This is a genomic window from Bacillus cereus group sp. MYBKT14-1, from assembly GCF_051915185.1.
Lineage (GTDB): Bacteria > Bacillota > Bacilli > Bacillales > Bacillaceae_G > Bacillus_A > Bacillus_A cereus.
This window is the reverse complement of record NZ_JBQAEF010000001.1, coordinates 1,148,075-1,205,745: the sequence shown is the minus strand read 5'-3', so window position 1 is coordinate 1,205,745 and position 57,671 is coordinate 1,148,075. Positions and strand designations below refer to the sequence as shown.

Below are 57,671 nucleotides of genomic sequence, written 5' to 3'. Positions count from 1 at the left end.
TTGTCCCAGCAGCAATAAACACAGATTTCCCTGCTAAATTTGCTAATTGCATTCCTCTTCTTGGTACCATTGGGTGATGAAGCACAGCACCTTTCAATGCATTTTCGTAATGGAATAATAAGCTTGCTGCGATATTTGCCCCATTCGAATAACCGATAGCTACAATGTTATTTCTATCGAATTTATATTCTTTAGCCGCTTCATCTAAAAATTCATTTAATTCCTTCGTACGGAAAATTAAATCCTCTTCATCAAAAATGCCCTCTGCTAATCGGCGGAAAAAACGCGGCATCCCATTCTCTAACACATTTCCCCTAACGCTTAATACCGACGCTTCCGGATCAACTATTTCTGCAAGTGGTAGTAAATCTAATTCATTACCACCTGTGCCATGAAGTAATAACAGCACTGGTTTTGACGTATCTTTTCCTTTTTGAAAAACATGTTTCATCATAATCCTTTTCCCCCTTCAATCACTTTAATCTAAATTTCTCACTTCAAATGGTAAAAGCGTTTGTTCAATCTGTTTTCTATGTTGTTCATATTGTTCCGGTAACTTTAATTCCTCCCCCATCGTCTCTAACGATTCATCATGAGCGAAACCAGGAGGATCTGTTGCAATTTCAAATAAGATTTCACCATGTTCTCTAAAATAAATCGCGTTAAAATAATTTCGATCTTGTACAGGAGTTACGTGATATCCAAAACGCGACACATACTCTTTCCAGTCTAGCTGATCAGCATCATCACTCGCTCTCCAGGCTATATGATGAACTGTACCAACGCCCATTTGGCCACGACCGATTGTTGATAATTTCAAATCAATAATATTTCCAATGTCAGCAGAAGAACGGAATCGAACAAATTCGCCCTCTTCTCCAATTTTTTCAAGACCCATAATATGTTCTAACAATTCAGCTGTTTTTTGAGGCTGTGCAGATAAAAGAACAGCACCTCCAAACCCTTTAATTGCTACTTCTGGTGTAACTTCTCCAAAACTCCAATTGTTTAATTCGCCTGCTTCTCTTTCAACTAATTCTATATGCAAACCATGCGGATCATCAAATTCTAAATACTGCTCTCCAAAACGAGTCATTTTTGTATACGAAACATCGAATTTTTCTAATCTATTTTCCCAAAACTCCATTGTACCTTTTGGTACAACGTAAGACGTAATTCCTACTTGACCGTCCCCAATAATACCTTGACGAGCACCTGCCCATGGGAAAAACGTAATAATTGTTCCAGGCTTTCCTCCTTCATTTCCAAAATAAAGATGGTACGTACCTGGATCATCAAAATTCACTGTTTGTTTCACTAAACGTAACCCTAATACACCAGCATAAAAGTCTACATTTTCTTGTGGATGCCCTACAATCGCTGTAATGTGATGGATTCCCATTGTTTTCTTTTCCATTTCTTCCACTCCTTTTTTATTTCATTATAAAAATTCTTTTACATTTAAATTCATTATTCATTTTGTCCATGCTGCAAAGTAAAATCCGTTATAATAATTTTATCTCGAATTCGAGATATTAATTACAAAAATACCTATTGGTGTCTAACCTATCAAATTATCTTGAACTCAAGATAATTTACAAAAAATATTCGTTCGATTTATAACCATAATATTTCTTCATTATGCATGTTATTTATCTCGAACTCGAGATTTATTATAAGTTACTTATTTTTTATTGTCAATAAGTCCTTACTTTCATTTTACATGTAAAAAGAGTAAACGCTATTCATCGTTTACTCTTTTTGCAAATCATTTCTTTTCTTCTTCCAGTACTGCTTCCATCTCATTAAATTCACGATGAACTGCCTTAACGGGTTCTTTCGTTAATAAACTTACAACGATAACAGTTAATAAACTACAGAAGAATCCAGGTACCATTTCATACATAGTCGCTTTTAAACTTGGAATTTGTACCCAAGTGATAACAACTAATGCACCGACAATCATCCCAGCAAGAACGCCCCATTTGTTCGTTCTCTTCCAATATAAACTTAATAAAATTGCTGGTCCAAATGCTGATCCAAATCCTGCCCAAGCATATCCAACAAGCGTTAAAATTGTATCACTCGGATGATACGCTAAAACAACTGCAATCATCGCTACAACTAATACTGACAGCCTACCGATAAATACAAGTTCTTTATCACTTGCATTACGACGGAAAAATGTTTTATAGAAATCTTCCGTTACTGCACTTGAAATAACAAGTAATTGTGAGGAAATACTACTCATAATCGAAGCCAAAATAGCTGATAATAAAAATCCTGTAATATACGGATGGAATAAAATATTTGAGAATGTTACAAAGACCATTTCTGGGTCTTGTAATGTCGCATTATTTTTAGCATAATAGGCGATACCAATTAGACCAGTAAGCATTGCACCTATAATTGAAATCGTCATCCAACCGATACCGATTCTACGAGAAGTTTTTAAATCTTTAATAGAGGTAATTGCCATAAAGCGGACAATAATATGTGGTTGACCAAAATATCCAAGGCCCCATGCTAAAAATGAAATAATACCAAGTATTGTGGTCCCTTTAAACATATCTAAATGCGATGCATCGACTTGCTTAATCGTATTAAATGTTTCTGTTACACCACCGACATCCGTAAAAGCAACAATTGGCACTAGTACAAGCGCAATAAACATAATACAACCTTGCACAAAGTCCGTCCAACTTACGGCTAGAAAGCCACCAAATAGTGTATACGCAACAACGACACCTACTGTTACAAATAAACCAATTTTATAATCAAGGTTAAAAGAATTTTCAAACAAACGTCCACCTGAAACTAAACCAGCCGACGCATAAAATGTGAAAAATACTAAAATGACGATAGCGGAGACAAAACGAAGTATTTTCGTACGATCTTTAAACCGATTCTCTAAAAAGTCTGGAATCGTAATTGAATCATTTGCTACTTCTGTATACGTTCGTAAACGCGGGGCAATGATTAAATAGTTTGCATACGCACCTATTAATAAACCTATCGCAATCCATACACTTGATAATCCTGTTGCATACATCGCACCAGGTAATCCCATTAGCATCCAGCCACTCATGTCAGAAGCACCAGCTGATAAAGCTGTAACTGCTGGACCAAGTCCCCTCCCGCCTAACATATAATCTGATAAATCGGATGTCTTCTTATAAGACCAATATCCGATATACAACATACCTGCCATATAAATAGCAAGCGAAACCATAATTTCAATCTTCACCAAATCTCTCCCTTAGTCCATAAGCCATTCAAAATTTCGAAAAATGACTTTTTCTATTTTCTTGTTTTCGCTTATGGTTCCCTACCTTAACAAACATTTTTTGTTCTTTCAAGTGAACGAGCACTTTTCATTACATGTGAAAACCTTTATAAACGCCTTTATCCCAGTGGATTACCCTGTTTTCAAAAGAAATCGAAGTAAAAATATTCTGATAATTAAACACCTTATTTTTTAATAAAAATAAGCCATACAAATGTATGACTTTTAATCTATTAAACATAGCTTACTATTTACTAGTAGGAAACAATTCTGAGAGAGGAACTACCCGCCCCATCTCGTCTTTAAATACAATATGATCTCTCTTTAAATGGCGCGGGCTCTTCACTCCCGCCGCTGCCGCTAATGAAAATAAACTATATCTCATACTAATAATATAATTCATGACTCGCCACTTCTTCTCATACGGATCTAACGCTTTTTGATAATGCGGATTCGTCGTGGCTACACCAGATGGACATTGACCAGAATTACATTGAAGGGCCATAATACAGCCACTTGCCATCATAAACCCACGGGCTGAACTTACAGCATCCGCCCCAATCGCTAAAGCAATCGCCACTTTATCTGGTGTGATTAATTTACCCGATGCAAATACTTTAAACTTATTACGGACACCATAATGGTTTGCTGTATCAATAAATGTAAGTAATGCTGGAATAAGCGGCAGTCCCATATAATCTGCCATCGATTTATACGTTGCCCCTGACCCGCCTTCTGAACCGTCGATTGTAATAAAATCTGGGTAAATGTTTAGTTCTTTCATTGTTTTTATTAAATCTTCCAAAGGCTCCTGCTGACCAATTACAATTTTCATTCCAACTGGTTTACCGCTGTTTTCTTGCAACTGTTGAATAAAACAAAGTGTATCCGCTGCATTCTTTAAAAATGAAAATCGATTCGGTGAATTAATCGTCTCTCCCTTTCGGACGTTGCGAACAGAAGCAATTTTCTCATTTACTTTTTGCCCCTCTAAATGACCACCACGTATTTTAGCACCTTGCCCAAATTTCAATTCGAATGCTCTAATATTACTTTCTTTCGCTTTCTCCATGAATTTTCCCATTGAAAAATTACCGTCTTCATCACGGTATCCAAATAACCCTGGACCAATTTGCGCAACGATATTCGCTCCTGTATGTAAATGTTCTGGAATAACGCCACCTTCACCCGTATTAATCCACGATCCGCCTGCCATTTTTGCTCCAAAACCACTCGCTAAAATATAATTTTCTCCAATCGCACCGTAAGAAGTCGCAGATGCACCAAACATGCCATGTAGCTTCCACGGATATTTACGGTTCTCACCGACTATAATTGCATCATCTTCTTCGTACAGCCAAAGATTCGTTGTATCCGCTGTCAATTTTTCTCTTCTTGAAAATAACCCTTCTTTATGAATCACGTACTTTTTACCTTCCCGCTCTTGCGTGAGATTCACACTTAATTCCTCAGTTAATATCGGAAATAATGTATTAGCAATATAATATCCAGAAGCTTCAAAATCTCGTTTTGATCCAAAACCAAGTATTTCAGAGCGATATTTCGCTAAAAACATAACACTTTGAAAATCGTAACGTGAGAAAGGCTTTCCATCCGTATCATGATCAAACCAATATTGTCGAAATTCAGGCCCTATCTTTTCCAGTAAGTAGCGCATTCTTCCTAAGTACGGATGTAATTTTAAAATAGAATGGTGTGTTCGTTTTTTTATAAAAAATGTAATGATAAAAAAGACGATTAAAAGCAACATTAAAAATAGTAATATACTAATAATAACGAGTAGCGTTTCACTCATCCCGCTTCCCCCTATGAAATTCCATAATAAAAGGAGAACACTAGATGTGCTCTCCTTTTATCTTTATTCATACTAACGTAGCAAGATGCTCTTTCGCGTCATATTCAACTAAACTTTCAGCGTGTTTAATTCGATGAACAAAGTCTGGATTAGCAATTAACGGTCTTCCGAATGCCGCTACATCAATCGTTCCTTCTTGCAACGCTTCTTCGGCCTCTTTCGGATTTAAATTACCAACCCCAACAATCGTACCATCCCAATATTTTCTTACTAGTTGATGAAAATTCTTTCCGTCAGCAATCTCTTGGGTATAATTCATCGTTGAAGGATGGATCATCGTTAACCCAACCTCTTTAAACATATTTATGAACGTTTCAATTGCAAACTCAGGGTTTTCCCACATATAAGTAGGATTATCACCTTTGAAAGCAGAGAAACGAAGAAGTGTTTTATTAGCTCCAACAGCTTCTATTACAGCCGCCGTTACTTCTTTCATAAACGTTAACCTTTGTTTTAAATCACCGCCATATTTATCTGTTCGCTTATTCGCAAACTCATACGTAAATTGATCGATTAAATATCCGTGTGCACCGTGAATTTCTACTCCATCAAATCCAGCTTCGATCGCATTTTTCGCAGCTTGTGCGTATTGCCCGATCACTTCTTGTATTTCTTCTAACGTCATTGCTTCTGGCGTATCAAACGGTTTACGAAAGCGTGGAACATTTCCCTCTGCAGCGATAGCCGACGGTGCTTGTGGCATTTGACCACCAATTATTTCATGATGACTCATACGCCCAACATGCCATATTTGAGCAATAATCGTCCCGCCTTCTTTATGTACCGCCTCTGTAACAGGTTTCCAAGAATCGATTTGCTCTTGTGTATAAATACCTGGTACTCCTGGGTTTCCTTTTGCTCTCGGACTAATGACAATTCCTTCTGTAATAATTAGTCCAATTCCATCCGCAGCACGTTTTCTGTAGTACTCCACTACATCCGCACCAACTACTCCAGTCTCATTATCTGCAAAGCATCTTGTCATCGGTGCCATCGCTATACGATTACGAAGAGACCAAGCTCCAACTTGAATTGGATCAAACAACTTTGTTTCTTCAACGTTTTCAAAAAATCCCCCAGCATTTACATTTGTTCCTTCATAAATACTCGCTGCTTTATTACTTGAACTTGTCATTTTTCTTCCCCCTAAAAAATCTTACTATAATCGCATCATACTTACTTTTAGATAGTAACGTCAATTTTTACGACTTTACAATAAAAAATTCGAATATCAAAAAATAAAATGCTATAAATAATATTAAAAAGGTTTCCTTAGGAGGAAACCTTTTTTGTTGACCATATATGGCTGTCAATTCGTTTATCTCTTTAATAAAAAAACACCTTATCAATAGAAGTGAAAATGGTTCAGTATTCTTCTAAAAATAATAACTTATATACCTAAAACAATGAAAGCCCTACCTCTCTTTCATCCTTACGGCTCCTCGTCCGTGCCAGTGTGAATCAGGATTGCAAAAATCAAGTAACTATTTTATCGAAGTATTCAATTAAACTTCGAACATTCATAAATGAAATTAAAAAATAAAAATGGATTTGATTGTAGTAATAACAATAGAGGTAATGCTCTAAAAGTGGTTTGAAAGAGTTGAATGTCTTTGAAATGATAAATTTTCTATAATTATGTTCCCAAAAAATTCAAGATCTTTTTTGGGATATAATACATTATTTGTAATGAACCTTAACAAAAGCTTTTTATCTGATTTTCTGTGATACCTTTAATTAATCCCAGTTCACTAATCAAAAATTCATATGCGTTATCTAACATCTTCTTTTCGCTTGCATTAAGTGCTTTTTCTTTCTGTATACGCATTAAATCACGCACAACTTCAGCACCTTCTTGCATTTTACCCGTCTTTATTTTATCAGTGTTCAATTTATACCTTTGTTTCCATGTAAGTAATCTATCTGATTCCCCATGTTGAAAAATATCCATTATGTGTGCTAATGCGGTTATATCCGTAACTGGACGTATATTCGAATTCAATATTCTCCCTGCTGGAATCATTAGTTCCATATTACTAGCCGACATTTTTATAACATAATACTGTTGTTTTTCTCCTGAGATTTCCTTCTCTTCTATGGCTTTAATTATACCTGCTCCCTGCATTGGATAAACAATGTTATCGCCAATTTGAAACAAATAATCCACCTCCATATATGGTAACCTTCTCAAGCTTAACACACTTTTAGTTTTTTAGCAAAATTTTTATTTTATCATAAAATTATTTTACACGTCAACACTTCAGAAGCAAGAAATTAAATTTACACAATACACTATAAAAATCGCAATTCCATTAACGGTTCCACACACACATTCATTCTCTTTTAATACAAAAACACATCACTACATTTAAGTAGTGATGTGTTTTTGATAAGACATAAATAAAAATCTACTTTTCCGTCTATATGCTAACCTGCTTACTAACCGTTTCCCTCGCTAAAAGAAAACTCATAATCACTTGCGCTGCTACTCTACTCGTCATATCTCTGAAATCAAGAGTTGGATCAATCTCTACTATATCCATCCCTTGAACGAGCGGTTCTTTACCAAGGAATTCAATCGCATCTAGTAAAGTCGTACTATCCATTCCACCAGGCCCAATTGCTGGACAACCTGGTGCAAACGCTTGGTCTAGCACATCCATATCAAGAGAAATATAAATAGAAGTCACACCTTGATTTCTTAATAATTCAATACTTTCCGTGATAATATCTTTTATTTCTCGCTCTCGTACGTCTTTCATTGTATACACTGTTACACCATGCTCTATTGCATATTCATGGTACGCACGTGCATTAGAAAAATTACGAATTCCAATTTGAACAAGTTGTTTCCCTGTAATGACATCATTTTCTAGTAAACTACGGAATGGTGTACCATTTGATGGGCCTCCATCATCTAAATTACGTAAATCATGATGAGCATCAAATTGAATAATCCCGACCTTTCCTTTACTGTTTGCAAAACCTGTTATACTCGGAAAACTAATCGAGTGGTCACCACCAAGAACGATTGGTATCATGTTCGGGTTTACTTTCGTTACATGACCAACTGTTTTCGCAATTCGTTTGTGACTTTCTTTTATATCCGTCACATGCATCGTAATATCGCCGCAATCATATAAGACACTTTCTTTCATATCGTGTTTTTCTGTAATTGCATATGTACTATATGCATCTAACATCGCACGAATTGTCTTTGGAGCAAAACTCGCTCCTGAATGACTAATAGATGGTTTAGAAAGGGGTGCTCCAATTAAGGCAGCACCGAATATTTCTACACCTTCCTCCCAATCTTTAATCATCTCACTCCATTTTGTCACTTCACGATCAATAAACTTTGCGTTTTTCTTTAAATAGTGGCCGTGCTCCACGATTGTTCACCTCTTGTATATGCAATATTACCATTCTTCCATACTGTATTCACATGACTTACGCCGTAATGATACGGTACGTAAGCATAATTGTAAGCATCCCATAAAACTAAATCTGCCTTACGACCAACTCTAATTTTCCCAGCTACATCACCACGGTTAATGGCATATGATGAGTTAACCGTTACGGCATTCCAAACTTCTTCTGGTGTCATTTTCAGTTTTAGCATCGCAATGCTCATAATAAGCTGAATATTTTCAGTTGGACAGCTACCTGGGTTAAAGTCTGTAGCTAACGCAACTGCAACACCTTCATCAATCATTTTACGACCACGAGCAAAGCTTTCTTTATTTAAATAGAAAGTTGTTCCTGGTAATAATGTTGCTACTGTATTCGAGTTTGCAAGCATTTCAATCCCTTTATCAGAAGCGCCAACTAGATGGTCTGCTGATGCTGCACCGATTTCTGCCGCTGCTTCCGCACCACCAAGAGGGTCGATTTCATCTGCATGAATTTTCACATCAAAGCCAAGCTCTTTCGCTTTTAATAAAAATTCTTTTGATTCTTCTACTGAGAACACACCTGTTTCACAGAAAATATCAACGAATTCCGCCAATTGTTTCTCTTTCATTTCTGGTAATAGGTCTAACATCCATTGTAAAAATTCTTTCGATCTACCTTTATATTCTTTCGGAACTGCATGAGCACCTAAAAATGTGGAAACTAAATCGATCGGATGCTCTTTTTGTAATTGTGCAGTTGCCTCTAATTGTTTCCATTCCGTCTCATCATCTAATCCGTAACCACTCTTCGCTTCTACAGTTGTAACGCCGAAAGATAACATACGGTCTAAATGGAATTTCGCTTTTTGAACAAGTTCTTCTTTCGACGCCTTTTTCGTTGCATTTACAGTTGAAAGAATACCTCCGCCTTGTTCTAAAATTTCTAAGTACGGAACTCCTTGTAATTTTAGCGCAATTTCGTTTTCACGCGATCCACCAAATACAAGATGGGTATGCGGGTCAACAAGACCAGGAGAAACCATTTTCCCCCCGCAATCAATAACTTCTTTCGCTTGTAATCCTTTCGCTTCTTCCGCTGTTCCAACGAAAGTGATTACACCATTTTCAATTCCAACCGCACCGTTTTCGATAACAGGAAGCGTGTTCATCGCTTCCCGTCTTAACAAGCCATCTTCTTGATCCATTGTTAGTAATTGACCGATATTGATTAGTAAAGTGTCCAGCATGTTTTCTCCTCCTTATTTCATCATTGGAATGTTAACGCCTTTTTCTTTCGCAGTTTCCACAGCTAAGTCATACCCTGCATCCACGTGACGAACAACACCCATACCAGGGTCAGAAGTTAATACGCGCTCAATACGTTTTGCTGCTGCTTCTGTTCCATCTGCAACGATAACCATTCCCGCATGAAGTGAATAACCCATACCAACGCCACCACCGTGGTGAACAGATACCCAGCTTGCACCGTTTACACTATTAATTAATGCATTTAAAATTGGCCAGTCAGCTACTGCATCACTACCATCTTTCATCGCTTCTGTTTCACGGTTTGGAGATGCTACTGATCCACAATCTAAATGGTCACGACCGATAACGATTGGTGCTGATAATTCACCATTTGCAACCATTTCATTAATGATGCGACCAAATTTCGCACGCTCACCGTAACCTAACCAACAAATACGTGATGGAAGTCCTTGGAACTCAACTTGTTGACGTGCCATACGAATCCAGTTACATAAATGTTCATTATCAGCGAACTCACGTAAAATTACTTCGTCTGTTTTATAAATATCTTCTGGATCACCAGAAAGCGCTACCCAGCGGAATGGCCCTTTTCCTTCACAGAATAATGGACGAATAAATGCTGGAACGAATCCTGGGAAATCGAAAGCATTTTTCAAACCTTCATCGAAAGCAACTTGGCGAATGTTATTTCCATAATCAAATGTAATTGCGCCTTTTTCTTGCATCGCAAGCATCGCTTCCACATGTTTTGTCATACTTTCTTTTGATAATTGTACGTAACGTTCTGGATCTTCTTCACGAAGTTTCGCTGCTTCTTCTAATGTGTAACCTACTGGAATATAACCGTTTAATGGATCATGAGCAGATGTTTGATCTGTAACTAAATCTGGCGTAATATTACGCTTCACTAGTTCTGGTAAGATCTCTGCCGCATTTCCTAACAAGCCAATTGAAATTGGTTCTTTCTTCTCTTTATACTCGTTCGCAACAGTTAATGCTTCTTCTAATGATTCTGTATACATGTCACAATATCTCTTTTCAATACGACGATCGATGCTGCGCTTATCAACATCAATAGCAATAACAACACCGCCGTTCATCGTTACAGCAAGAGGTTGTGCACCACCCATACCACCTAAACCAGCAGTAAGTGTTAATGTACCTTTTAATGAACCATCGAAATGTTGACGAGCTGCTTCACCAAATGTTTCATATGTTCCTTGTAGAATCCCTTGCGTTCCAATGTAAATCCAGCTACCAGCTGTCATTTGTCCGTACATCATAAGACCTTTTTTCTCTAGTTCTCGGAAGTGATCCCAGTTTGCCCATTTTGGTACTAAGTTTGAGTTCGCTAACAGAACGCGAGGTGCATCTTCATGTGATTTAAAAATGGCAACTGGTTTTCCTGATTGAACAAGTAACGTTTCATCGCTTTCTAACGTTTTTAATGAATCTACAATCGCCTGATAGCTTTCCCAGTTACGAGCTGCACGGCCAATTCCGCCATACACAACTAATTCTTCTGGTTTTTCAGCAACTTCAGGATCTAAATTGTTCATTAACATTCGAAGTGCAGCCTCTTGAACCCACCCTTTCGTTTGTAACTCAGTACCTCTTGGCGCACGAATTGTTTGTTTTACTTTTTCCATTTCAATCTCTCCCTTTTCTCGTTTTATAGTGCTGCGTTTACATCCAATCTTTCTTTTATCGAATAATTCGTTTTTAACCAATGTGCAATATTTTCAATATCCGTTGAGAAGATGCGATCATTTGTAATAGATGGTACTTGCTGACGCCCTTGATGGTAGAAGCTCTTCGTCACTGTACTCATGTTTTCAATTCCGCGATATTCTGCCGCTTGCATCGCACAAATCATTTCAATTGAAAGAACACGTCTTACATTTTGAATAATTTGATGTGCATGACGTGAAGCGATTGTTCCCATACTTACGTGATCTTCTTGGTTAGCTGATGACGGGATTGAATCAACACTCGCCGGATGTGCTAACGTTTTATTTTCAGAAACTAGTGACGCTGCAGCATATTGCATAATCATTGCACCAGACTGAAGTCCTGGTTCTGGACTTAAAAATGGCGGTAAATCGTTTAACTGCGGATTTACTAAACGCTCAATACGACGCTCTGAAATGTTTGCAAGTTCCGCCATTCCTACTTTTAAGAAGTCCATCGCAAATGCAATCGGTTGACCATGGAAATTACCACCTGAAATTACTTTTTCCCCGCCATCAAAGATTAGCGGATTATCTGTTGCGGCATTCATTTCAATTTCTAATTTTTCTTTCACATAATTCAAAACTTGCCAAGAAGCACCGTGTACTTGCGGGATACAACGAAGTGAATAGGCATCCTGTACACGTAGTTCTCCTTGTTTTGTTGTTAACTTACTATCATGAAGAATGTCACGAATTCTGCTTGCTACATCCACTTGCTCTTTATAGCCACGTGCTTTATGAACATTTTCATCAAATGCATCAATAATGCCTTGTAACCCTTCAATTGTCATCGAAGCAATTAGTTCAGCTTGATACGCCGTTGCTTCTGCTTCTATATAAGAAAGAACTCCTTGTGCTGTCATCGCCTGCGTACCATTAATTAACGCAAGACCTTCTTTCGCTTCAAGTTCAATTGGCTCAAGCCCTTCTTCTGTAAGAGCAACCATTGCATGAACGCGTTTCCCCTTATAGAACACTTCACCTTCGCCTAATAATACGAGCGCAAGATGAGATAAAGGTGCTAAATCTCCACTTGCACCAAGTGAACCTTGTTGCGGAACGACTGGATGAATTTTACGATTTACAAACTCAAGAAGCATATTTACAACAAGCGGCCTTACGCCTGATACTCCTTTAAGCATCGTGTTCGCTCGTAAAATTAACATTCCGCGCGATACTTCTTCCGGGAATGGATCACCTATCCCACATGCATGTGACTGAATTAAATTATGTTGAAGTGCCTTTACATCATCTTTTTGGATAAGCACATCACTAAACTTTCCAAATCCAGTTGTAATACCGTAAACGACTTTTCCGTCCTCTACAATTTTCTCAACTACTTCGCGGCACTCCGCTACCTTTTGCATACTAGTTGGACAAGCTGTTACACCTTCTCCTTCCAGTAATAACCTCTTCATTTCTTCAACTGTCAATGTATGTCCTGTTAACGTAATCATCATTTTTCCTCCTTAAAAAGGCAAAAGGGGACCTTATCTTTTTAAGACAGACTTCTGTCCTAAAAAAGTAAGGCCCCCTTCTAACTAATAGACTATGGGCAAATCATATGTGATTAATTCCTAAACCAATCGCCTCATGCTCAGATCCTTTTACAGGTGCACCAATCGTTCCATATAATGCAACAGCAACCCATTCGCCTTCTTTTTTCCCGTCGTATGGTGTACCGCGCACAATCGCAAAACGAAGTCCTACTGTACGAAGAACGTCTGCTAACTGAATTTGACCTCTCGTCACTCCGTACAAAGCTTCCATAATTGCATGATAAAGTGCATGTGTTTCTCTGTAAACGTCTGTTTCAATAACTTGGTTGCTTTTAGCCGCTGTTTCCATTGCTGCGACAACCTTTTGCGAATTCATCGAACCCACTTTCCCCGTACAATACTTCCAACCTTTTGGAATGGATAATACAGGACTTTCATTCTCATCCGCAAGTGCCAACAGCATGGCCATACGACCAATTCGATGTGTTCCTTGAAGAAGCATGTGACTCTCTCATTTCTTTTGAATTATTTGAATATTACTTAATTTAAGAATATATGAAAACGGTTAAATCGTCAATAGTTTAAAATCATATTCAAACATTTTTTTCATCCCCCTAATTTTGTGTACACAAATGATTTACACAAAATTTCCAGACGTGCTATAGTCTCACTAACAGATGCAAAGGGGCGAAATTTCAGTGACAAAACGAAAAGATATTCATTTTCGAATTGAAGAGAAATTACTTGAAAGGTTTGAATCAGCACTCCATTACGAAGGTTTAAAGAAAACAGATGTATTAACACATGCAATCCAACAATTTTGCACAAAGGTGGAATGTGACAAAATGAATGATGTAAAACGTCAATATAACGTTAGCAACCATTTACAAACACGCATCGACACACATACACATTACGAAGAAAAACACGTAGATTTAGATAAGATCGTCATTGAACATTTACACCTTCAAGGGGATGAAAACATATTAGAGGTTGGGTGCGCTAGTGGAAAATTCCTTTCCCTTTTACAAACAAATGGTCATAAAGGCCCATTAACCAGGTTTGATCAATCCGAAGCTATGCTTGCTGAAGCTGCTAAAATAAATAACTTAATAGAATGGAAACGAGGGGACGCTAGTAAACTTCCTTTCGAAACAAATTGTTATGACCTAATAATTGCAAGACATATGTTATACCATGTGAAAGATGTTGAAAAAACAATTCAAGGCTTTTATAAAGTCATTCGTTCTGGTGGAACACTTTTAGCTACAACAAATTCTAAAGTTTCATTACCTCGTATAGTTGAAATGTGTAACAACATGCTTGACGCATTTGATCTACCGAAAACATCACCAGCAGTCTCTCCATTTTGTTTAGAAAATGGTAAAGAGATAGTAGCATCTGCTTTTCAAACGGTTGAAGAAACAGTTATTCATAATGCGCTCGTTTTTGATCATGCTACCCCAATAGTAAACTATATTTCCAGCATGTTTCCATCGTTAAATATACCCGATAATATGTATCTTCAAGCCGAGATGAAAGAATGGCTAACAGAAGAAATCAACAAGGAATTATCTCTCCATAACGGTATATGGCGCGATCCAAAAACGTTAGTAATTTATCGGTGTAAAAAAGAAAAAAGCTAGCATTTGCTAGCTTTTACACGTTTTCTCGTAAAAGTTTCTCCATTACTACATTACCTTTACCACAATAAAAATCTGTATTATGTTTGTCTGCCACTCCAAAATAAGAGGCAATTGCTATTCCAAATGGTACAAATGCATGCCCTTGTGCTGTAATGATATTTGAGTGTTGCACAACTTCTTCATACACGAAATTTTCTACTGGAAAACAATCGAATTTTTGATAATCTATAGTCGCAGTATAAGAAATCCCTTTAAATAACCCTGCTTTTGCTAGCGCATACGGTCCAGCACAAATTGCCGCCACTAATTTTTCTTGTTCGTGAAATTGACGAATGACTGAAAAAAGAGATTTCGCATCTTTCAACTGTACTTCTTCTCCACCTGGAATAAGTACCCCCTCATACTCATCTACACGTACTTCACTTACTTCTATATGTGGTTGCACTTGCAAACCTGTTTCACTTATAATCAATTCTTTTGTTAAGCCCGCTGTAATGATTTCAAATTTATTTTTCAGCAATGCCGTCGCTACTGTTATTTCAAACTCCGCAAATGTTGGGTATACAAATAAAAGTATTTTTTTCATAGCCCTCTCTCCTTTAACCAGTCCATAAAATATACCTCTAAATCGTCAACTGTTAATCTATTCGTGTCCACATAAGTTACAGGAAATTGTTTATACCAGTCTTTTTCAGTTTCTGCTAATTTAAATTGCTCCTCAAATGTACTTCTGTTTCTTGTTCTATCATTATTTTTTCTATCATATAAATTACTTTCCGATACATCCAAATAAAAAATAGCATCCGAACGGCATTCTCTTAATTTATATAATTCATCTTTCAATTCATTTTCTATATCCCACTCTTTCCCTATAACCATTGGGTAAAAAAGTGTATAAAATTCGATGTCTTCTGGCCCACGATCAAAAATCACGACTGAACCTTTTGCATTTTGAAAATCTTTTATTTTAGCTTCTATAAACATTTTTTGATTTGCTATAAACCCTTCTTTTGAATTCATATCCAACTTTAATCGCTTTCGCTTTTCTACAATTGGATAAGGATTTTCATATATAACTGAAAACCCACATCGCTCTAACCTTTTAGCCAATGTCGTTTTTCCGCTTGCCATCGGTCCTTGGAGTGAAATTACATATGCCATTCCTCTCATTCCCTTGCGCTTTAGTAAAACTATAATATACAGAATCTTGAAAACTATCAACATTATATATATCATCTTGTTTCTTATTCTTATCTAACTTATAATGAAAAATAGAGATTATGACGGACGCATCAATAATGTAAGCTTGGAAATCCAAGCTTACATTATTTTTTGCTTTCCCTTTTCTAATAAAAAGAGTATACTAGATTGGAACGTATGTTCTTAATAATTACATACAGTAAGGAGATAGAACAATGGTATACGACACAAAAGCAATTTCTTGGAATGAATCTTTAAAACAACTTCAACGCCGCTATACAAACAAACAAGTTGACCGAAAAGAATTTGAGGATATTGAACTGATGGAATTCTTCCGCGATAACGACTACATTTCTTTACCTACACACATAAGCGGCCTATCAAAAACACGTTTTACTTCTTACTCTATTTTCACAACTGAAGATAAAGATCGTAAAGTTGGCACATTAATCATTGAATATGTAGAAGATGATAATAATAATTTACATGTGGAACAACTATACTTTGTTTAAATGATAACGCTTGGTCAAAATGACCAAGCGTTCTTGCTTTCTATGAATCTCACTGTATATAATATGAATAAAAGAAAACCGCTATCATTAAGGGGGGATATGCTTGCTCGAAGGATGGTTCAGTTGGTTCATTGTATTATGGACGGTTATTTTATTAGGGCTTATGTCTATCGGTGGATACTTTATGTTCAGAAAATTTTTAAAACGTTTACCAAAAGAAGACGGCATGTCCATTTTGGATTGGGAAGAACACTACATAAATAAAACGAGACATTTATGGGCTGACGAACAAAAACAATTGTTAGAAGAGCTTGTAAGTCCTGTTCCAGAACTATTTCGCGATGTTGCAAAATCAAAGATTGCTGGAAAAATCGGGGAACTTGCATTACAAGAAAATGCCTCTCAAATTACACAAGACTTAATTATTAAAGGATATATCATTGCCACACCAAAGCGTGATCATAAATTTTTAATTAAAAAACTACAAGAAAAAAAGATTGATTATTCTAACTATCGATCTTTACTCGCAAAGTAACTTCATATTATTTTCGATAAAAAAGACAGCGCCTTTGACGCTGTCTTTTTTATTTGGTACATATACAGTTTTTAAGTTAGTTTCATATCTTTTTCATTATAAAAACCATCTTCTTTTTCCATTTCCTTCTGTAATTTCGTAAAGGAACGATACATTGCAATTCTCCATGACACAATCATCGCGAACGCAAGTAAAAAGAACATGCCACTAAGTTGTCCTAAATCAAGAGATTGGCTTAAGTATGTTTTAAATACAATCCGCACTACAAGTAATCCAATTAATATAAAAACAAAGGCTTTGGAACGCTTCAAATAAATCTCTTGTCCTCTAATTTCAAATTTAGATGTTTTAATAAGAAAAATAGAGAAAAACAAACCGACGCCAATTGCTTCTAACATTTCCGCTGGAGTTAATCGAAATTCAGGAAAAACATACATCAATGCTCCCGTGCTCATAAAAAATGGCGGAAGTATAATTTTTTTCAATGTTGCAGGTTTCTTAGCTGCTTTTAAACGAATAAACATCGCACCGACAGCCATACAAACAGCAACGATACTTGATAAAAGAACTATGTTCATATTTTCTCATCCTTTTTTGTGGCTATATGCAAAATATACTTTCATTATATGCTTTTCCGTTAGTATTTCCAACATTTTCGCAGAATAATACTAAAAACCGGTAAAACCACCAAATAAACTTGAGAAATATACGATAATTTTCGTCATCCAGTTAAAGTATAGGAAGACCCCCATAACAATCATAATATATCCTCCGACTTTCATGAAGGCCATACTATTTCTTTTAATCCAAGACATTTTCGTAATAAAGAATGACAGTACGAAAAACGGGATAGCAAATCCAAGTATGTAAGCAATCATGTAAATCATTGCTGATTCTGGGTTTGTTGCTGCTAATCCAATTACGGACACTAGAATTGGTCCGGTACATGGCGTCCACCCTGCTGCAAAGGCTAATCCAATTAGTACTGATCCAAAATAGCCACTTGGACGATTTTTAAATGTAAATTTACGGTCTTGCATTAAAAATTTCGGCTTAAACACCCCGACAATAATTAAGCCGAACACGATGATAAATATACCACCTAACTGTCTGATTAAATCTTTATAGTCAGTAAAGATTCCTCCAATAAAACTTGTACCAAATCCAATTGCAATAAATATAATTGAAAATCCAAGTAAGAAAAACGCTGTATGTATCATACTTCTTTTGCGAAGCATTGCATTTTCTTCTTTCAATTCAGAAACCGACATACCTGTTATGTACGATAAAAATGCCGGATAAAGCGGTAAGCAACATGGGGAAATAAATGATAAGAACCCGGCGCCAAACGCTAAAAAAATACTAATATCTTGCATCATTCCACTCCTCTCCCTAAATATTGTAACAAAAACACATAAAAATACTATGAACAATTCGTGAAATCACTTTTACAACGTGGCAATAAGAAAAACCGTACTTCCTCACAGTTTCTAATAAAACGTTTTCATTTCCTTCTATTATATAGAAAAAACTCAAATGGATTATGAAAACTCCTTTAATTGTCATTACCATAACAAAGGTAACATAGTTTCTCAAATAATTAGCACGTTACTAGTACGTCTATATACATATTGGTTTAAAAAATATTTTTTTCAAATGCTGGCTCTATACAATGCAAAGTTGATTTTATAATACTTCTACTATTAATAATTTCAAGATTATGCATAAATATCATACTTTTATTATTATTCTATAAAATGTCATACTTTTCTTTCATTTGACCCTTTATTTCTAATTTTGTATACTTCCCTCTAGTTATATATTTTCGATACGGAACAACTTCATATAGATGGGAGGAATTTTTCATGCTTCGTTATTCTCTTTTAGTTTTATTAGGAGCGTGTAGTTATGGAATTTTAGCTATTTTTGTTAAGCTTGCATATGCAGAAGGATTTTCACTTGGAGAGGTAATTGGCAGCCAATATTTGTTCGGTTGGATTATTTTGCTTGCTATTACACTTCTATTTTCTAGACATCGCGTTCCTTTAAAGCAAGCATTACTTTTATTCGTTGCAGGAACATCTGCAAGTTTTACCGGAATTTTTTATTATGCTTCATTAAAAACTGTACCAGCTTCTATTGCAATTATTCTTTTATTCCAATTTGTTTGGGTCGGAATTATCATTGAAGCAGTCGCAACAAAAACATTACCTTCAAGAGAAAAAGTTATTTCTGTTATTTTCTTACTTGTAGGGACATTTTTATCAAGTGGTTTACTTGAACAATCAGCAGGTGCTTTCAATACGACTGGGATCATTTTAGGTTTATTATCTGCTGTTACATTCGCAACATACATTTTCGTGAGCGGAAAAGTTGCTGTTGAAGTACCTTCATTACCGCGCGGTGTTCTCTTAATGACTGGTGCTTTAACTTTAGTCATGATTGTATTCCCACCAACATTTATTTTTAATGGTGCCATTTCTCAAGGTCTTTGGAAATACGGTTTAGGATTAGGAACATTTAGTATCGTAATTCCATCTATTGCCTTTACAATCGGTATTCCAAAAATCGGTTCTGGCTTAGCAACTATTCTTGGTGCAGCGGAACTACCAGTTACAACAATTATGTCCGTATTCGTTTTAAAAGAGGCTGTACTATCTTCACAATGGTTCGGTGTATCACTTATTTTAATCGGGATTGCAATCCCGCAAATTGCATACGCAATGCGTGGACGTTATCGTAAACATCATACGCATAAAAAAGTCGCAGCATAAAGCGAAACTTTAATTAGTTGAACCAATCGGACTGCCCATTAATACGGGATAAACGAGAGAGGATTTTCATTTGAGAATCCTCTCTTTTATTGTTGTATACTTATGATAAATATTTTGCTGAAGAAAGAAGGCATACTACATGGTATCTATTTCAAATCAACTAAAAGAAAAACTTATTTCCATCCGTCGACATTTACATGAGTATCCAGAACTATCGTATGAAGAGTTCGAAACAACAAAAGCAATAAAAAATTGGTTAGAAGAAAAAAACATTACTATCATTGACTCCAATTTAGAAACAGGAATTATCGCTGAAGTGTCTGGTAATAAAAACGGGCCAATTGTAGCAGTTCGTGCTGATATTGATGCCCTTCCTATTCAAGAAGAAACACATTTGTCCTATGCATCTAAAGTACGAGGAAAAATGCATGCTTGTGGACACGATTTTCATACAGCTGCCATTTTAGGTACTGCTTTCTTATTAAAAGAAAGAGAATCTTCCCTAAATGGAACGGTTCGCTTCATATTCCAACCAGCTGAAGAAAGTAGTAATGGCGCTTGCAAAGTTATTGATGCTGGACATTTACGTAATGTGCAAGCGATTTTCGGCATGCATAATAAACCTGATTTACCAGTAGGTACAATTGGCATTAAAGATGGTCCACTGATGGCTGGAGTTGATCGATTTGAAATTGAAATTCACGGAGTTGGTACACACGCGGCTGTACCAGATGCTGGCGTAGATCCTATTGTCGCATCCTCTCAAATTGTGATGGCACTGCAAACAATTGTAAGCCGAAATATAAGTTCATCTCATAATGCGGTTGTTAGTGTTACAAATATTCACGCAGGAAATACGTGGAACGTAATTCCTGAAAAAGCTACGTTAGAAGGAACGATTCGCACGTTCCAAGCTGAAACACGTGAAAAGATTCCAGCACTCATGGAGCGTATTATTAAAGGTGTATCTGATGCATTAGGTGTAAAAACGAAATTCCGTTTTTATTCAGGTCCTCCTGCTGTTCACAACGATAAAGCTCTTACAGACTTATCTACTCAAGTTGCCACAAAGATGAATCTTAATATCATCTCGCCTAGTCTATCAATGGCTGGAGAAGATTTCTCATTTTACCAACAGGAAATACCAGGTTCATTCGTCTTTATGGGAACGAGCGGTACACATGAATGGCATCATCCTGCTTTTACAATTAATGAAGAGGCACTGCCTATAAGTGCAGAATACTTTGCTTTACTAGCCGAAAGAGCACTTAAACAATTCTCATAAAAAAAGCCGTTCAAAGTGCATCTCAGCACCCTGAACGGCTTTTCTTATTAAGTTAAATCACGTTTTAAAAACACAGTATATGAAATACATAAAAATACGAACAAATAAAGTAGCAACATACATGATGCAAACGGGAATGTTACTCCATCAATAAAACTTCCGTTCTTTGAAATACTATATAAATCTGTGTTTGCTGGCAATAAATATTTCGCCCAGTTATATCTAGTGGCTGCTAATAACGCAATATTGCCTGATAAAGCAAGGAATAGTGAAATACCAATTGCACCTCCACTAGATCTCGTTAACACAGAAATCATAAATGCAAACGATGCGTACACAACCGTTGGTAACCACGATAAAACATAATATTTACTTGCTTCTACAAAAATGTTTTGTTTTATTATATTTCCATCTTGGAAAATAAACTCACTCCATGCAGGCTGTTGGAATTTATAAATAACAAGTCCACATAAAGCGGAGAAGATCATATTAAATATAAATAATAAAGCTGCAAATATAACGATTGCTAAAAATTTTGCTGTTAAAATTTTAAAGCGACTCGCTGGTCGTATCGTTAAAAATTTATATGTTCCCCAGCTATATTCATTCGCAAAAATTGTACTTGCATACACGAGGATAAATGGGAGCAAAATTGGAAATACGATAAAACCTGTATCTCTCATGAAAGAAAGTGGAGAACTGCTTGCCGGTGCTGTATCCGTATCTAAATGCTTCATCTTAAGCTGGTATTCTTTTACAAGCTCATCCCCTGATTTTTCTGCTAAAATAGCTTCTTTTTTCATGCCAAGCTTTTTCTCAATTTCTACAGTTCGTTCTGTATAATCTACTTTCCATCCTTTTGTTTCCGGTTCAAAATACTTTACCGTAACCCATCCTAATCCGATTATTAATACTGCAATAACTGCAAATGGAATAATCGTTCGCTTCCGCTTAAATATTTTATACAGTTCGTTATATACTAAATTAAACAATATCTTTTCCCCCTGTTAATTCTAAAAATTGCTCTTCTAACGTTTTTCTTTCTTCATATACACGATACACTTGAATATTTTTCTCAAGCAATGTACGAATAACATTTGGGATTTCTTCATCTTTTACATTAATAAGTAATTCATTATCTTTTACTAAAATATCATGCCCTAATATTTCTGCTGCTTTATTCGCATCATCTACACGTATACGGATCGTCTCCATCTCTTCGCTTTGGCTATGCTGAATATTTTGCGTAGCCACATATTCCCCGTGCTGAATAATGATAACTCTGTCACACATTAATTCAACTTCTGAAAGTAAGTGACTTGATACAAGTACAGCTTTTCCTTGTTCATGTGCAATTTTTTTTATGTACATTCTCATTTCATGTATTCCACTAGGGTCTAATCCATTTGTCGGTTCATCTAGTATCAACACGTCTGGATCGTGAATAAGTGCCTGAGCGATTCCTAAACGTTGTCTCATGCCGAGTGAATACGCTTTTACTTTGCGATCAATTACTTGTCCCATCCCTAACAATTTCACTACTTCATCGATACGTTCTTCGGTCACATTACCATTCATTCGTCCGAAATATGTTAAATTTTCATAGCCGCTCAAAAAAGGATAAAATTCAGGTGTCTCAATTACCGCTCCAATTTTCGCAGCTGTTTTTTCGAATTGCTGTTTCACAGATTGACCATCAATCCATACTTCACCTTCTGTCATACGGATCATACCAACCATCATTCTCATTAAAGTCGTTTTTCCAGCACCGTTTGGTCCGAGTAAACCGACAACCTCGCCTTTTTTCACTTCAAAACTAATATTTTGTACAAGTGTCTTTGATCCGATTCGCTTCGTTAACCGATCGACTTTTACAATTGATTGTTCATTTGTCATTCTATACAACCTTTCCTTCCCATTCTTTGTCAGGTCCTTTCACTGTAACATGATTATTTTTATGTGTAAAATGGAAAAAGGCATGATTTCTCATGCCTTTTTCTTGAAATGCAACGAATTTTTATCTTGTAAACTTTGAACAAATCGAAAACATTGCACCATCGATAATAGAAGGATAACAATCATAATTATACTCACTACTACTATTGCATATATTGTAATCGGTGCACTATTTATCCCTTGTATTCCTGCTATTCTTATAAAGATAATCGTAAATAATTTTAAAAATAACATCCCATTAACTAATCCAAAAACAAACGCTGCTCCATAAATGAATAATTGCTCCTGACATAATAAACATAGCACTTCTTTTCTTTTTATATTTTCTGCTACATAAGATGTAAACTCCTCTCTCCTCACTAGCAAAAGGGAGTACATCATTTTATATGTAGTAAAAATACATATGAAAATTAGTACAATAAACAGTGTGTAAAAATACATTTGAAATACAAATGCATCCCCTACTTTCAAAATAGCTCCTTCATTAAATTGTAACGATATCATAAAAAACAAAATCATAATACTCATAGCAATCCACATAAATTGCTTCATCCTTTTGGTAGCAAATGTTCTAATATTTTTTCTCGCTAACCGACATAAAGACATAAAATTCTTCCCCTACCTTATTACATACGCATTCTATACTACTAGTGTATAAAAATATGACATTTTAAACATCGCACTACAATCGGAATTTCTTCTAAGTCTTTAGTCCTAGAAAACGAAATGATAAAAAATCACATTTAGAATATAATTGTAAAAAGGAGGAGATTGCATGCGTATAAAATTACTATCAATCTTGTTTTTATTATTACTCACAAGTTGTAGCCAAATAAAAAACAATGAAGTTGCCATTGTTGAGCCATACAAATTAACAAAAGAGCAAGCTTCTATTTTACAAATGACTCCTTTTCAAGAAGGAAATAGCATGTTTTATAACGTTACGCTTAAAAATGATAAAGATGAAATAAATGCTACAATTGATTATTATAACAATGGTAAAAAAACAAAAGAAATTGCTAATATAGCTACCTCACATTTTTCAAAAAAGAAAGTAAAGCTTTCTTTTTTACCACCACATTTCCAATTCGATAAAGATATACAAGAAAAAAGGCAGTGGTATATGAATATTGAAGGTGCTTCAACGCTTGTTCATGAAGAAGCACCACCAAGCGTAAATAGCTCCGCAACTACTACAATCCAATCTATAAAAAATTTAAAATACAATCAAAAAACAATTTTAGCTGCTGTAATCCAAACAAGTAAAGAAACTGTAAGCGTCCCTACAATTGACGAAGACAAAGGTATTGATTTACTCTTAAAAGAAAATGAACACGTTTATCTATTTAGTATCGAGCTAAAAAAAGAACAATAAAGCGGAAATGCAACTTAAGTTGCATTTCCGCTTTATTGTTTAACAAGGTGTACTTTTATAAATCTGAATTAACTTCATTTTCTGTTACTACTATTACTCATCTTCTACTTCTATTCTTTTCTTCTCTCTTGCAATTTTTAAAAACTCTAGCAACTCTGGATTACTATTCATTTTTTTGTAAGCCACTGACATTTCTGCCACAAAATTAGAATCATATAATTCTTTATATACAACTTCTGTTTTATATAACTTATTTGCCGATACGGGTATTACTGTAATTCCAATCCCTGCCGCTACAAGCCCCATAACTGTTTGATACTCTGTTGCTTCTTGTACAATACGTGGACTAAATCCAACTTCTCTGCAAAGAGATAAAATTGTATCATACAAAGCTGGCCATACTGGTCTCGTAATAAATACAAACGGCTCATCTCGTAAATCTTCTATATGTATTTCATCTTTCTCTGCAAGTGGATGTGCCTTTGGTAAACATAAGGTACAAGATAACCTTTGAATTGGCTCTAATTCTAATAATTGTGTTGGAATTGGTGGACGTAAAAAGCCAATATCAATACGGTTATCATGAAGTGCATGAACTTGATCTGGTGTTGACAATTCATGTAATGCAACAGACACTCTCGGAAATTTCTTTCTATATTCCCTAACAATTGATGGTAAAATATCATATATCGCCGCACCTACAAAACCAATTGAAAGTGATCCTACTTCTCCCCTTTGCGCACTTTGTGCAACTTCTACTGCTTTTTCAATTTGTTCAAACGCTTTTTTTACTTCTTTTAAAAACATTTCTCCTGCTTCTGTTAGTTCAACCTTTCTTTTCGTTCTTGAAAATAATGTAACTCCCATTTCTTTTTCTAATTGCTGTATTTGTTGACTAAGTGGTGGTTGTGTCATTTGTAAACGAGCAGCTGCCCGTCCAAAGTGTAACTCTTCTGCCACAACAACAAAATATTGCAAATGCCGTAATTCCATTTTTGGACACCCTTTTCACTTTCGATTAATATGTCTAATATATTAATAACATATAATTTATATATTAGACAAATATTTTGAATGAACGTATAGTAGAAATTGTTAATTCTTTTTTACAATTTTTATGTAAAAAAAGAAAGAGGTGGTTACTGTATGAAATGGTGGAAGTTAAGCGGACAAATTTTGTTACTATTTTGTTTCGCTTGGACAGGTGAATGGATTGCAAAACAGACACACCTCCCAGTTCCAGGAAGTATAATCGGTATTTTTTTATTATTAATTTCGTTAAAATTTAACCTAGTTAAAAAAGAATGGATACAGGACGGAGCAGATTTTTTATTAAAAGAACTTATTTTATTTTTCATCCCTTCTGCAGTCGCTGTCATACGTTACAGAGATACATTAACACAATATGGAATCGATCTCATTTTAATTATTATGATTAGCACTCTTTGCGTTACCTTAGTTACAGGACTTTTAACAGAATTGCTACTAAAGCGGAAAGGATCAACGCAATGATCGGATTTCTTTGTTTATTATTAACACTATTCACATATTGGATATCAAAAAAAATGTATCAACGTTGGAATTGGAGTCTACTTTCTCCTCTTCTCGTCTGTCCCATTATTTTAATTGCTTTATTGCTCGGATTAGATACACCTTATGAAACATATGAATCTGGTGGTCACTGGTTAACTGAATTATTAAAGCCCGCAACAGTTGCTTTTGCATGGCCAATCTATAAATATTTTGATTTATTAAAGAAACATGGAATGGCTATCTTACTTAATGTCATTGTCGGTTCGTTTTTATCAGTTATTACTTCAGCACTACTAGCAAATTATTTTCAAATTGATTCATCACTAGAACATAGTTTAGCGCCACATATCGTAACAACACCAATCGCAATGGCTATTTCAGAAATGATTGGTGGTATGTCACAATTAACTGCTGTATTTGTCGTTTTAACTGCCTTAACAGGAGCATTGCTCGGTCCTTCTCTCATACGTATTTGCCGTATTAAAACAGCAATCGCAAAAGGTATTATGTTAGGAACAAGCGCAAATGGAACCGGTACATCAAAAGCATTCGAAATCGGTCCTGTGGAAGGAACAATTGCAAGTTTATCCATGCTTTTAACAGCAGGCGCTAGTTTAGTTATCGTTCCGCTTTTCTTGTCTTGGATACATTAAAGAAGCAAGTATTTACATACTTGCTTCTTTATCTATATATTGGCACAGCAATTCATAATCCTCTGGAAAAGCTAAACACAATTGTTCAACTTCATGTATCCCTTTCCAAGCAATTTCATGTATTAACTCATCAGGATCTTGGATTTTCATATTACCGCCTATTTGTTTAACAAAATAATAATGGACATACACTGGAACACCGTATGTAATACCCTCTTTTTCATATATTTTATTTACCACTTCCACATTGTAACCTGTTTCTTCCCAAACTTCCCTGATACAACATTCTTCTAGTGTCTCTCCCTTTTCAAGTCCTCCACTTGGGACAGACCATCTTTTTTCTTCTCCCTCTTTGCCCTGCAGTACCATTAAAACTTCATTTCTTTCATTTACACATACCGCTGCACTACCTATCCATCTCTCCATAAACATCCCTCCCCTACTAAAATTCGCCCTCTTTATTATTTTCCCCTTGAAAAAAGAGGAAAATAATAAAACAATGACGAAAAATTACATCAACTTCATAGACAATCCTTGTTTAGAAATTAAAACTGGAAGGATGAAAATATGATTTCTAATTATGTTGTGGAATGTGTCTTTTGTGAAGAAAATCGAAAGGCTCGCCAAGCTATTGTCACAGTTCCCGCGACTACTCAGCTACTAGCCATTGAAAAAGTGCGTGCGGAATGCAAACGTCGCTTCGGAAAAACTGTATTATTACAAACAGAAATTAAAGAAAAAATTGTTTTTGAACAAAAAGAAAGCCGACCATAAATTGGTCAGCTTTCTTATCCGATCATATTTTCACATGAAGATTAGGGGCATCCTCTTTAAGGATCGGGATTTTCCCATTATGTACGTTCCATAATGGTCATCGAACAATATATTTCTATGCAATTAACTATTGAATAGAATAGGGCAAAACTTGTTCGCATTTTTAGAAAAGGGATAGGGATATAATTCAAGTAGTACTTCGAATACTCGAACTTTACACTCATAATATTAAAACAAATCCTTTTATATGGGAAATATGAATTACCTACATAATTCATTCGTAAAATATATTAATAGTTTGCTATATTAATTTTATCCCGCTATTTGTAAGCAGTAACCCCCTACTTATTATAATTTCACCTTACTCTATCAATAGCATACATCCAGCTAAAACCGGTGTCATAATCATCGAAAACCTCAAAAGCATTCGCGGTGCATAATTTGTAAACTTCGCGCCAATATATGCCCCTAACATGGTCCCAATTAATACTTGCAATAACAATATATAATCTAAATATCCTTCCGAACTATATCCTAGACCGCCTCCAATTGCAATCGGTAATATAACAAGCATTGTTGTCCCTACAGATTGCTGAATCGTTAATCCCAATAGAACCATTAATCCAAGCTGAATAAACGGTGCAGAACCAATCCCAAATGAACCAGCCATCATTCCAGTAACTAATCCAAGGCATATACATTTCAACAAGTAGTTCATGGAAAACTCTTTATGCTTATATAAAGATGACTGTTCTTTGTTTTGGAACATAATTAATTTAATAAACATAAAAATTGCCGATAAAAATAACATCCCAGCTGTAAACCAATGAAGAAGATGTGCTGGTATAAGTGAACCAAATTTAGAACCAATATAAGAGCCAATTGCGCCAAATCCCCCAACAATCCCGCCTATAATAAGTGCTACATTACCTTCACGGTAATGACTGACAACACCTGATAATGTCGTAAACGCCATTGCAGTTAAAGATGTTGCAAGAGCAACATGAATAGGAATATGAAATACTAAAGTGAGTATCGCGATAATAAACCCAGCTCCTCCAGCTCCAACAAATCCTAATAAAATACCCATTACTAACATTGTTATAATAATTGCCACAGACTTTCCCTCCAGTAACACAATTATCCATCATATTTATCCTTACATACAAATAAAAAGCACCCTAGATGGATGCTTTTTATTTCAATGATATGTACTTAATCTTGATTAATCAAAATGACCGCTGGACCAGCTACTACTACTCCAGCTACTTCTATTTTTTCAAATTCCTTTACTGTAATAGATATAACTCCTTCTCTTTCCATCAATTCTTTACTCAGGACATCAGTCGGGATTGCTTTCACCGTCTTACCTCCTTTTCATTTATACAATATGATAAAGTGAAACTTTCATCAGTGGGGTTTTTGTCCGTACTTATTGATTATTAACCCTCACCAATCGGGCGAATAATCGCCCAATGCATCTATATATATGCATCACCTCCGCTTTCATTCCTTATTCCACTCAAAAACCTTCTCCCCCTTCCTTGACATATTGAAAAATAAAAAAGAAGCTATAACATATAGCTTCCCTCCACGTTTCTTTAATCTTTATGCACCGTATATTCCATGACTTTACCATCTCTATCAAATTGTAAAATAAGCTGTTCGCTATCTATTGGGATAAAGCCACGTTCAGTCCCAAGATAATACAAAGTGATAACTCCTTCTCCCCCACTTCTCGTTTCCGTTGGGGCTCCTAACAATTGTGTAATTTCTTCATTTGATTTCCCTTTTAATTTATATTTTTGTAATAGATCATCTACCATATGTACCCGCTTATCTGCATGATTTAACCATCTATTTTGATTAAACTTTGATGTATATTCATTTACACTTAGTTGTACAGTGCACACTATTAATGGTATGAGTGCTACTATTAACCCCCCCAACATTTGCTTCTTTTCTTCATTACGATTTTTAGAAACATATAAAATAGCCCTTTGAATCATGACTAATAAAACAAATGGTATGAATACTACAAAAATGCTCCTTACACTTAAGGGTATATGGACCATATCAATGACGAATATAAATACAATGTACATTACTATATATAAACAAAAAGAGACATACAAAATGCCACGTAGCATAGCGTTCAGAAAGATCTCCCCTTTTAACTCACTATATAATTCATCCGGCTAATCATTTCTTGAATCTGTTCTAATTCTTGCACTGTATATACTACTTCCCCTGCTAATATTTCATTTCTAAAGAACGTTACAATTTGCTCCCGATCTTTTAATCTAGGTGTTTCCTCACTAGAAAGGTCTACTATTTCTTTTCCATTTTTATTATAAAAATATACAACTGGTTTTACTTTTTCTTTTATACTATTGGCCTGCATTTCTTTCAAACCACTGTATAAAATTTGAGATAGTTTCTTCGCCCTATATACTGGATTCCCTTCATTTTTCACTTGTATAGTTGACGAATCTTTACCTACTATATATTCAAATGTCTCTTCTTTTTCAACTTCTTGTTGATACTTACCCATTTCATCAATCATAAATGAATATATACCAGCATTTTCTTTCGTTAAACCATGAATTAATTTCTCTTCCCATTCTTTCGTCTCAAGTAGATAAATACCAGTTTTGCACAAGATGAGATGATGGATTCGATTATCGTTTATTTCACTATTATTTTTAATAAAAACATTCGGCATGATTTGAATTTCAGCATCTAATATGGTGCCTTGCTCTATGAATCCTCGTTTCATATAATGTAATGTTTCGTACGTATTCATTTCAGCGCCGTTTTTAGTATATTCTCGTAGATTTGCAATTAGTTTTTGAAACATATGTATTTCGTTATTATGTTTATTTTGCATTTCACTACGTTCTTTACTATGCTGCACAGCTAATTGATTTTTCATCATACGCATATTTTCAATTTCTCTATTTGCACTTACTTGTAAATCATTGTATTTTTTCTGTTCCATATTTTTTAAATTATTTTGTTGTTCTTTATGCTCTATCACCGTAGCTGCAATTTCATTTTTATACGTTTCAATCGCTTGTTTCTTTTCAAATTCTACTTGCTGACTCTCTGATTCTAACTGTTTATTTTTATAAAACAGCACAAATACTACAGCTAATAATATTAAAACCGCACCTATTAGCACATAATTCATATTTTTACCCCTTTATTTCATTTTCGATTATTTTTTTATAAATATATCTATTATAGTATACTATGGTTTCGATATAGACTTTGTAAAAGTTGTATATTTTTAATAAAAGGCACCTCTGACGGGGCACCTTTTATTTTCACTCTATTGTACACCATACTGAATATAACTTGGATCATAGTATATCCATTGATTTGTCCCTAAGCAAAGCCATCCATCTTGCTTACTCCATACTCGATACGATTCACCATGATGTAACTGTCTTATAACATTTCCATTTAATGATGGAGCATCACGCAAATTTACATTATCACCAGTAATAGTCGCCACATAATGTTTATACTGAATATAACTCGGATCATTATATACCCACTGATTTGTCCCTAAACAAAGCCATCCATCTTGTTCTCCCCAAACTTCATATGTTTCGCCACGATTCAATTGGCGAATTACACTAGACTGCAAAGATGGTCCACTTCTCAAATTCACATTATCTCCATTAATTATAGCAACCCCGTACACTGGAGTTGCATTATTAGGCGGGGAAACATTACCTCCACCACTTGCTCCATTCCCTTTTAAAGCTTCTAATGAAACTGCAGCTGATACATCACAATTTCCTACGCCTGAAATTTGTCCAGAATCTGTGTACTGCCACGCTGTCCACGTTGTCCATCCACCAGCATCAGCAGGCGGTGTACTCGAGTATTTAGCAATCCAAAGCGGTATATCACTTAATCCGCTAATTCCGAACTCATTAATATACCAAACTCCTGTATATAACATTACATCTTTTCCAGTAGCCTGTTTCACATAATTTATGAAGCTTCTTGCCCAATTCGATATAGCGTTACCAGTTAAATTACTGTTACTCGGATCTATTGGTGATTCTAAATCCAGAACTGGCATTAAGTCTGTCTGGTTATTTTGTAATATACTCACAAAATATTTTGCCTCTGAAATTGCATCATTTTGTTCTGGGCGCGCAAAATGGTATGCACCAATTAATACATTCGCATTTCGTGCTGCTTGTACATTCTTAGTAAAAGTAGGATCAATGTAGTTTACACCTTCTGTCGCTTTTGCATACGCTGCTGGAATTCCAGATGCCTTCACTGCATTCCAATCAATATTCCCTTCCCAATGAGACACATCAATAAACGTAACATTTGAACTTGATCTGTTTTGCATATAAAATCTCCTATCATTTTTTTACTTCGTATACATACAATATGTACAAGTTTCATAAGAGGACACGACATTTATGCTATAGAAACAAAGAGTAAACATATTTTGTATACAAAATAAAAAAGACCTTGTATTACAAGGCCTTTTGCAAACTCACTTTATTTTGTAGCAAATACATATTATAATACAAACCTTGCTCACTTAATAATTCTTGATGTGTCCCTCTCTCTACTATCTCTCCATCATGCATCACAAAAATTTGATCCGCATCTTGAATTGTAGATAACCTATGCGCAATGGCTATCGTCGTTCTACCTTTTCGCATTTGTTGCAACGCTGTTTGAATAGCCTCTTCTGTTTCTGTATCGATATTAGCTGTTGCTTCATCTAATACTAATACTTTCGGATTCGTTGCTATCGTTCTAGCGAAAGCAATTAATTGTCGTTGACCGCTTGAAAATGCTGCACCTCTTTCTACTACTTCTGTTTCATACTGTTTTGGTAACTTTTCAATAAACGTATTCGCTTGCACAAATCGAGCAGCTTCTTTTACTTCTTCATCCGTAATTTCTTCATTATACATACGAATATTTTGCTTTACATTTCCAGCAAATAAAAATGCATCTTGCAATACGAGTCCTATTTTCTTTCTAATCTCTCGTTCTTCAAATTTTTCTAAATCTACACCGTCTATTACAATATTTCCTGACTTAATATTATAAAATCGCATTAACAAATTCATAATCGTACTTTTTCCGCTACCAGTATGCCCAACAAAAGCAACCGTTTGCCCTTGTTTCACGTGAAATGATACATTTTTTAAAATGTCACGCTTTCCATCATATGAAAAAGTAACATTTTTAAATTCAATATCTCCATCCACGATTTGAGGATTCTCATTACCTTTTTGAACCGGTGCTAAATCTTTCTCGTCCATTAAATGAAATACACGTGATGACGAAACAAGTGCCTGTTGGAAGAAGGACAATTTCATCATCATCTCATTTACAGGTTGGAAGAAACGATGTATATAGTTAACAAAAGCATATAAAACTCCTACTTCAACAGGGCTCTTTAAAGCATCAATCCCAAATAAACCTAGTACTAACGCAATAGCTACAATATGTACTAAATCCGTAGCTGGTCGTAAAAGTAATGCGTCTAACTTCAAAGTACGTCGCCCTGCACTATAATGTTTATTATTCACTTCTTCAAACTCTTTTCTCATACGTTTTTCTTGTCTGAACACTTGAACAATATTCATTCCTTGTATGGACTCGTTCAACTTTGCATTTAACACGCTTAGTTGATTACGTACTTCTAAATAAAAAGCTGCACTTTTCCGGCGATATAATACCATAATCGCAAACATTATCGGAATTAATACGAGAGAAAATAGCGCTAATTTTACATCTAATAAAAACATCGCTACTAAAATACCTACTAAAAAGACTACATTTTTTACAAATGTTGATAATACACTGACATAAAAATCTTTAATCGCTTCCGTATCATTTGTTATACGCGATACAAGTGTACCAATCGGCGTACGATCAAAGAAACTTAATGACAGCTTTTGAACATGTTCATATACTTCAACTCGCATATCTTGAACAATCTTAAAAGCAATGTTCTGAAAGTACAATAGATTTAAATACGTAAATAGTACTTTTAATAAATGAGCAACTATGTAAATTACAAATAAAGTAACGAGCGCTGATCGTTCAAAATCCCGCGGTACTAGGTGTTCATCGAGGAATTGTTTAATTAAAAAAGGACCCATCATTTCCGTTACTGTCGCACCAACTAAAAAGATAAATGCTAAAGATAGTAACCCTTTATATGGCTTCATATAGGAAAGCAATCTACTTAAATCACTTCGCTTCTTCTCTACCATCATACGCCTCCTTTCTCGACTAAAGCTTCTAATTGCTGGCTTTCATACATTTCCTTATACCAGCCGTTTTCCTTCATTAATTCCTCATGTGTACCTCTTTGTACAATTCTACCTTCATCAACAACAAGAATAAGATTGGCATGCTGAATTGCACTTAATCGGTGTGCAGTAATAATCGTCGTTTTCCCTGCTCTCTCCCTCTTTAAGGCACTTAAAATCGTCTCTTCTGTTTTTGCATCTACCGCTGATAAACAATCATCCAAAATTAAAATTTCAGCATTTGTTAATAAAGCACGAGCAATAGAGATTCGCTGTTTTTGACCACCAGATAACGAAACACCTCTTTCCCCTACTACTGTTTCATATCCTTCTGAAAATTGGAGGATGTCATTATGAATACAAGCAATCTCTGCTGCTTGGGTAATTTCATTATATGTAGCATCCGCCTTTCCAAAGGCAATATTCTCGCCAATACTTGCTGAAAATAAAAAATGATCTTGCGGCACGTATGAAATGGCAGAACGGACACCATGAAGTGTTATATCTCGAATATCTCGCTCCCCAATTTTTAATTCACCACTAAAATGATCATACTCACGGATTAAACATTTTAATAAAGTCGTTTTCCCTGCGCCAGTACGTCCTACAACTCCTAGCGTTTCGCCCTTCTTCAAATCAAAGTGAATATCGTTTAAATGTAACAATTCATTTTTCTTATACGAAAATGAATCAACGGCAAACGAAACATTACCGCTCGCTATTGTATGTACAGCATTTTCGCTATTTACTACATCTGATTTTTGTGAAAGAATTTTTTCTACACGGTCATATGAAGCACGCCCACGCTCCATAATATTGAATAACCATCCAAACGCTAACATTGGCCAAACGAGGGTACCTAAATATGTCGTAAATGTAACGAGATCACCTACTGTTAATTCACCTCTTACAACTAATACCGATCCGTAACATACTGCGATTAAAAAAGAAAATCCAACGATAAGAGAGATTGTCGGATCAAATAACGAATCAATACGTGCAACTAACACATTTTTATGTACAACATCTTCTGATTTTCTTCGAAACGCCTGTAAATCTTCTTTCTCTTGTCCAAGCGAGCGAATCACTTTCATTCCACTCATACTCTCTTGCACTTTATCATTGATTTCCGAAAACGATTGCTGTGCTTTATGAAACCTTTTATGTAATAAAGTTCCATAATAATTTGTCGAAATAGCTACAATCGGCATTGGAATTAAACTTAATAATGTTAACTTCCAACTAATTGTAAAACCCATCGCTACGAGTACACATCCTCCGACAGCTAATGAGTCAACAAGCGTCAAAACACCTGCTCCAGCAGTTTGCTGGATCGCTTGAATATCATTGGTCGCATGTGCCATTAAATCACCTGTCCGATTTGACTGATAGAAAGATGGACTCATCTTTGTAAAATGTTCATACAAATTTTTTCGTAATTGGCGAGCTAATTTTAATGAAGACCCGAAAATCATAATACGCCATATGTAACGTAATATGTACATCGTAATACCTACAATTACTAATAGTACAACCCATTTTAGTAACTTATCGGTCGTCAATGTTCCATCATTAATTTCATCTACAACGATTCCAATTACTTTTGGTGCTACAAGTTCTAAAAGTGCAACGCCAAACAATAAAATAATTCCAGTTATGTACGCTCGTTTTTCTTGTTTAAAAAACCACGCTAAATTCATAAACACTTTCATTTTTTTCCTCCTCCCTTAAAATGAGCGATGTTTTCAGTTTACCAAAGATACAGAATTTTTAAAAGTTTTAAAAACTATAACTAACAAAAAGAAAGACACTCTTAGCGAGTGTCTTTTAGCGCTTATTTCATTTGTTGCTTGTTCATTGCGCTCATCATTTGATTGATTTTCTTTTGGGAAGGTTTTTGTCCCATTTGCATCATCATCATTTTTAACATTTGTTCGTTAATTGGTGGATTTTTTTGTAAGTAATTCATCATGTATTTGCGGGCAATGAAAAATCCTAACGCCACGCCTGCTACTAGTGCTACTACGCCCACTAGAATACCTAACCAAATTGGCATATATTTTCCTCCTTCATGTTGTCTACCTTACAGTGTACTAAAACCTTTTCAATAAGACAAGATACAATTCGACATTTTTTACACATATGTTCGTACTTGTTTTAGAGGATTCAGCCATCCGTACTTTGTATTTTCATAATCCATAGCTAAAAATGTTAATTCACACTTTCTTAACACCTCAAAGAACGTCGTTTCCATAGAGACATTTCCAGAGGTATTCATACGAATATAGTGCGGTTTCACCATTATTTCGCCGTACTCCGCTCCCGTATAAAGTGTATGTGTATGATGTGTTCTATCATATTTACCAAGAACGCGCAAAGCTTGTTCTAATTTATGATGAATTTTCATTACTTGCAATGGCATCGTTATATACATCATTTGCTTATATAACACTTTTTTCTCCGAAAGGGACCCAGATTCTGAAAATCGAGCAAATAAATCAAAAAACAAATATTCACGACCAAAATAAGCTTTCGCAATATCCTCTTGAATTAAATACAATTCATACGTTTTCATTTTTCCACTCCCAATCTGGACAACCTTTTCTCTTCATTATATATAAGAAAATTTGCAATGATTGTCTGACTGCGGAGAGATAAAAAACTTTTTCTGTCGAAAAAACTCATTTACATAGAAAAACCTCTCCATGCCGGAGAGATTTTTCTGAAATCATTAAAGCATTTCTTTTACTTTACGAACAACGTTCTCTACAGTAAATCCATACTCTTCCATAATCTTCTCACCAGGAGCAGAAGCACCGAATGTATCGATACCTAACACATCTCCTTCAAGACCTACGTAACGGTGCCATCCGAATGTAGCACCCATTTCGATTGCGAAACGTTTTGTTACTGCTTTTGGTAATACAGATTCTTTGTACTCTGCAGTTTGAGCTTCGAAGCGATCCATAGATGGCATGCTGACAACAGCTGCGTCAACGCCGTCTACCGCTAATGCTTTTTGAGCTTCAACAGCTAGGCTTACTTCAGATCCAGTTGCAAGTAAGATTACGTCAGCCGTTTCTTTCTTGCTTGCAGAAACTACATATGCACCTTTTGCTACTTTTTCATACGTATCATCTTTTGCACCTTCTAATGTTGGAAGGTCTTGACGAGTTAATATTAAAGCAGTTGGTTTGTTTGTAGATTCTAAAGCTAGTCTCCAAGCTGCAACAGATTCGTTACCATCAGCAGGACGGATAACAGAAACGTTTGGCATTGCACGAAGCGCTGCTAATTGCTCGATTGGTTCATGTGTTGGACCATCTTCACCAACAGCGATACTGTCATGTGTGAATACATACGTTACTGGCAATTGCATTAATGCTGCAAGGCGAATTGCTGGACGTAAGTAATCAGAGAATACGAAGAACGTACCACCGTAAGTTTTTAAACCACCATGTAGTGCAATACCGTTCATTGCTGCACCCATTGCGAACTCACGTACACCGTACCAAATGTTTTTACCGCTGTAATCATCTCTTGTAAAGTCTTTTTCGTTATTCATGTATGTTTTGTTAGAACCAGCAAGGTCAGCAGATCCACCGAAGAATGATGGTACAGACTCTGCAATTGCATTAATTACAGCACCAGAAGAATTACGAGTTGCTGCTTTTGATCCTAATTCATAAGTTGGTAAGTTTTGCTCCCAACCTTCTGGAAGTTGACCGTTCATTGCTGCTTGGAATTCGTTTGCTAATTCTGGGTATGCTTGTGCATATTCACCTAGCATCGTGTTCCACTCAGCTTGCGCAGTTTCACCAACATCTTGTACTGTTTTACGGAAGTTGTCATATACTTCTTCTGCTACGTGGAAGTCTTGCTCAGCAGTCCAAGCATATGCTTCTTTCGTTAATTTTGTTTCTTCTACACCAAGTGGAGAACCATGTGAAGCTGATTTTCCTGATTTGTTTGGAGAACCGAAACCAATTGTCGTTCTTACTTCAATTAGCGTTGGGCGTTTTTCGTCAGCTTTCGCTTCTTCAATTGCTTTCGCGATTGCTTCAATATCGTTTCCATCCTCAACACGGATTACTTGCCATCCGTATGCTTTGTAACGATCTTCTACACTTTCAGAGAATGAACGATTTAAATCGCCATCTAATGAAATATCGTTTGAATCGTAAAGCACAACAAGACGACCTAATTGTAAATGAGCAGCTAATGAAGATGCTTCAGCAGAAACGCCCTCCATTAAATCTCCATCACCACAAATAGCGTATGTATAATGATCTACTACATTATACGCATCACGGTTATATTTAGCAGCTAAATGTCTTTCAGCCATTGCCATACCTACAGCAGTTGCAATACCTTGTCCAAGTGGACCAGTCGTTGCATCTACACCAGCTGTATGACCGTACTCAGGATGTCCTGGAGTTTTGCTTCCCCATTGACGGAAGTTCTTTAAGTCATCCATTGTTACATCATAACCAGATAGGTGAAGTAGGCTGTATAATAACATTGAACCATGACCTGCAGATAATACGAAACGATCACGGTTAAACCACGTTGGGTTATTTGGATTGTGTTTCATAAATTGAGTCCATAATGTATAAGCCATTGGTGCTGCACCCATTGGCATTCCTGGGTGACCAGAGTTTGCTTTTTCAATCGCATCGATGGATAATGTGCGAATCGTGTTGATAGAAAGTTGTTCGATTGAATGTGACATGCTATTCTTCCCTTCGCTTATATTAGTAAACGTTTTATACATTTATATGATAGCTTCCCACGCAAGATTATACAACATGTATCGACAAATATGTTGATATTTTTTTGATTTTTTATAAAAAAATCAATGTTTCCGGGAATGTATGGGCATTCAATATGACATACTTTTTCATTATTTTTATTTTAAAAAGAAAGGGAATTATCTGTATATTTATACAAATTTCTTCTATACTTACTTTTTCAAATAAGTTTTTAAAAACATAAAAAAGCATCTAACTTCGATGCTTTTCAAATAAGTTAAACAATCCGTTTCCGAATCGAGCTTGAAATCAAATCAATTATAATTACCATTAAAATAATACCTAATAAAATAATACCAACACGAGACCAATTCCGTGAACTCAGCGCAAAAATTAGTGGTGTACCAATCCCTCCTGCTCCAATAACCCCTAAAATTGCAGCGGATCGTACATTAATTTCAAATCTGTATAACGTATACGATAGAAAATCTGGTAACACTTGCGGTAACACCGCATACCAAAGTATTTGAAAACGGTTTGCTCCTGTTGCTAGTAACGCTTCCGTCGGTCCTTTATCTATGTTTTCAATTCCTTCTGAATATAGTTTTCCTAACATTCCAATAGAATGCAATCCTAAGGCTAATACTCCTGCAAAAGAGCCTGGACCAACAGCTTTTATAAATAAAAGAGCCATAACTAATTCAGGAAACGTACGAACAAAACTAAGTACAAATTTCCCAAATCCTGAAGTTAATTTTCCACTACTCATATTCGTTGCCGCCCAAAAAGCAAACGGAACAGATAAAAATGCAGAAATAAATGTACCTAATATCGCAATTGCCAACGTATCAATTAATCCATGTAATAAATCTTCACCATCTGGCAAAGATACATACGACCAGTCTGGATTCAATATCCCTGTCATAATTGCTTTTGTAATTTCTCCCGCCGTTTCCTTTATTCCCTCTAGCGGTACTCCTGAAAAAGCCCATATATAAACAAATGTAAGTGCTATAAAAATAAACGAGCGATACACACTCGGTTTCTTCGGTTTTGGTACGATTATCGTCGTTTTACTCATTATAATTTCTCCCGCAACAATGTACTTACATAATCAATTACCAATACAACAACAAGAGTATAGATGATAATAGATGCAGTTTGTTGATATTGTAAAAATCCAAGTGTACGATCATAATATAGTCCAATACCACCTGCTCCTACTAAACCTAGGACAGCCGCTGCCCGTACATTCACCTCAAATGTATATAGTACATAGGAAACAAAGTGTGCTTTTACTTGTGGAATGACTCCATAAACAATCCATTGCACCTTATTAGCCCCTACAGCTGTCATCGCTTCTAGTGGGCCAGGGTCAATTGATTCAATTGATTCATACAACAATTTCGCCACGAGCCCAATTGAGAAAAAAGTAAGAGCTAAAATACCCGGAAGTGGTCCTATTCCAAAAATAGCTACGAAAATTGCCGCTAATAATAAATCTGGTATCGTTCGAATAAAATTTAAAATCAATCGAGCTGGACTGTATAAAAATGTACTAGTAAACACATTACTTGCCGCAAACAGTGCAAGTGGAATAGCTAAAATCGCTCCTAAAGTCGTCCCAATAATCGCCATACGTATTGTATCTAACATTGCTGTTGTAATAACTTGAAAATAACTCCAATCTGGCGGCACCATTTCTTTTAACAAATCCATTATATTAGGAAAACCAACTACTAGCTTTGAAAATGATGCGTCGACCTGTATACTACTTCCCCACAACAGTAAAATGAATAGAATAAACGTTAACATATGTTTTAACTTACTCGGCGGCTTCGGTATCGACTTCGAATATATCGTCACATCATTCATTTAGCTGCCACCTCTAACAATTCACTTTTCTTTGCTACGTCACCATAAATTTCAGCAAACTTTTCATCCGTTGCTGCTTCTACTAAACCATCAAAAACAATTTCGCCTGCATGTAATCCAATAATACGCGTCGCATATTGCCTAGCTAAAGCAATAGAATGTAAGTTTACAATTGTTGTAATTCCAAAATCTTCATTAATTTTCTTTAAATCATCTAATACTTGCTTTGTTGTTAGCGGATCTAACGACGCAACAGGTTCATCTGCCAATATGATTTTTGCTTCTTGCGCCAATGCTCTAGCTATCGATACACGTTGTTGTTGTCCTCCTGATAATTCATCAGCACGTGCATATGCTTTTTCTAAAATATTCACTCTTTTTAACGCTTGAAATGCGAGCTCCACATCCTCTTTCGGAAACAAACCTAACGTTGTACGCAATGTCGAATGATATCCAACACGGCCAGCTAATACATTCTTCAATACTGTTGATCGCTTTACAAGGTTAAAACTTTGAAAGATCATACCAATATCCCGGCGCATACGTCGTAAATCTTTTCCTTTTGCAGCAGTAATAGACTCACCTTCAATCATGATTTCGCCTGCTGTAATCTCATGAAGACGATTTACCGATCTTAGAAGTGTAGACTTTCCAGCTCCGGACAGCCCTACCATTACAACAAACTCACCTTTTTGAATTTTCAAGTTTATATTCTTCAATCCTTTTGTACCATTTGGATACACTTTGGAGACATTTCGAAACTCTATCACACATCTTACCTACCTTCTATATATTCAAAACGGCAAACTAACTGAAAATATTCCCTTTCAGCTAGCTGCCATTTCCATATGTATTATTGCGTTTTTATTTTCTTCCCATATTCACGAACGATGTCAAATTTACTATCATCAGATTTAACATATCCTTCATGTGAATATACTTCTTTAATGATTTTGTGACCTTCCTCATTTTTTCCAATTTCAATGAAAGCATCTTGTAATTTCTTGCTCCACTCTTCATCTAAATCAGAACGTACCGAAATCGTATCGTTTGGAATTTTCTCCGTAAATTTCACTATTTTCGTTTGCTCGAATATATTCGGATAATCTTTTTTTACAATATTACGAGCATCTTGGAATACAACAGCTGCATCTACGTCACCATTTAAAAGAGCAATAAGCGACTGATCGTGACCTTTTAATGTAACAGGTTTCACATCTTTTAACGGATCAATTCCCTCTTTTAATAGAACAGCTGCAGGCCATACATACCCTGCTGATGATGTTACATCTTGATAACCAATCTTTTTACCTTTTAAATCTTTTACACTATTTATATTAGAGTCTTTTTTAACAACAAACTCAGATTTATAATAATCTACTAAATCTTTTGTAGGAGCTCCTGTTTCCTCCTCTACTCCAAAACGTTGTGCTTGTAAGATTACATTTGCAGCCTTCTTTTCATGTGCTAATACGTACGCTGTTGGCGGTAAAAATCCTACATCTACTTGCTTAGATGCCATCGCTTCTACAATTGTATTGTAGTTCGTTGAAATACTAACTTTTACAGGAATATTTAATTTATCACTTAATAGCTTTTCCAATGGTTTTGCCTTCGCCTCTAACGTATCTGCATTTTGAGAAGGAACAAATTGAACATTTAAAGTCTTCGGTACATACCCTTTTTTCGTATCTTCATTTTTATTTGCACTTGATTCCTTCGTTCCACAGCCACTTAATAACCCCGCTGCTAGTACAACTGTTGTGCTCATTGCAAAAACTTTTTTCAACATATTAATGCCTCCATTTTTCATTGTTATAAAATAACCTTTCATAAACATGAAGAAATATATCACATATTTTTACAAATAATTGATTATTTACAGAATCTTTACACATTCTATACACTCACATTAAAATTCTCTTCACATATTTGATATGATGAATTGGAAGATAACAATAGAAAAGGTGAGTCATATTGGAACAAAATCAAACTGTAACTTTAAACATCTTATTAACAAGCGATATACATGGCACTGTTTATCCTATTCACTACCAAGATAACTCCCCAGCAGAACTTGGTTTAGCTAAAATTTCTACTCTTATAAAAAAAGAACGTTCCCAAAATACAAACGTTCTTTTAATTGATAATGGCGACTTTATTCAAGGAACACCATTTACTTATCATTATGTTACATACGAAAAAAACAAAAAAAACCCAATGTCCTTATTAGCAAATTACTTACAGTATGACGCTGCAATTATCGGCAATCATGAGTTTAATTACGGGATGGGTATATTAAATAACGCTGTGACTACTGCGAACTTCCCGTACCTATCAGCAAACATTTTAGATAAAAACATAAAGAAACCTTATTTCGGAAAACCTTATATAATCAAACAGATTGAATCCAATATAAAAATTGCTATTTTAGGGGTGACAACGCACTACATTACCAATTGGGAACAACCCCATCACATTAAAGACTTACAATTTGAAGATGCATTAGAAACAACGAAAAAGTGGGTTTCTTACATTCGCAAACATGAGAAACCAGATTTACTAGTCGTAGCGTATCACGGGGGAGTTGAACGAGATTTACAAACCGGGGTACCGACTGAAGTTTTAACAGGAGAAAACCAAGGATATGCAATGTGCCATGAAATTGACGACATAGATATTTTATTAACAGGCCACCAACACCGGGAAATTGCTCACACAATGGCTAACGGTGTAACAATTTTACAGACCGGATGTAATGGAAACTCAGTTGGAAAAGTAAAAATAACATTCGAAAAAACAAAACATAAATGGGTTAAAAAAGAGAGTTCTTCTGAATTATTATCTGTACAAGGAGTTGAGGCTGACCAAGATGTACTTTCATTGGTAGCCGATTACGAAGAGAAAACACAAAAGTGGCTTGATCAACCTATTGGAATCATTCAGGGGGATATGCAAATTTCAGATGCTATGCAAACTCGTTTGCATGATCATCCTTTTATCGAATTCATAAATAAAATACAGATGGATATAGCTAATGTATCAATTTCTTGTACAAGTTTGTTCCATAATACATCTCCAGGTTTCCCGGAACATGTAACAATGCGTGACATCGTTTCTAATTATATTTATCCAAACACATTAAAAGTAATTAGAATAACTGGAGCGGATATAAAAAATGCTCTTGAACTCTCTGCTTCTTATTTCACATTAAAAACAGATGGATCCATCACCGTAAGTCCTACCTACATAGAACCAAAGCCACAACATTATAATTATGATATGTGGGAAGGGATTTCATACGTATTAAACATTTCAAAACCAATTGGTGAAAGAGTAGAATCTTTACAGTATAACAGTGCTCCTCTTAATATGAATGAAGAATATGACGTTGTAATGAATAATTATCGTGCAAGTGGCGGGGGAAATTTCTTTATGTTTCAAAACAAACCGGTAGTAAAAGATATACCCACAGATATGTCTGAACTTATCGCTAATTATATATTGGAACATAAAACGATAGAAGCAACAGTTAATAACAACTGGAAAGTTATTAAATAACGATTTTTACATATAAAAAAGATGGGCTTCGCCCATCTTTTAATTTAATTTTGCATTATCTTGCTTTTTTAAAGCTTTTAATTTCGTCGGTGTAACATCTGTACCTTCTTCATTAACAACTTTAATACCTTTAAGTTCGTTTAACATATTTTGACGAAATCCTTTTAAATATTGTTCACGTAGCGATTGACGCTCACGTTGCTCTTCTTCAGTTAAACCTTCAGCTTTTGCTTTTTTCGCTAAGAAGTTAATGCGTTCAACGAGTTCGTGATTAATCATCTCGAATCCCCCTTCTAATCAAAACTGATTATTATCATACAATAGTTACTCTTCTTTATCAAGCAATTGCTTCGTATACTCTACATATCTACGATGTACAGTCGCCTTTGAAACATTATGACCAAATCCACGTAATGTTGCTGCAATTTCTTCAAACGTGAGTTCACTTTTTCGCAAACGTACAATTTCCTCAATCGGCACTTCTTTTTTCTCTCTTCCTACACTTAAATGACGATTTTTTAAATTTTTTTCTGGACGATAACCTTTTTCTACTGCACGTTGCATACCTCGTTTAATTTTCAAATTATGAATCTTTCTTTGATATTCTTCAACAATACCAATAATATCTAATACCATTGAATCAGAATCCGACAATTGTAATTCACCATTATGTGTATGCGTATATACTTTTATGCCTTCTTTATGTAAACAATGCATTAACGCGATCTTCGCATTTCCTCTACCAAGACGCGTTTCATCTTGTATAAGTAACACATCAATTTGTTCGTCTCGAATTGTATCCAACACCTCTAATATACCGTCACGTTCAATTGTATATCCACTAGCCTGCTCTTCAATCACCTTAGTAACATTCATTTGATAGCGCTCAGCTAAATGCAATAATTCATCTTTTTGACGTAATAATGATGTTTCTTGCGCTTCTTTCGTTGTACTCACACGTGCATAAATAATTGCATTCATTTTGAACCCCTCTTTCTCCCTATTATTTCCCTATAGTGTAACATAAATCCGCCATTTGTTCGAACTTATGTTTGTAGAATGTTTTTTCACATGTTATACTTATTAATAAGAAAAACGAAAGAAAACGAGGTGTTAGAAAACATGGAAAAGTTAACGAAACGCCAGCAAGACATTCTCGACTTTATTAAGCTAAAAGTACAAGAAAAAGGATATCCACCTTCCGTACGTGAAATTGGTCAAGCAGTCGGCCTCGCTTCTAGTTCTACAGTGCACGGACATTTATCACGATTAGAAGAAAAAGGATACATTCGACGCGATCCAACAAAACCACGTGCCATTGAAATTTTAGGTGAAGACCGAATGGATACGGAAACACAATCTGTTATTCAAGTTCCAATTGTCGGAAAAGTCACTGCTGGTTTACCAATTACAGCGGTCGAAAGCGTAGAAGAACATTTCCCACTTCCAGCTAGTATTGTTGCTGGAGCAGACCAAGTGTTCATGTTACGTATTTCTGGAGATAGTATGATTGAAGCTGGTATTTTCGATGGAGATTTAGTTGTTGTTCGCCAACAGCAGTCTGCATATAATGGTGAAATTGTAGTCGCTTTAACAGAGGATAACGAAGCAACAGTTAAACGTTTCTATAAAGAAAAAGACCATTTCCGTCTACAACCAGAAAACTCTTCATTAGAACCTATCATTTTAAAACAAGTGTCAGTTATCGGGAAAGTAATTGGCGTATATCGTGATTTACATTAAAAATAACAAAAAGAAGATAATTACCTTATTTATATACGGTAATTATCTTCTTTTTGTATTTTGATAGATTTCCATGCATTCTATTTCTTATTAACGAGTTTCAATCGTCACATCTCCCGCAGCCGTTTTACCGCTAATCTTTTTACTACCATTTCCAATTGTTACATTTTTATTTTCTTCATTAAAAATTGTTACATCTCCAGCAGCACTTTGCCCAGTAATTACCGCATCTTGTGGTTTTTCCGATAAAGTAATATCTATATCTCCCGCAGTTGAACTTGCTTCTAGATTATACTTAGAATCATGATCTTGAATATTTATTTCCCCACTTGTTGTTTTTGCGGTCACTTTCCCTAATACCTTCTTAAAGTTCACCTCACCAGCTTTTGTCGATCCCTCCACATTCTTAGCCGTTACTTGTTTCAACTCTACTTCTCCAGCAAGTGTTCTAACACTTACGCTATCACTTTTCACATCACTCATTTCGATTTGTCCAGCAGATGAATTTACTTTTATATCTTGGTAAGAGCGTTCGGGCACAAGGAGAGTCAATTTAGACGTTTGAAACCTAAAATTGTAAAAAGAAAAATCAAATGAAGCACCTTTTTCTCTTTCCCCAATAATTTTTAATGTGTCACCATCTTCTGCGATACGAATCTCTTGTTTACGTACATCTCCCGATTGCTTTACATAAAAAGAAGAGTCAGGAGATTTTTGGACAATAATATCCCCGGCATCTAACTTAACTTCTATATTTTTTAATGTTTCGTTTTTAATTACATTTTCTTTATCGCCTTTTTCAGCAGTTTGTACTGCTTTTTTATATGTTTGGGAAATTCCTATTATTCCAATAATGATACAAGCGATAGCGATTAAAAATAGTTTTTTCATCATTTACTCTCCTTTTATCATTTTGAAGTTCCATATTACATATCGTACACACAATCTCTTAAACCACTTTGTACTATAAAAAGCGATAATACATAACAATAAACCTACCCCAACAAACGTTATACTAACGAAAAGATCCAACCATATAAAAGTACCCATAAATACTTTTCCAATAACGAAAAATGGTGTTACTACACTAGCAATACCACCGATCCAAAAAGAAAATATAAAAGCAATAATTGCGACTAACGGGCCTAACACAATAATAAAATTAAACAAACTAAGTCCAATCGCTGCCATAACAGCTCTTGTCACATTTGAAGTCGATGGATTTTTTTTCATTTCATCGAAGCGATACATCGCAAGTAATTCTTTCGCGATTACTTTCGGAGAACCAAGGCCCTGTATTATTTCCGATTCAGTTTTCCCCTCCTCTAGTCCAAACTGAAAGTGCTCTTCATAATCCAATAAAATATCTTGCCTCTCTTCCTCTGGTAACTTTCTAAGATAACTTGATAATTCTTTAAGAAACCCTTCTTTACTCATCCCATTCCACCCCTTCAATAATTTCTTGTACCCCTTTCGCAAAATCACGCCATTCTGTTACTAACAAATGAAATTGCGTCTCCCCTTGCTCTGTTAATTGATAATATTTACGAGGTGGCCCTTCCGTAGATTCCTTTAAATACGTTTGAAAATACCCTTCTTTCGTCAAACGACGTAATAAAGGGTATACTGACCCTTCCGATATTAAAAATTTATTAGAAATTTGCTGAACAAGTTCATAACCGTAACTATCTTTACGTTTTACAAGTGCTAATACACAAAGTTCAAGCACACCTTTTTTAAACTGAACGTTCAAGTGCCATCCTCCTTTCCTATCTTAGTACTGTTCAATACACGGTACCTGTTTTATCCATAATATACCACTTAGTATTGTTTATTGCAAGGTACTAAACTATATTTATTCCCTAAATTTAGAAAATGAACTAACGAAATCCTGAATAAGACTGCGTTATAACTAAGCAGCATTCAAAGTTTCATTTCATTTACATTAATATTAGACTTCATTCACTCTTTCCTCTTGAAAAATCCACCACAACCTTATTCACTATAGCTAATGAGAAAAAGCCCCAATACTTATCGGTATTAGGGCTTTTTCTCATTAGCTATATATGAATCGAATTCCTATTTGAGAACCTGCATATGCGACAAATACTTTAATACCATATTTTATTTCTCATCATCGTTCCCCAAGATTTTTCGCTTAACATCTGATAAATCCTTCGACAACGAACTAAATGCTTTTGCTTGTTCTTCAATGACCTGTTGATTTTTTTCAATAACTTTTTGATATTGTTCTTCGCGCTGTTCATTCTTTTTTTGCGTAGTAAACAGCATCCATACAAATAAAGCTGCGAATGCTCCTTGTTGAATCATTGAATTGAAGATTTGTTCTTCCATCGTTCTCATCTCCTTTTCAAAAATTAAAGAGAATCATACGAGTGATCCTACTCTCATATCCTTATCTCACATTAAAATGTTCTTCTTTTACCCATGTGTTTTGCCCAATATCGATATAACCATCTTTTCTTGCAAAAATCCCATATGGATAAGATCCATCCACATTTCCTTTATAATTTCCATTTGGACCATCATATGTGTTAATGCCATAACCTGCGGGATATTTTGAGTAAGCATGGAACCACTCTACTTCAAAGTGTTCTTCTTTCGCCCACGCTTCCCAACCTAGACATAACATATTTTCATTCCCACCATACCAAGCAGCATCTATAATTAAATATGGCATTTTTGTATTAATGACATGACCTGTGAACCAAGCACCTTTTCCAGGACCACTATATAAATTGATGCCCCATCCTTCTGGGTATTTAGACGTTGCAATTCCCAGTCCTTTTGGTTGTAGTGGTTTATTATTATCTTCATTAAATGCTTTGTTTATCTTCTCAATGAATTGATCCACTCTTCCTTCATCGAGCATTCGATGTGGGCAATGCTTTCCACTCCACGATTTATGTGTACGTACATTACTAATCGGTATATTGAATTGTTTCATTAACTGAGCAATAACAATTGCTGCATTATCCTCCGCCTTGTAATATCTATCCCCACCGCTTAGAGAATAGCAAATTTCCACTCCGATAGATTTACGATTACCATTTCCGTTACCATCACCTGCATGCCAAGCATTACGATCAAACGGAATACCTTGTACTGCTTCTTTGTCATCTACTGCAACATGAAACGACACTGAATTATTATTCCCAATCATATACGATATCTCATTTTCTGCTGATGCATCATTGTACGTATTATGTACTGTGATGAATTCTGGTGTCATTGTATTGGGACACTTTATACCATATTTACTTGGATCCACTAATTTTTTTCTAATTTCCATTACTGATTATCTCCTTTTTTATTTTTTATCATTTAAAATTCCACTGAATTATTAAGTACATCTAGAAACTAAATCCTCAGACAGGCCATATTCTATATAATGGGTTATGGTCCTCACATTCAAAAAAAAGAAAAAGAGCAACTTTTCACATCAGTTGCTCTTTCAAAAATCGCACTCTATATTCCGCCCAGCATTTTACAGATATTACTCTAATCTCAAGAGGTATGATAACAAGTTTTTTCATCCTACTTAATACATGCTGATTTAAAGATATTATCTTACATTAAAATGCTCTTCTTTTACCCATGTGTTTTGTCCAATATCAATGTAACCATCTTTTCTCGCAAAAACACCATATGGATAAGATCCATCCACATTTCCTTTATAATTTCCATTTGGACCATCATATGTGTTAATACCATAACCTGCGGGATATTTTGAGTAAGCATGGAACCACTGCACTTCAAAGTGTTCTTCTTTTGCCCAGGCTTCCCAACCTAAGCAAAGCATATTTTCATTCCCGCCATACCAAGCAGCATCTATAATTAAATATGGCATTTTTGTATTAATGACATGACCTGTAAACCAAGCATCTTTTCCAGGACCACTATATAAATTAATGCCCCATCCTTCTGGGTATTTAGACGTTGCAATTCCCAGCCCTTTTGGTTGTAACGGCTTATTGTCACCGCCACCAGTTCCTCCATCAAAATCTACATATTGTTTAACAATTTCAGAGTAGAAGAAATTCCCCCCGTTTTTATATCGATAACCACCATTGTAGGCAACAGCGATAGGGTTACTATATTTCACCATAGCACCGGTCGTATTTCCAAGTGATGGCGCAACAACCGTTTTAGAATACAGATCTGCCACCGGTAATGAATGCTGTTTATTGTTAGATGCTAACCAGCGAAGGTAAGCTCGTCCAAAATTATATGATTGAACAATGGCACTTAAATCTGTAATGCCATTTTTCTTCGCATCATCAAAAGCACCCTTTAAATGCTTCACTCCGTAATAAATTGAATCTTTCGGGTTTTTAATTGTATTCATTGCCCACCCTTGTGATTCACTGGATTGCATAATATCAGGTGTCGTTTCAGAATTCCCTCCACTTTCCACCATAATAATTCCAAGCACGTAAGGAACTAACTCAGGTACACCTTGTGCAGAACATTCGCTTTCTACCATTGATTGCCAACGTAACACCTGTTGTGGCAAATTCTTTGTTTTGACTGAAGCAGCTAATAAACTCATCATTAAACATCTCCTTATTTTTCTATTATTTTCGCCTGTAAAACTACTACTTTACTAAATATAACTAGAAGCTAAAGACCTATTAATCCATCAAATCACTTCATATTACTCACCTTCTTTCACACCAAAAAGAGCAACCATAAAAATAGTTGCCCTTTCGTCGAAATCTTATATTACTACTATAAATCACTTTTTCAATACTTTCTGTACACTGCATGTATCCTACAAAAAGGTAACACTAAAATCCATCTAAAAACTTGACAATCTTCCTTATTTCAGCATGTTTTCGGCGTATATAGCCTGTACTATAATGTAATTCAAACGCAATTTGCTCTAAAGTCATTCCATCAACATATTTCATTTTAAGTATTTGATGATCCAGTCCTGTAAACTTATTAATCAAAAGCTTTAAATCATACTCTTCATTCATTTTATGAGCTAATTCATATTCAATTGCTTCAATCCGCCCTTCTACCTTAGCCCCTTCCGATTCAGCGGTTAATCGTACATTTTGCAAATCACCGCTAATCCAACGCTTCAATTCGGCTTTTGATTTATCTAAGTTGTATTCTAAATAAGCAATTTCTTCTTCTAACTTCTTATAATCTTTGAGCCATTCGAACACTTACTGATTCACCCACTTCCGTTCTTTTTACAAAGTCTCTTAATACTAATTTAATAGCATGAATATGCTTATTAGCCTTTTCAATCTTTATTGCTTGTAAATCATCTAGCATTTTTTCTTATGACCTATATTTATTTAACACTTCTTGTAATCTCTCACGCTCTTCATCAGTAGACTGCACGGTTTTTCTTTCCTCTTCTAGATTTGTTGATTCATCATCTTTATATAACCAATCGGGTACAATCTCTTTTCTATTTGAATACTTCCTACCTGTCCCGTTATATTTCTTTTTCTTGCTCATTTCGAAACGTCTATCTAGTATAGCCACATCAACTAATGTTTTAACTTCTTGCTCCTTCCAATTCCTCAATATAGCCTTAATGTAGTTCCATCTTGGCGCATTCTCATCAACAGCTTTATTAATTGCATGCTGAATTAACTCCCCACTAAACAAATTACAAAAGCTCCCCAACTCTGCAATTGCAATTTCACTTAACGGAATGCCCATCCCCTTAATAAAGTTACAACTTACTTTAACCCTCTCATTGATGAATACACGAGATTCTAATTTATCCATATCATCATAATCATTATTATTTCGTTTATTAGTATTTAGTCTATTAGTATTTAGTAGTTTCTGATTTTCCTCATATGGCTTTACCACATCTTGGTTTTCCATTTGTGGCATGTCCCTTTGTGGCGTTTCGTAAATTTCCGTATCCCACCTTGTAATTTTTTTCGTATTCCCATCACGAACAGGATAACGTTTTACATAACCTAATTCTTTTAATTCCTTAAAACCTGTACGGAGCGAATCTTCTCCATCCTTAGCATGTCGAGCTAATTCACTAATATGAAAAGTCCAATCGTCTGGTAATGTAAGCGCATAGGCTAAGATTCCTTTCGCTTTCCATGACAACCTTTCATCTTTTAAACCAGTATTATTTATAACGGAATAATTACTATCTTTTTTCACTCGAATAATCCCCATACTAGCCACCTCATAAATTCTCAAAAACGGTATTCAATGTTATACTTATCTAGAGATATTTTTTCTTATAGAATCCGCTGCAACGGATTCTTTTCTTATGCATTCATTCAAAACAATCATGCTATCCATATCTATTTTCTTCTAAACCTCTCTTATTCCTCAAGTTCAACATCCACTTGAATTTCGATATTCATTGGAATTTCTTGTGTTATACGAATCACATTTTGACTCATTCCTTTTTGAATAAGCTTTCTAACCTGCTCTTTTGCATCTTCTTTTGTTTTAAATTCACTGACAGTTGGTAACCCTGCTAAACTGCTAGTAATTACTAAAATCTTTCTTTGCATGTTCTTTCCTCCTACTGAATGTCTGCCATATTTATTTGTGAGTTTTTAACTGTAATTTCTTCATTTAAAACAGTTGGAATTGAATATTCTTCATTAATCATTTGTATTGCTCTATCCAAATGATAACGTTTAATAGCTTTATAACTATTCACACCAAATTCCCGATGTAACTGACTATAAATATCTCTATATAACTTCCTTCTAAGGCCGATATCCTGATAAGAATTTGAATTTTTACCTCCCAATAACATAACACCTAAGCTTTTTACAGCCCTTGTTATCTCTTCACACTCGATAGCATAAAGCGGCGTATTTTCTCGCAAACCCTTCACCTCAGACTTTATCTCTTGTATCTGCTGAGTATGTCCTTCTAACGCAGCAAATGTTAACTTTAAAACCCCCATTGGGTCCTTTGGCACATTTTTTTGATTTTGTATATATTGCTTCATTCGTTTGAACTCTTTCATAAATTTAATTTTCATTCCAACCGCTTCTCTACTGGTATATCCCATAACAAGTAACGTGAATGCTTCTTCTGTTAAATCATATTTAGGGATTCGCCTATTCTTTGAATTAAAATAAGTGGACTCATGAAAATTTTCTCCTCCAAACTCTTCACCTACATATACAATTTGTTTTCGAACTTCCTTCAAAACGTCGAAGTGATTTTTTTTGAATATCTTCGCAATTACCAAACTATCCGTTACTACTTTGCCATTAACTTCAAATACTAATGAACTATGTACTGATGAGTCAATTAATTGCCCCATCCTCATCTCCTCCTCACTACTAATTTTGGACTATCTTTATTGCATTGAGATAATTTCGCACTACGCATAATTCTTTACTTTCTTTTTACAAATTAACTAGTTATCAGAATTTAAATTAAATACTTTGATATGAACCCTCTTATTAAATCATCATTCAATAATTCGATTATAGGGTTACATTTTAAGTAAATTTCCTCCGATTTCAATTCGCTTCATTTTCTTCAAATTCAAAAAGATATTCCAAACTATGTTCTGGAAAAAAAGTTTTCTTAATTTCAAAAGCTTCATCATAATAAAAACGAAATTTACCATTTATTTTGTCGCTCACTGTTGCGTGGCGAAGTTTCAGATGCGAAGAAATTTGTGTAATCATAATTCTTTTTCTCGCCATCTCTGCACGCAAATTCGGATACATTTACTCACCACCTGTTTTTTGTACGATATTGCGTTCATTTCCATTTAAATATAAACTCAATTTCGTATTTAGTCAACAAAAAAACGTATTTAAATACTCAATTTCGTATACTTTTCTATTTACTAACAATTTTAGTTAGGTTATGATATATACAGAAATACGCAATATCGTATACATTTTAATAAGAAAGATGGTGAAAGTAATGAAAAAAGCAGAGGTTGTAACACGCTTAATAAAAGAAGCTGGCTATAGTAAAAGAGCCTTCGCCGAAAAAATAGGTCTCCCCCCCACAACACTGCAATCCATGTTATCAAGAGGGATTGGTAAAGCATCTGTTGATAATGTCATAAAAGTTTGTAAGGGATTAGGAATCACTACTGATGATTTAGAAAGACTCGCAACTCAAGAGGACAATACTGTTAAAGAAGAAGTTTCTATTTATGAAACCATCCAAAACGATCAATCAAACATTATTTACATTCCTATCATTGGTTCTGTAGCAGCCGGTACACCCATACTCGCTGAAGAAAATATCGAAGGCTATTTACCCATGCTAAGTACATTTTTAAACAAGCGTAAAAAGTATTTTTATCTTACTGTAAAAGGCACTAGCATGAATCTCGAATTCCCTGATGGTTCTTATGTTTTAGTAGAGGAAACTCCTTATGTTGAAAACGGACAAATTGCTGTTGTAAAAGTCAATGGTTATGATGCTACCGTGAAAAAGATTTCAAAATCCGGAAGCATCATTACTTTAATACCATTGAGTAATGACCCTATCCACGAACCAAAAACTTACGACCTTTCAGCTGAAGATGTAAAAATAATTGGTCGCGTTGTACAGGCAGTAAAGAATTATTAAGTTTTAGCACAAGTGATTAAAAAAGATAAGATCAATTCTTTTGAAAAGATTTTCTTAGTAACATGATTCAAAATAACCAAAAACAATCCATTATCTAGTAGTTAACATATCCAATAACTTCACTAAAAAAGCCCTGATACCGTAGTATCAAGGCTTTTTCATTTCACAAATTATATAAAACTTACGTTTATCTGATAATGTTTTTCTATGATATCACTACTTGTTATTAATTATTGGCTTTTATGTGGTTGTTTTTCATTTTGCAACCACATAAAATTGTAATAATAGGGAATTAAAAAACCCTTGATACTAGTTGTATCAAGGGTTCAAGCCTCTTAGTATAGAGACATATATTGATCGCGTTCCCATTGGTGAACTTGTGTTCTAAAGATATCCCACTCAATCTCTTTCGCTTCGATGAAGTGCTCAAGTAAGTGTTCTCCTAGTGCACCGCATACTACTTCATTAGATTGTAATGTAACTAATGCTTGCGCTAATGTTGCTGGTAAGTCAACGATACCTGCTTCTTCGCGCTCTTCTTTTGTCATTACATAGATGTTACGGTCTACTGCAGCTGGTGGAGTTAATTTGTTTTTAATTCCATCAAGACCTGCAGCTAATAATGTAGCCATTACTAAATATGGGTTTGCAGCTGGGTCAACACTACGTACTTCTACGCGTGTACTAATACCACGAGATGCAGGGATACGTACTAACGGGCTACGGTTTTGTGCAGACCATGCTACGTAACAAGGCGCTTCATATCCAGGTACTAGACGTTTATATGAGTTTACAGTTGGGTTTGCTATCGCTGTAAATGCTGGTGCATGTTTTAAAATACCTGCGATGAAGTGACGAGCATCATCACTTAATTGTAAGTCACCGTTTGCATCAAAGAATACGTTCTCACCATTTTTAAATAATGATAAGTTACAGTGCATACCTGAACCGTTCACACCGTATAGTGGTTTTGGCATAAACGTTGCGTGTAAACCATGTTTACGAGCAATTGTTTTTACAACAAGTTTGAATGTTTGAATGTCATCACATGAGCGAATTGCATTTGCATATTTAAAGTCAATTTCGTGCTGTCCTGGAGCAACCTCATGGTGAGATGCTTCAATTTCAAATCCCATTTCTTCAAGTTCAAGAACGATATCACGACGACAGTTTTCCCCTAGATCCATCGGCGCAAGGTCGAAGTATCCACCGTTATCGTTTAGTTCTAATGTTGGATTTCCTTTTTCATCAACCTTAAATAGGAAGAATTCTGGCTCTGGTCCAAGATTGAAGTCTGAAAATCCTAAAGCTTCCATTTCTTTTAACACACGTTTTAAGTTGTTACGTGGGTCTCCATCAAATGGAGTGCCATCTGCATTGTAAATATCACAGATTAGTCGAGCTACTTTACCTTTTTCAGCTGTCCAAGGGAAAATTACCCAAGTGTCTAAATCCGGATATAAATACATATCAGACTCTTCAATACGTACGAAACCTTCAATCGAAGATCCATCAAACATCATTTTGTTATCAAGAGCTTTCGTTAATTGTCTCACTGGAATCTCTACGTTTTTAATTACCCCTAAAAGGTCCGTAAATTGTAAACGGATATACTTTACATTCTCTTCTTTCGCCAAACGGAAAATATCTTCTTTTGTGTATCTAGACATTATAAATTCCTCCTTAGTCCCTCTAATCGCCTTCAGAATCAGTTATCTTTAGTGAAAAAATCTTGAAATGTCACCTTGTCGCAATGAAGTTCGATTGAATCTACCTGTATGTTGTAGTTCATCTCGAAGTATTTTGCGAAGCTCAGTTTTTGAAATTTCTTTCGTTTCTTCTTTTACTTTCACTGCTTCTGTTTGATTTTCTTTCATTAGTAACACTTGTTTAATACCAGCCATATTCAGGCCTTGATCTAACAAATCTTTAATTTCTAACAACTTATCTACATCGTTAAATGAAAACAATCTACGATTCCCCTTTGTACGGGTTGGAGAAACAAGATTATGCTCTTCATAGTAGCGAATTTGACGTGCAGACAATTGTGTTAAATCCATAACAATACCAATTGGAAACAGCGGGGCAGAACGTCTATCTTCTTTCATTTTTCAGTTCCTCCTTCGCCTTAACTACTTCTCATTTTATAACATGTTATGTTTAGTGTCAATAGATGTTAGATTTTCTTACATGATTTTTTTATAAATTTTTTCATTCTTTTTTCTAATCGCATAAATCGTTACTTTTATACGAAAAAAGCTGCCGATATCGACAGCTCCCCTTTAAGAAATTGTTAATAAATTCTTTTCAATCAATTCATCAATTGCAGAACAAATCGCAATTTTAACATGCGAATACGTTAATCCACCTTGCACATATGCAACATACGGTGGTCTAATCGGACCATCAGCAGACAATTCAATACTTGCACCTTGAATAAATGTTCCCGCCGCCATAATTACATCATCTTCATAACCTGGCATATAGTTTGCATACGGAGTAAAATGCGAATTAATTGGAGATGCATATTGAATCGCTTGGCAGAAGGCAATCATACGGTCTTTATCATCAAATTGAACAGATTGAATTAAGTCTGTTCTTGGCGCATTCCACGCTGGTGACGTGTTCATTCCTAACTTTTCTAAAAACGCAGCTGTAAAAATTGCACCTTTCAGCGCTTGTCCTGCAACATGTGGCGCTAAGAAGAACCCTTGATACATTTCTTGCAGACTGTATAAAGACGCTCCAGCTTCCGCACCAATTCCCGGAGACGTTAAACGATATGCACACGCTTCAACATACTGTTCTTTCCCGACAATATAACCACCAGTTTTAACAATTCCGCCGCCCGGGTTTTTAATAAGCGAACCCGCCATTAAATCTGCACCAACATGACATGGCTCTTGCTCTTCAATAAACTCACCATAACAGTTATCTACAAACACAACAACATCAGGTTTAATTTCTTTAACAAACGCGATCATCTCTTTAATTTGAGAAATAGTAAACGATGGACGAGTAGCATAACCTTTCGAACGCTGAATACCGATCATTTTCGTATTACTATGAATCGCTGCTGCAACAGCTTCAAAATCAACAAGCCCACCTTCAGTTAGCGGAACTGCATTGTAACCAATATTATATTCTTTAAATGAACCTACACCTTTCCCACGCACGCCAACGATTTCCTCTAACGTATCATACGGTTTTCCAGTGATGTACAATAACTCATCTCCTGGACGTAAAATACCGAATAACGCTGTAGAAATAGCGTGAGTACCTGAAATAATTTGCGGACGAACAAGTCCAGCTTCCGCTCCAAACACATCAGCATACACTTTTTCTAACGTATCACGGCCAATATCATCATAACCATAACCTGTCGTCGGGATAAAATGCGAGTCACTAATTTTATGTTTACGAAAACTTTCTAATACACGAAACTGATTACTTTCAATTACTTCATCCGCACGTTTATGTACTTCTGTAATCTGACTCTCTACTTCTTTTACGATTGGAGCAATTTTTTCTCCATTTTTCAAA

Annotated in this window: 63 protein-coding genes (2 of these 63 running past the window's edge); 12 read left to right on the top strand and 51 right to left on the bottom strand. The window is 35.4% G+C overall.

From position 1 onward, the window contains the following. The 11 genes from ACTFO4_RS06450 to hutP form a co-directional block, all read right to left on the bottom strand. Window positions 1-454 carry the 5' portion of an alpha/beta hydrolase gene (locus ACTFO4_RS06450; RefSeq protein ID WP_061457603.1) on the bottom strand. 155 nt of this gene lie to the left of the window's left edge, so only the first 454 of its 609 coding nucleotides appear in the window; the start codon lies at window positions 452-454; its stop codon lies off the left edge, out of view. Window positions 455-478: 24 nt separating this feature from the next. Beyond that, window positions 479-1,417, bottom strand: coding sequence for a ring-cleaving dioxygenase (locus ACTFO4_RS06445; RefSeq protein WP_000412739.1), 939 nt, complete (start codon window positions 1,415-1,417; stop codon window positions 479-481). A 351-nt stretch (window positions 1,418-1,768) separates the two neighbouring features. Beyond that, entirely contained in the window at window positions 1,769-3,247 is a 1,479-nt protein-coding gene (gene putP / locus ACTFO4_RS06440) for a sodium/proline symporter PutP (protein WP_000687591.1), read from the bottom strand. A gap of 286 nt (window positions 3,248-3,533) precedes the next feature. Next, window positions 3,534-5,102 (bottom strand): FMN-binding glutamate synthase family protein, encoded by a 1,569-nt coding sequence (locus tag ACTFO4_RS06435; RefSeq protein ID WP_061457605.1) that lies wholly within the window; start codon window positions 5,100-5,102, stop codon window positions 3,534-3,536. 67 nt (window positions 5,103-5,169) lie between these two features. Beyond that, a complete protein-coding gene (locus tag ACTFO4_RS06430; RefSeq protein ID WP_000204582.1) occupies window positions 5,170-6,297 on the bottom strand; it encodes an alkene reductase in 1,128 nt (375 codons plus the stop codon). Window positions 6,298-6,858: 561 nt separating this feature from the next. After that, complete coding sequence (locus ACTFO4_RS06425) at window positions 6,859-7,320, bottom strand: CarD family transcriptional regulator (protein WP_170879444.1); 462 nt, start codon at window positions 7,318-7,320, stop codon at window positions 6,859-6,861. 262 nt (window positions 7,321-7,582) lie between these two features. Continuing rightward, window positions 7,583-8,554: a formimidoylglutamase gene (gene hutG / locus ACTFO4_RS06420; protein WP_000399851.1), complete on the bottom strand. Its 972-nt coding sequence runs from the start codon at window positions 8,552-8,554 to the stop codon at window positions 7,583-7,585. Beyond that, window positions 8,533-9,804 (bottom strand): imidazolonepropionase, encoded by a 1,272-nt coding sequence (hutI, locus tag ACTFO4_RS06415; protein WP_000887524.1) that lies wholly within the window; start codon window positions 9,802-9,804, stop codon window positions 8,533-8,535. The genes hutG and hutI overlap by 22 nt, the downstream gene beginning before the upstream one ends. Before the next feature lie 12 nt (window positions 9,805-9,816). After that, window positions 9,817-11,475, bottom strand: coding sequence for a urocanate hydratase (hutU, locus tag ACTFO4_RS06410; protein WP_017674198.1), 1,659 nt, complete (start codon window positions 11,473-11,475; stop codon window positions 9,817-9,819). 23 nt (window positions 11,476-11,498) lie between these two features. Beyond that, window positions 11,499-13,016 (bottom strand): histidine ammonia-lyase, encoded by a 1,518-nt coding sequence (gene hutH / locus ACTFO4_RS06405; protein WP_000631874.1) that lies wholly within the window; start codon window positions 13,014-13,016, stop codon window positions 11,499-11,501. 103 nt (window positions 13,017-13,119) lie between these two features. Continuing rightward, window positions 13,120-13,560: a hut operon transcriptional regulator HutP gene (hutP, locus tag ACTFO4_RS06400; protein WP_000926516.1), complete on the bottom strand. Its 441-nt coding sequence runs from the start codon at window positions 13,558-13,560 to the stop codon at window positions 13,120-13,122. A gap of 196 nt (window positions 13,561-13,756) precedes the next feature. On the opposite strand from hutP, the gene ACTFO4_RS06395 reads away from it, so the two are divergent. Then, window positions 13,757-14,704, top strand: coding sequence for a class I SAM-dependent methyltransferase (locus tag ACTFO4_RS06395; protein WP_440013024.1), 948 nt, complete (start codon window positions 13,757-13,759; stop codon window positions 14,702-14,704). A 13-nt stretch (window positions 14,705-14,717) separates the two neighbouring features. On the opposite strand, the gene ACTFO4_RS06390 is transcribed toward ACTFO4_RS06395, so the two are convergent. Both ACTFO4_RS06390 and ACTFO4_RS06385 read right to left on the bottom strand, forming a co-directional pair. Then, window positions 14,718-15,290 (bottom strand): DJ-1/PfpI family protein, encoded by a 573-nt coding sequence (locus ACTFO4_RS06390; protein ID WP_017674196.1) that lies wholly within the window; start codon window positions 15,288-15,290, stop codon window positions 14,718-14,720. Further along, on the bottom strand, window positions 15,287-15,865 hold the full coding sequence (locus tag ACTFO4_RS06385; protein ID WP_000332129.1) for an ATP/GTP-binding protein: 579 nt from the start codon (window positions 15,863-15,865) through the stop codon (window positions 15,287-15,289). The genes ACTFO4_RS06390 and ACTFO4_RS06385 overlap by 4 nt, the downstream gene beginning before the upstream one ends. A gap of 254 nt (window positions 15,866-16,119) precedes the next feature. Between ACTFO4_RS06385 and ACTFO4_RS06380 the strand changes: the two genes are divergently transcribed. Both ACTFO4_RS06380 and ACTFO4_RS06375 read left to right on the top strand, forming a co-directional pair. Next, window positions 16,120-16,416 (top strand): hypothetical protein, encoded by a 297-nt coding sequence (locus ACTFO4_RS06380; RefSeq protein ID WP_000262401.1) that lies wholly within the window; start codon window positions 16,120-16,122, stop codon window positions 16,414-16,416. Window positions 16,417-16,519: 103 nt separating this feature from the next. Then, window positions 16,520-16,951 carry a DUF2621 domain-containing protein gene (locus tag ACTFO4_RS06375; protein ID WP_000889373.1) on the top strand — a complete coding sequence of 144 codons (432 nt, stop codon included), beginning with the start codon at window positions 16,520-16,522 and terminating at the stop codon, window positions 16,949-16,951. Between the two features lie 71 nt (window positions 16,952-17,022). Here the strand turns inward: ACTFO4_RS06375 and ACTFO4_RS06370 are convergent, their stop codons facing one another. The 3 genes from ACTFO4_RS06370 to ACTFO4_RS06360 all read right to left on the bottom strand — a co-directional run bounded on the left by ACTFO4_RS06370 (window position 17,023) and on the right by ACTFO4_RS06360 (window position 18,493). Further along, a complete protein-coding gene (locus ACTFO4_RS06370; RefSeq protein WP_001028439.1) occupies window positions 17,023-17,529 on the bottom strand; it encodes a CcdC family protein in 507 nt (168 codons plus the stop codon). Between the two features lie 90 nt (window positions 17,530-17,619). Continuing rightward, window positions 17,620-18,327: a cytochrome c-type biogenesis protein CcdA gene (gene ccdA, locus ACTFO4_RS06365; RefSeq protein ID WP_001152676.1), complete on the bottom strand. Its 708-nt coding sequence runs from the start codon at window positions 18,325-18,327 to the stop codon at window positions 17,620-17,622. A gap of 16 nt (window positions 18,328-18,343) precedes the next feature. Next, entirely contained in the window at window positions 18,344-18,493 is a 150-nt protein-coding gene (locus tag ACTFO4_RS06360) for a peptidase T (protein WP_071732505.1), read from the bottom strand. 323 nt (window positions 18,494-18,816) lie between these two features. On the opposite strand from ACTFO4_RS06360, the gene ACTFO4_RS06355 reads away from it, so the two are divergent. Together ACTFO4_RS06355 and ACTFO4_RS06350 are read left to right on the top strand one after the other, a co-directional pair. Beyond that, window positions 18,817-19,725, top strand: coding sequence for an EamA family transporter (locus ACTFO4_RS06355; RefSeq protein WP_061457608.1), 909 nt, complete (start codon window positions 18,817-18,819; stop codon window positions 19,723-19,725). 139 nt (window positions 19,726-19,864) lie between these two features. Then, window positions 19,865-21,010, top strand: coding sequence for a M20 peptidase aminoacylase family protein (locus tag ACTFO4_RS06350; protein WP_000253675.1), 1,146 nt, complete (start codon window positions 19,865-19,867; stop codon window positions 21,008-21,010). 47 nt (window positions 21,011-21,057) lie between these two features. Here the strand turns inward: ACTFO4_RS06350 and ACTFO4_RS06345 are convergent, their stop codons facing one another. From ACTFO4_RS06345 to ACTFO4_RS06335, 3 genes are all read right to left on the bottom strand, one after another. Beyond that, complete coding sequence (locus ACTFO4_RS06345) at window positions 21,058-22,002, bottom strand: ABC transporter permease (RefSeq protein WP_000482759.1); 945 nt, start codon at window positions 22,000-22,002, stop codon at window positions 21,058-21,060. Beyond that, the gene (locus ACTFO4_RS06340; protein ID WP_142307842.1) at window positions 21,995-22,906 is read right to left on the bottom strand and encodes an ABC transporter ATP-binding protein; all 912 of its coding nucleotides are present in this window, start codon (window positions 22,904-22,906) and stop codon (window positions 21,995-21,997) included. The genes ACTFO4_RS06345 and ACTFO4_RS06340 overlap by 8 nt, the downstream gene beginning before the upstream one ends. A 90-nt stretch (window positions 22,907-22,996) precedes the next feature. Next, window positions 22,997-23,572: an ABC transporter permease gene (locus ACTFO4_RS06335; RefSeq protein WP_000050617.1), complete on the bottom strand. Its 576-nt coding sequence runs from the start codon at window positions 23,570-23,572 to the stop codon at window positions 22,997-22,999. A 169-nt stretch (window positions 23,573-23,741) separates the two neighbouring features. Here ACTFO4_RS06335 and ACTFO4_RS06330 point away from each other — a divergent pair, with 169 nt between their 5' ends. After that, window positions 23,742-24,341: a hypothetical protein gene (locus ACTFO4_RS06330; protein WP_001220617.1), complete on the top strand. Its 600-nt coding sequence runs from the start codon at window positions 23,742-23,744 to the stop codon at window positions 24,339-24,341. Window positions 24,342-24,434: 93 nt separating this feature from the next. Here ACTFO4_RS06330 and alsR read toward each other — a convergent pair whose 3' ends face one another. After that, window positions 24,435-25,334: an acetoin biosynthesis transcriptional regulator AlsR gene (alsR, locus tag ACTFO4_RS06325; protein ID WP_000423234.1), complete on the bottom strand. Its 900-nt coding sequence runs from the start codon at window positions 25,332-25,334 to the stop codon at window positions 24,435-24,437. Window positions 25,335-25,487: 153 nt separating this feature from the next. Between alsR and ACTFO4_RS06320 the strand changes: the two genes are divergently transcribed. Then, window positions 25,488-25,853 (top strand): CidA/LrgA family holin-like protein, encoded by a 366-nt coding sequence (locus ACTFO4_RS06320; RefSeq protein ID WP_017673070.1) that lies wholly within the window; start codon window positions 25,488-25,490, stop codon window positions 25,851-25,853. Next, window positions 25,850-26,527: an LrgB family protein gene (locus ACTFO4_RS06315; RefSeq protein ID WP_000578954.1), complete on the top strand. Its 678-nt coding sequence runs from the start codon at window positions 25,850-25,852 to the stop codon at window positions 26,525-26,527. Before ACTFO4_RS06320 ends, ACTFO4_RS06315 begins: the two co-directional genes overlap by 4 nt. Before the next feature lie 12 nt (window positions 26,528-26,539). Here ACTFO4_RS06315 and ACTFO4_RS06310 read toward each other — a convergent pair whose 3' ends face one another. Continuing rightward, window positions 26,540-26,953 carry an NUDIX hydrolase gene (locus ACTFO4_RS06310; RefSeq protein ID WP_000442982.1) on the bottom strand — a complete coding sequence of 138 codons (414 nt, stop codon included), beginning with the start codon at window positions 26,951-26,953 and terminating at the stop codon, window positions 26,540-26,542. A 141-nt stretch (window positions 26,954-27,094) separates the two neighbouring features. On the opposite strand from ACTFO4_RS06310, the gene ACTFO4_RS06305 reads away from it, so the two are divergent. Continuing rightward, window positions 27,095-27,301, top strand: coding sequence for a DUF3903 domain-containing protein (locus ACTFO4_RS06305; protein WP_000625222.1), 207 nt, complete (start codon window positions 27,095-27,097; stop codon window positions 27,299-27,301). 361 nt (window positions 27,302-27,662) lie between these two features. Here the strand turns inward: ACTFO4_RS06305 and ACTFO4_RS06300 are convergent, their stop codons facing one another. From ACTFO4_RS06300 to ACTFO4_RS06235, 14 genes are all read right to left on the bottom strand, one after another. Beyond that, window positions 27,663-28,418, bottom strand: coding sequence for a sulfite exporter TauE/SafE family protein (locus tag ACTFO4_RS06300; RefSeq protein ID WP_059303518.1), 756 nt, complete (start codon window positions 28,416-28,418; stop codon window positions 27,663-27,665). Window positions 28,419-28,516: 98 nt separating this feature from the next. Further along, window positions 28,517-28,663 carry a BC1881 family protein gene (locus tag ACTFO4_RS06295; protein ID WP_000644411.1) on the bottom strand — a complete coding sequence of 49 codons (147 nt, stop codon included), beginning with the start codon at window positions 28,661-28,663 and terminating at the stop codon, window positions 28,517-28,519. Window positions 28,664-28,902: 239 nt separating this feature from the next. Next, window positions 28,903-29,451 carry a hypothetical protein gene (locus ACTFO4_RS06290; RefSeq protein WP_017673069.1) on the bottom strand — a complete coding sequence of 183 codons (549 nt, stop codon included), beginning with the start codon at window positions 29,449-29,451 and terminating at the stop codon, window positions 28,903-28,905. Between the two features lie 23 nt (window positions 29,452-29,474). After that, the gene (locus tag ACTFO4_RS06285) at window positions 29,475-30,494 is read right to left on the bottom strand and encodes an NERD domain-containing protein (protein WP_001110280.1); all 1,020 of its coding nucleotides are present in this window, start codon (window positions 30,492-30,494) and stop codon (window positions 29,475-29,477) included. Window positions 30,495-30,635: 141 nt separating this feature from the next. Continuing rightward, a complete protein-coding gene (locus ACTFO4_RS06280) occupies window positions 30,636-31,682 on the bottom strand; it encodes a GH25 family lysozyme (protein ID WP_001181393.1) in 1,047 nt (348 codons plus the stop codon). Window positions 31,683-31,812: 130 nt separating this feature from the next. After that, on the bottom strand, window positions 31,813-33,576 hold the full coding sequence (locus tag ACTFO4_RS06275; RefSeq protein ID WP_440013028.1) for an ABC transporter ATP-binding protein: 1,764 nt from the start codon (window positions 33,574-33,576) through the stop codon (window positions 31,813-31,815). Beyond that, entirely contained in the window at window positions 33,576-35,327 is a 1,752-nt protein-coding gene (locus tag ACTFO4_RS06270; RefSeq protein ID WP_098771707.1) for an ABC transporter ATP-binding protein, read from the bottom strand. Before ACTFO4_RS06270 ends, ACTFO4_RS06275 begins: the two co-directional genes overlap by 1 nt. A 122-nt stretch (window positions 35,328-35,449) precedes the next feature. Beyond that, window positions 35,450-35,671, bottom strand: a complete 222-nt coding sequence (locus ACTFO4_RS06265; RefSeq protein ID WP_001123317.1) for a YneF family protein — start codon at window positions 35,669-35,671, stop codon at window positions 35,450-35,452. A 78-nt stretch (window positions 35,672-35,749) separates the two neighbouring features. After that, window positions 35,750-36,190, bottom strand: coding sequence for a sporulation inhibitor of replication protein SirA (gene sirA / locus ACTFO4_RS06260; RefSeq protein WP_000860645.1), 441 nt, complete (start codon window positions 36,188-36,190; stop codon window positions 35,750-35,752). A gap of 156 nt (window positions 36,191-36,346) precedes the next feature. Further along, the gene (tkt, locus tag ACTFO4_RS06255) at window positions 36,347-38,347 is read right to left on the bottom strand and encodes a transketolase (RefSeq protein WP_098771706.1); all 2,001 of its coding nucleotides are present in this window, start codon (window positions 38,345-38,347) and stop codon (window positions 36,347-36,349) included. A 296-nt stretch (window positions 38,348-38,643) separates the two neighbouring features. Beyond that, complete coding sequence (gene phnE, locus ACTFO4_RS06250) at window positions 38,644-39,447, bottom strand: phosphonate ABC transporter, permease protein PhnE (RefSeq protein WP_078421555.1); 804 nt, start codon at window positions 39,445-39,447, stop codon at window positions 38,644-38,646. Next, window positions 39,447-40,241 carry a phosphonate ABC transporter, permease protein PhnE gene (phnE, locus tag ACTFO4_RS06245; RefSeq protein ID WP_001000763.1) on the bottom strand — a complete coding sequence of 265 codons (795 nt, stop codon included), beginning with the start codon at window positions 40,239-40,241 and terminating at the stop codon, window positions 39,447-39,449. Before phnE (ACTFO4_RS06245) ends, phnE (ACTFO4_RS06250) begins: the two co-directional genes overlap by 1 nt. Next, window positions 40,238-41,011, bottom strand: a complete 774-nt coding sequence (phnC, locus tag ACTFO4_RS06240; RefSeq protein ID WP_098771705.1) for a phosphonate ABC transporter ATP-binding protein — start codon at window positions 41,009-41,011, stop codon at window positions 40,238-40,240. Before phnC ends, phnE (ACTFO4_RS06245) begins: the two co-directional genes overlap by 4 nt. Window positions 41,012-41,094: 83 nt before the next feature. Beyond that, window positions 41,095-42,033: a phosphate/phosphite/phosphonate ABC transporter substrate-binding protein gene (locus tag ACTFO4_RS06235; RefSeq protein WP_098771704.1), complete on the bottom strand. Its 939-nt coding sequence runs from the start codon at window positions 42,031-42,033 to the stop codon at window positions 41,095-41,097. A gap of 185 nt (window positions 42,034-42,218) precedes the next feature. Between ACTFO4_RS06235 and ACTFO4_RS06230 the strand changes: the two genes are divergently transcribed. After that, entirely contained in the window at window positions 42,219-43,802 is a 1,584-nt protein-coding gene (locus ACTFO4_RS06230; protein WP_086401140.1) for a bifunctional metallophosphatase/5'-nucleotidase, read from the top strand. A 39-nt stretch (window positions 43,803-43,841) separates the two neighbouring features. Here the strand turns inward: ACTFO4_RS06230 and ACTFO4_RS06225 are convergent, their stop codons facing one another. Beyond that, window positions 43,842-44,081: a DUF896 domain-containing protein gene (locus tag ACTFO4_RS06225; RefSeq protein WP_000607015.1), complete on the bottom strand. Its 240-nt coding sequence runs from the start codon at window positions 44,079-44,081 to the stop codon at window positions 43,842-43,844. Between the two features lie 45 nt (window positions 44,082-44,126). Beyond that, on the bottom strand, window positions 44,127-44,783 hold the full coding sequence (locus tag ACTFO4_RS06220; RefSeq protein WP_000991469.1) for a YneB family resolvase-like protein: 657 nt from the start codon (window positions 44,781-44,783) through the stop codon (window positions 44,127-44,129). A gap of 141 nt (window positions 44,784-44,924) precedes the next feature. Here ACTFO4_RS06220 and lexA point away from each other — a divergent pair, with 141 nt between their 5' ends. Beyond that, window positions 44,925-45,545, top strand: coding sequence for a transcriptional repressor LexA (gene lexA / locus ACTFO4_RS06215; RefSeq protein ID WP_000413738.1), 621 nt, complete (start codon window positions 44,925-44,927; stop codon window positions 45,543-45,545). Window positions 45,546-45,635: 90 nt separating this feature from the next. Here the strand turns inward: lexA and ACTFO4_RS06210 are convergent, their stop codons facing one another. The 11 genes from ACTFO4_RS06210 to ACTFO4_RS06160 all read right to left on the bottom strand — a co-directional run bounded on the left by ACTFO4_RS06210 (window position 45,636) and on the right by ACTFO4_RS06160 (window position 53,266). Beyond that, on the bottom strand, window positions 45,636-46,439 hold the full coding sequence (locus ACTFO4_RS06210; protein WP_078421558.1) for a DUF4097 family beta strand repeat-containing protein: 804 nt from the start codon (window positions 46,437-46,439) through the stop codon (window positions 45,636-45,638). Further along, window positions 46,440-46,982 carry a DUF1700 domain-containing protein gene (locus ACTFO4_RS06205; protein WP_000031383.1) on the bottom strand — a complete coding sequence of 181 codons (543 nt, stop codon included), beginning with the start codon at window positions 46,980-46,982 and terminating at the stop codon, window positions 46,440-46,442. Then, window positions 46,975-47,298: a PadR family transcriptional regulator gene (locus tag ACTFO4_RS06200; RefSeq protein WP_001102628.1), complete on the bottom strand. Its 324-nt coding sequence runs from the start codon at window positions 47,296-47,298 to the stop codon at window positions 46,975-46,977. The genes ACTFO4_RS06205 and ACTFO4_RS06200 overlap by 8 nt, the downstream gene beginning before the upstream one ends. A gap of 371 nt (window positions 47,299-47,669) precedes the next feature. Then, the gene (locus ACTFO4_RS06195; RefSeq protein ID WP_000392444.1) at window positions 47,670-47,900 is read right to left on the bottom strand and encodes a BhlA/UviB family holin-like peptide; all 231 of its coding nucleotides are present in this window, start codon (window positions 47,898-47,900) and stop codon (window positions 47,670-47,672) included. A 61-nt stretch (window positions 47,901-47,961) separates the two neighbouring features. Beyond that, window positions 47,962-48,858 carry a peptidoglycan recognition protein family protein gene (locus ACTFO4_RS06190; RefSeq protein ID WP_000405767.1) on the bottom strand — a complete coding sequence of 299 codons (897 nt, stop codon included), beginning with the start codon at window positions 48,856-48,858 and terminating at the stop codon, window positions 47,962-47,964. 273 nt (window positions 48,859-49,131) lie between these two features. Next, a complete protein-coding gene (locus ACTFO4_RS06185) occupies window positions 49,132-50,118 on the bottom strand; it encodes a lysozyme family protein (protein WP_033692154.1) in 987 nt (328 codons plus the stop codon). Window positions 50,119-50,356: 238 nt separating this feature from the next. After that, entirely contained in the window at window positions 50,357-50,743 is a 387-nt protein-coding gene (locus tag ACTFO4_RS06180; protein WP_000464425.1) for a DUF1492 domain-containing protein, read from the bottom strand. 118 nt (window positions 50,744-50,861) lie between these two features. Beyond that, window positions 50,862-51,734, bottom strand: a complete 873-nt coding sequence (locus ACTFO4_RS06175) for a DnaD domain protein (protein WP_000511420.1) — start codon at window positions 51,732-51,734, stop codon at window positions 50,862-50,864. A 152-nt stretch (window positions 51,735-51,886) separates the two neighbouring features. Beyond that, window positions 51,887-52,081 carry a hypothetical protein gene (locus ACTFO4_RS06170; protein WP_001189065.1) on the bottom strand — a complete coding sequence of 65 codons (195 nt, stop codon included), beginning with the start codon at window positions 52,079-52,081 and terminating at the stop codon, window positions 51,887-51,889. 11 nt (window positions 52,082-52,092) lie between these two features. Continuing rightward, entirely contained in the window at window positions 52,093-52,851 is a 759-nt protein-coding gene (locus tag ACTFO4_RS06165) for an ORF6C domain-containing protein (protein ID WP_061457618.1), read from the bottom strand. A gap of 202 nt (window positions 52,852-53,053) precedes the next feature. Continuing rightward, window positions 53,054-53,266 carry a hypothetical protein gene (locus tag ACTFO4_RS06160; protein WP_000283431.1) on the bottom strand — a complete coding sequence of 71 codons (213 nt, stop codon included), beginning with the start codon at window positions 53,264-53,266 and terminating at the stop codon, window positions 53,054-53,056. 202 nt (window positions 53,267-53,468) lie between these two features. Here ACTFO4_RS06160 and ACTFO4_RS06155 point away from each other — a divergent pair, with 202 nt between their 5' ends. Further along, entirely contained in the window at window positions 53,469-54,128 is a 660-nt protein-coding gene (locus ACTFO4_RS06155; protein ID WP_011110319.1) for a LexA family protein, read from the top strand. 335 nt (window positions 54,129-54,463) lie between these two features. On the opposite strand, the gene glnA is transcribed toward ACTFO4_RS06155, so the two are convergent. The 3 genes from glnA to ACTFO4_RS06140 all read right to left on the bottom strand — a co-directional run. Beyond that, entirely contained in the window at window positions 54,464-55,798 is a 1,335-nt protein-coding gene (gene glnA / locus ACTFO4_RS06150; RefSeq protein ID WP_000092763.1) for a type I glutamate--ammonia ligase, read from the bottom strand. 48 nt (window positions 55,799-55,846) lie between these two features. Then, window positions 55,847-56,236: a transcriptional repressor GlnR gene (gene glnR, locus ACTFO4_RS06145; RefSeq protein WP_000656783.1), complete on the bottom strand. Its 390-nt coding sequence runs from the start codon at window positions 56,234-56,236 to the stop codon at window positions 55,847-55,849. 174 nt (window positions 56,237-56,410) lie between these two features. Next, window positions 56,411-57,671, bottom strand: the 3' portion of a protein-coding gene (locus ACTFO4_RS06140) for a methionine gamma-lyase family protein (protein ID WP_000460302.1). The gene runs 11 nt beyond the window's last position; the window shows 1,261 of its 1,272 coding nt (coding positions 12-1,272); its start codon lies beyond the right edge, outside the window; the stop codon is at window positions 56,411-56,413.

Bases quoted from the DNA above. Each gene is read 5' to 3' on its own strand.
- ACTFO4_RS06210 (WP_078421558.1), bottom strand. From the start codon at position 46,439: ATGATGAAAAAACTATTTTTAATCGCTATCGCTTGTATCATTATTGGA.
- ACTFO4_RS06205 (WP_000031383.1), bottom strand. From the start codon at position 46,982: ATGAGTAAAGAAGGGTTTCTTAAAGAATTATCAAGTTATCTTAGAAAG.
- ACTFO4_RS06310 (WP_000442982.1), bottom strand. From the start codon at position 26,953: ATGGAGAGATGGATAGGTAGTGCAGCGGTATGTGTAAATGAAAGAAAT.
- ACTFO4_RS06385 (WP_000332129.1), bottom strand. From the start codon at position 15,865: ATGGCATATGTAATTTCACTCCAAGGACCGATGGCAAGCGGAAAAACG.
- alsR (WP_000423234.1), bottom strand. From the start codon at position 25,334: ATGGAATTACGGCATTTGCAATATTTTGTTGTTGTGGCAGAAGAGTTA.
- ACTFO4_RS06340 (WP_142307842.1), bottom strand. From the start codon at position 22,906: ATGACAAATGAACAATCAATTGTAAAAGTCGATCGGTTAACGAAGCGA.
- ACTFO4_RS06335 (WP_000050617.1), bottom strand. From the start codon at position 23,572: ATGTCTTTATGTCGGTTAGCGAGAAAAAATATTAGAACATTTGCTACC.
- hutU (WP_017674198.1), bottom strand. From the start codon at position 11,475: ATGGAAAAAGTAAAACAAACAATTCGTGCGCCAAGAGGTACTGAGTTA.
- ACTFO4_RS06160 (WP_000283431.1), bottom strand. From the start codon at position 53,266: ATGTATCCGAATTTGCGTGCAGAGATGGCGAGAAAAAGAATTATGATT.
- hutP (WP_000926516.1), bottom strand. From the start codon at position 13,560: ATGCTTCTTCAAGGAACACATCGAATTGGTCGTATGGCCATGCTGTTG.
- ACTFO4_RS06380 (WP_000262401.1), top strand. From the start codon at position 16,120: ATGGTATACGACACAAAAGCAATTTCTTGGAATGAATCTTTAAAACAA.
- ACTFO4_RS06435 (WP_061457605.1), bottom strand. From the start codon at position 5,102: ATGAGTGAAACGCTACTCGTTATTATTAGTATATTACTATTTTTAATG.
- ACTFO4_RS06285 (WP_001110280.1), bottom strand. From the start codon at position 30,494: ATGAATTATGTGCTAATAGGTGCGGTTTTAATATTATTAGCTGTAGTA.
- ACTFO4_RS06370 (WP_001028439.1), bottom strand. From the start codon at position 17,529: ATGAACATAGTTCTTTTATCAAGTATCGTTGCTGTTTGTATGGCTGTC.
- glnR (WP_000656783.1), bottom strand. From the start codon at position 56,236: ATGAAAGAAGATAGACGTTCTGCCCCGCTGTTTCCAATTGGTATTGTT.
- ACTFO4_RS06235 (WP_098771704.1), bottom strand. From the start codon at position 42,033: ATGTTGAAAAAAGTTTTTGCAATGAGCACAACAGTTGTACTAGCAGCG.
- phnE (WP_078421555.1), bottom strand. From the start codon at position 39,447: ATGAGTAAAACGACGATAATCGTACCAAAACCGAAGAAACCGAGTGTG.
- sirA (WP_000860645.1), bottom strand. From the start codon at position 36,190: ATGAAAACGTATGAATTGTATTTAATTCAAGAGGATATTGCGAAAGCT.
- ACTFO4_RS06320 (WP_017673070.1), top strand. From the start codon at position 25,488: ATGAAATGGTGGAAGTTAAGCGGACAAATTTTGTTACTATTTTGTTTC.
- ACTFO4_RS06390 (WP_017674196.1), bottom strand. From the start codon at position 15,290: ATGAAAAAAATACTTTTATTTGTATACCCAACATTTGCGGAGTTTGAA.
- hutI (WP_000887524.1), bottom strand. From the start codon at position 9,804: ATGCTGGACACTTTACTAATCAATATCGGTCAATTACTAACAATGGAT.
- ACTFO4_RS06330 (WP_001220617.1), top strand. From the start codon at position 23,742: ATGCGTATAAAATTACTATCAATCTTGTTTTTATTATTACTCACAAGT.
- ACTFO4_RS06355 (WP_061457608.1), top strand. From the start codon at position 18,817: ATGCTTCGTTATTCTCTTTTAGTTTTATTAGGAGCGTGTAGTTATGGA.
- glnA (WP_000092763.1), bottom strand. From the start codon at position 55,798: ATGTCTAGATACACAAAAGAAGATATTTTCCGTTTGGCGAAAGAAGAG.
- ACTFO4_RS06445 (WP_000412739.1), bottom strand. From the start codon at position 1,417: ATGGAAAAGAAAACAATGGGAATCCATCACATTACAGCGATTGTAGGG.
- ACTFO4_RS06305 (WP_000625222.1), top strand. From the start codon at position 27,095: ATGATTTCTAATTATGTTGTGGAATGTGTCTTTTGTGAAGAAAATCGA.
- ACTFO4_RS06265 (WP_001123317.1), bottom strand. From the start codon at position 35,671: ATGCCAATTTGGTTAGGTATTCTAGTGGGCGTAGTAGCACTAGTAGCA.
- tkt (WP_098771706.1), bottom strand. From the start codon at position 38,347: ATGTCACATTCAATCGAACAACTTTCTATCAACACGATTCGCACATTA.
- ACTFO4_RS06315 (WP_000578954.1), top strand. From the start codon at position 25,850: ATGATCGGATTTCTTTGTTTATTATTAACACTATTCACATATTGGATA.
- ccdA (WP_001152676.1), bottom strand. From the start codon at position 18,327: ATGCAAGATATTAGTATTTTTTTAGCGTTTGGCGCCGGGTTCTTATCA.
- ACTFO4_RS06290 (WP_017673069.1), bottom strand. From the start codon at position 29,451: ATGCTACGTGGCATTTTGTATGTCTCTTTTTGTTTATATATAGTAATG.
- ACTFO4_RS06350 (WP_000253675.1), top strand. From the start codon at position 19,865: ATGGTATCTATTTCAAATCAACTAAAAGAAAAACTTATTTCCATCCGT.
- ACTFO4_RS06170 (WP_001189065.1), bottom strand. From the start codon at position 52,081: ATGCAAAGAAAGATTTTAGTAATTACTAGCAGTTTAGCAGGGTTACCA.
- ACTFO4_RS06155 (WP_011110319.1), top strand. From the start codon at position 53,469: ATGAAAAAAGCAGAGGTTGTAACACGCTTAATAAAAGAAGCTGGCTAT.
- ACTFO4_RS06165 (WP_061457618.1), bottom strand. From the start codon at position 52,851: ATGGGGCAATTAATTGACTCATCAGTACATAGTTCATTAGTATTTGAA.
- ACTFO4_RS06225 (WP_000607015.1), bottom strand. From the start codon at position 44,081: ATGATTAATCACGAACTCGTTGAACGCATTAACTTCTTAGCGAAAAAA.
- ACTFO4_RS06280 (WP_001181393.1), bottom strand. From the start codon at position 31,682: ATGCAAAACAGATCAAGTTCAAATGTTACGTTTATTGATGTGTCTCAT.
- ACTFO4_RS06175 (WP_000511420.1), bottom strand. From the start codon at position 51,734: ATGGGGATTATTCGAGTGAAAAAAGATAGTAATTATTCCGTTATAAAT.
- lexA (WP_000413738.1), top strand. From the start codon at position 44,925: ATGGAAAAGTTAACGAAACGCCAGCAAGACATTCTCGACTTTATTAAG.
- phnE (WP_001000763.1), bottom strand. From the start codon at position 40,241: ATGAATGATGTGACGATATATTCGAAGTCGATACCGAAGCCGCCGAGT.
- ACTFO4_RS06430 (WP_000204582.1), bottom strand. From the start codon at position 6,297: ATGACAAGTTCAAGTAATAAAGCAGCGAGTATTTATGAAGGAACAAAT.
- ACTFO4_RS06190 (WP_000405767.1), bottom strand. From the start codon at position 48,858: ATGGAAATTAGAAAAAAATTAGTGGATCCAAGTAAATATGGTATAAAG.
- ACTFO4_RS06270 (WP_098771707.1), bottom strand. From the start codon at position 35,327: ATGAAAGTGTTTATGAATTTAGCGTGGTTTTTTAAACAAGAAAAACGA.
- ACTFO4_RS06220 (WP_000991469.1), bottom strand. From the start codon at position 44,783: ATGAATGCAATTATTTATGCACGTGTGAGTACAACGAAAGAAGCGCAA.
- hutH (WP_000631874.1), bottom strand. From the start codon at position 13,016: ATGATTACGTTAACAGGACATACATTGACAGTTGAAGAAATGAAGAGG.
- ACTFO4_RS06195 (WP_000392444.1), bottom strand. From the start codon at position 47,900: ATGGAAGAACAAATCTTCAATTCAATGATTCAACAAGGAGCATTCGCA.
- ACTFO4_RS06275 (WP_440013028.1), bottom strand. From the start codon at position 33,576: ATGGTAGAGAAGAAGCGAAGTGATTTAAGTAGATTGCTTTCCTATATG.
- ACTFO4_RS06185 (WP_033692154.1), bottom strand. From the start codon at position 50,118: ATGAGTTTATTAGCTGCTTCAGTCAAAACAAAGAATTTGCCACAACAG.